The organism is Sphingobacterium composti (genome assembly GCF_009829075.1).
Lineage (GTDB): Bacteria > Bacteroidota > Bacteroidia > Sphingobacteriales > Sphingobacteriaceae > Sphingobacterium > Sphingobacterium composti.
The window spans coordinates 1-57,671 of record NZ_WUQZ01000005.1 but is presented as its reverse complement, the minus strand read 5'-3'; the positions used below and the strand labels follow the sequence as shown (position 1 = coordinate 57,671).

The following is a 57,671-nucleotide window of genomic DNA, read 5'->3' as shown; positions in this document are numbered from 1 at the left end:
TTTATTATACTATTGAAAGACATTTATCGACTACGATCAAGAAGTTTGGCTTCTTTATAATTCTGGATATTCATAGTTACAATGCCAAACGAGAAGGCGCAGAACAAGAGATAAACAAAGTGAAAAATCCCCAAATAAATTTGGGAACATACTATAACCATGATAAATGGAGAGATTTGATAGATGAGTTTAGGTCTGCATTCAATAAGTTCAAGTTGAATGATGAAACTATTGATGTTCGTGAGAATGTAAAATTCAAGGGCGGAAATTTAGCGCAGCATATAATCAATCAATATGGAGAATTAGGCTGTGTTTTATCGATTGAGTTTAGAAAGGATTTTATGGACGAATGGTCTGGAGAACCTTATATGGATAAAATAGCTGCTATTAATCAACTTTTGAAAAATGTGTTGCAGTCAATGAATTCGTATTTACAAAAGATTCAAGTTTAATATTTGTGGAAGAAAAAATATTTAAATATATCAAATCTTGTATTCACAACAGGGAAGCTTTTCACGAGCAAATTCCAAATGTTGGCAAGGTTGTATTTAATAAAATTGTACCTTATTTCTTTTTATACCGTATCTCTAGTACGTCAACTAAACAACGTATGATTGCTGATTTAGCAAAATCTCAGCTATCAAGTATTATTTTGAATTATGATTCTGACAATTTACATAGCTATATTAAAGAAATAGCGCAAGAACTTAAAGCAGAATTTGGAAGTTGCCTAATTATTGAAGTTTGGGTGGATAATGACAAAGAAGATGAAATATCGATTCACATTGCACAAAAAGTAGCCTTACCATTAGCTGAATATATCCACAAAAACATCAATATAGAAGCTTCGGATTTAAAATCTGTTATAATCAAACAAAAAAATACGCCATCTAATCCAGATTTCAAACCGCTATATTCTTTAAAATATCTGCAAGAGAATAACATCTATCTTCTAGGATTGAGTATAAAAAACAGTTATATAAATATTTTGGGTGATACGCTCCCATTGTTAGAAAGACACTTTAGAGAATCAATGAGTAAGACATTGTCTCGTACATTTTTTGAATACTTACGCCTATATACAAATTTGAATCCTGCAAAATTCAAATTGAATGTCCATAAGGAAATTACACCAAATATATTTGAAATTGACAAGGCACTATTAGCAGAAAGTCAACGCTTTGATTTCCTAATGTTAGTTACACCTACAAATGTAGAAGAGGCTTGGCAAACTTTTAAGAAAAACAGGTATGCTAAGGATCCTGTATTTCAATATAGACCAATGCCCATAGATCCTGATTTGGTGAAAAGAAATCTCTATAACCTTCCTATAGAAGATATTCACGATCCGAATATTGCCTATTTATTTAGAGATAAGCGCAGAGAATTGGACGAAATGATGAGTATGCTAGATGATCGCAATACACCTGATTTTGTTCATGGGAGTCTACAGGTTTTTGGAAATATAAATGACAAATTGATGCAAGTAGCTGAAGCCATCATTACTGTCATTGAGAATAACAAAACGCCAACTGCAGCAAGAAATGAAGAAAAGCTAAATGCGGAGCAATTTGCCAAACTAGCAACACAAGAAATTGAATATTTAAAATCTCAAAATACTGAACTAAATACAACTGTACGTGTTCGTAATGACGTATCAGGGGTGATGGTAAATCGGGGCATACTGAATATTAGTACTAATTATAAAGTAAGTAAAGAAAGAGCCGAAGCCTTGATTCAACATGAAGTTGGGACGCATATTGCTACGTATTTTAACGGAAAATCCCAGTCTTTACAATTGTTCAGTCTAGGTGTACCAGGATATGAAAAATTACAAGAAGGTCTTGCTGTATTTGCAGAATATATGGTTAATGGACTAAATAATGAAAGATTAAGAATCTTAGCGGCTAGAGTGATATGTGTTAGGCATATGCTCATGGGTAATACTTTTATCGACACTTTTTCAATGTTGGTGGAGCAATATGAATTTTCCGAAGACACTGCCTTTCTAATAGCTATGCGTGTATATCGAGGAGGAGGTCTAACCAAAGATGCCGTTTATTTACAAGGACTAATAGAACTTATAGATTACATTCGAGAAGGTAATGACATTAATATTTTGACAATTGGTAAGATTAGAAAGGATTACATTCCCATTATTCAAGATCTTATTCAGCGAGGATATTTACGTCAACCAGCAGTTATTCCACGCTATTTGTCTAAAACATATTCATCACGTTTAGAATTGATAAAAAAAGAAGGATCTATATTTAAACTCATAAAATAAATCTATGAAAATCGCATTCCTAATTAATCAAACGCACAAAGAAGAAGCCTATTTTACGACAACAACTATGGCTTTGCACGCTTTAAAACGTGGTCATACAATACTGTATATAGGATTAGCCGATTTTGTCTATGTGGACGACAAGCATATTGATGCGCATGTTCGTCTCATAAATCCCGACACTTCATTAACAGATAATGAGGAATTACTCGAAAAATTAAAAAAACAACCTAAAGAACGTATTTCGATGATGGATGTAGATGTACTGTGGTTACGTTTTGATCCTGTTATAGATATGCACAATAGACCTTGGGCACCTTCTATGGGGTTACAATTTGCTCAATTACTGAAGAAATTAGGAAGATTTGTAATAAATGATCCCGATGAATTGATTCAAGCTAGTAATAAACTTTATCTGGAAAATTTCCCTCGTGAAATAAGACCAAAAACAGTGGTTACACGTAATTACGATGATATATTGGATTTTATGAATAAGCAGAATGATAAAATAATTCTCAAGCCACTCAAGGGTTCTGGAGGCAAAAATGTGTTTATGATTAGCCCCAATGAGTTGCACAATCTCAAACAAACTGTCGAAGTAATCGCTAGAGACGGTTATGTTATCGGACAAGAATATTTACCAGAAGCAACAAAAGGTGATATGCGATTTTTTCTATTAAATGGTGAACCGATCGTTATTGATGGTAAATATGCCGCATTACAACGTGTTCAACAACAAGGAGAAATAAGAAGCAATATTCATCAAGGCGCTAAAGCAGAAATAGCTAGTGTAACTGAAGGCACATTAAAATTAGTCAACAAAGTCTCAGATAAACTTCGTAGAGATGGTATGTATTTGGTTGGATTAGATATTGTAGGTGACAAAATTATGGAGATTAATGTGTTTAGTCCAGGTGCTTTGAGTGCGGCCAGTAATCTAAATAATGTGGATTATATTGAATATTTAATAAAAGATTTAGAAGAGAGAGTGCCCAGCTTTTACAAGCATTAGTATCCCCTAACCATTAATTTTTGATACCTTTGATTGTACTTTTTTCTTTTAAACGATGAAATTATATACAATTGATACTGGTTATTTCAAACTTGATGGAGGGGCGATGTTTGGTGTAGTACCCAAATCATTGTGGCAACGAACAAATCCAGCTGATGAAAATAATTTGTGCACCTGGGCCAATCGTCTCCTGCTAATTGAAGATGGAAAGCGATTGACACTTGTAGATACGGCATTAGGAAATAAACAGGATGCCAAATTTTTCGGGCATTATTTTATTCATGGTGATGATACAATAGATACATCGTTGGCAAAATACGGGTTTCATCGAGATGATATTACAGATATCATATTGACGCACCTTCATTTTGATCATTGTGGTGGAGCTATTAAAAGAGATGGAGAACGCTTTATACCAGCCTTCAAAAATGCTAGATTTTGGAGCAATGAAAAGCATTGGAATTGGGCGACTATCAATCCAAACCCACGTGAGAAAGCTTCGTTTTTAAAAGAAAATATCCATCCCATTCAAGAATCTGGTCAACTTCAGTTTATCAAAGAAGGACAATCTTACGATACGAATATTGACATACGGTATGCACATGGACATACAGAAGCTATGATGTTGCCACAAATAAAATATAAGGACAAAACAATTTTATATATGGCTGACTTACTTCCATCTGTCGGGCATATACCACTTCCCTATGTCATGAGCTATGATGTACGACCGCTAGTAACTATGAAAGAACGAATTTCCTATTGGCAAGAAGCTGTCGAAAATGAATATATACTCTTCTTTGAGCATGATCCCGTCAACGAATGTTGTACATTACAGCAAACTGATAAAGGTATTCGAGTTAAAGATATTTTCAGACTATCGGATATATAAAAAAGGGAAAGCTTTAAGCTTTCCTTTATTCATTACTATACACTTTTGTCAACCATATGAATAACGGATCATTAAGATTTGGTAAATAAACTTTTTCTGAATTCATTACTTCTTGGAAAATATCTGAAATTAATAAATCATCTCTGTTAGTAAACAAGGATATTCCATAATTACGTTGCGGTTGGAATAAAAAGATATTATGGAATCCTGTACTTTCTCCTGAATGAAATAATGTGAAATATCCATCTGATGATTTTGTAAAAAACAATCCTAAACTATAGTAAACATTATCTTTGACTAATATTTTATATTTTTCTAAATCAGCATAAAACTGTGCAGTAAATAAAGAATTATTTTTATCCATCCATTTTGCAAAATCTTGAGCTGATATATATACCCCACCATCTCCCCTTGTTGCAGAGGTTATGCTTTGGTCGGCAAAGAAGAATGATGAATTTCTAATTTTATAACCATAAGCTCTGTCCTCTAAATTACTAGGAGCAGAAATCTGTGCACCTGTCATATTCAGCTTATCGAAAATTCTTTGTTTACAAAAATCTTCATATGATTGATTAGTTACTCGCTCAACAATTAGAGAAAGTAAACAATATGCTGTATTACTGTATCGAAAACTAGTACCAGCTTCAAAATAAACGGTGTCTATATCTTGAACTAAAGTCAAGACATCTTTATCAGCTAATTGATCTTTTTGTGAAGAAGGGATTACATTTTCATAATCAACAAGTCCAGAACTATGGTTTAAAAGATGTTTGATTTGAATAGCTGAACATCGCTGAGGTAATTCTGGAATGATGGATCGAATTGGTGTTTCAAAACTAATTTTGCCATCTTGAATTAGCATATACAAAGCCATCGCCGTGAAATTCTTGCTAACTGACGCCATTCTAAATCTAGTATCCGCTGCTATTAAAATTTGTTTTTCTACATGAGCAACACCAGTATAAACACTTTCATTTTTGGAATCGCTTTTGAATAATAATACTCCTCCTGGTTTGGTAGAGTCCGCGTAATAATTTGATAAAATATTACGGTAAGTTTGGCTAAAACTTAATGTATATACAAGCATACTTACTGCAAACAATATTGATTTTAACATACTATAAAATTGATATTAGTTCCATCTCGAAAATCAGTGTACAATTCCCTCCACTAGTAGGAGTCAATGATTCAAAACCATAAGCAAGATTATGAGGTACATAAATAATCCATTTACTCCCTACTGGCATCAATGTTAATGCTTCTTGCCAACCTTTGATTAATTCTTTTACAAAAAATGCTTCTGGGCGTTTCCTTTTGTAAGAACTATCGAAAACTTCGCCATTTAGCAAAGTGCCTTTATAGTGACATAAGACTTTATCTTTAGCTGTTGGAATATCTCCATCGCCTTGATGAATGATTTCATATTGCAAACCAGATGCTAGGGTTATAACTTTCTCTCTTTGTGCATTCTTTGCTAAAAACTCAACACCCTCTGATAAATTTTTCGCGGCTAAGTCTTTTATTTTTTTTAGGTAGCTGTTGGATTTTGACATAGCGTAAAAATAATAGAAAAGCCGTATAATTTCTTATACGGCTACATAAATAATAATATTTGTTTAAGTTATATAGAATTCATTGATTCTTTATAACGTTTCATTTCTTCGGAAAGCTTTGTCAGTGCATAACCTACAATAGTAACATCATCCAACCATCCTAATACCGGTATCAGATCTGGGATGGCGTCTATCGGAGAAACTACGTAAATAATTGTCGCTACGATAATTGAAGCATTCCATGTATTGACTTTAAATTTCCCAGCCATAACGTCTTTGGCCATATTAACCAATACCTTGAAATCACCCATCTTTTCATCCAAGTTTAATGCTTTAGCATCTGCCTGGTTCAAATCATCTACAGTCAGCTGATGTGCTTTATAAGCGCTGAATAATTTAAATGCTTTCTTTAAATAAGTTTGTTTCATTTATTATTATTTTTTGACTTGGACTTCACTTTTAACCAATAGTTTAACGCTAGTCTTCATCTTCTAATTCTTCAAATTTTGCAAAATCCGCTGCGGCCGATTCGCTGTCACCAGTTTTTTCAAATAATGTTGCACGATATTGGTACAAGTCTGAGTAATAAGGGTTCAAGCGAATTGCTTCAGAATAATCTGAAATAGCTTCTTTCCAATTGTGAGTTTTTTCATAGACATCAGCTCTCAACACATAGGCGTAAAAATCATCTTTATTTGCATTAATAATTGTAGAATAATCGGCTATAGCTTTATCAAATTGTTCTATGTTTTCATATAATTGAGCGCGTTCTTCGTATATTGAAACGTCAGAACTATCCAATTGCAATGCCACATCAAAATCTCTTAATGCCAAATCAAATTCTTTAATAGCCATGAATAGTTTTGCTCGATAAAGATATGCTTGAACAGAAGGATTACTTTCTGTAACCAAATCTAAGTCGGCCAATGCCTTATCGTATTGTAGAATATACATATAAATGGCAGCACGAGAAATTAGAATATTTACATCACTATTCAACACGAATGCATTTGAGTAATCACTTATTGCTTCGGCATAGTTGAAATGCTGAACTTGCAACATTGCTCTGTTTATGAATAATTGTGCATTTTCAGTTTGTGACTGAATTGCAGCATTCAGCTCTACTAATTCTGGTGATTCCACCATCTCACCTTGATTTTCTAACCACTCTAAATAATGATGATAATTAAAGTCTACTCTTTTTGCTATCTGATAATCATAATATGCACTTTCGTCGTCTCCATTAAAGTTATGAAGAATAGAGCGGCAGGCATAGAAGAAAGGCTGTTCTGGATATTGCTGTATAGCTTTACTATAAGTTTCTATAGCTTCTGAATAATTTTCTTTAAGAACAAAGTGATAAGCATGGGTTGCTAAGTCAATGGCCTCACCATTGTTGCTTGTAGAAATATTAGTAATGTTGAATGGAAATAATTGCGAACTAGCTAAATTATAATAATTATTTGCTTGTAAAATCATTGGGATTAATAATTAAAAATAACGTTTTACGATACGTAGATTATGTGTATACCGATTCAATTCAGTATTAAAGATTCCTTGATTATCCATTTTATCAATTCTCACTCTCCCAGCGGCATGAATGATTGTTTCATGATCTATCATTACTCCTACGTGGGTTATTTTGCCCGCTTCATTGTCAAAAAAAGCTAAATCTCCTGGTAATATTTCTGGAAGAAAATCAACGCTTTGTCCACTTTCCGCTTGCTGATAAGCATCTCTTAATAATGCTATTCCAAAATGCTTATAGATTAATTGACTAAATCCAGAACAATCAATCCCATATCGCGATCTTCCTCCCCACATGTATGGAGTGTCTTTATAATGTTGAATAAGTTTAGGGAACTCTTTATTAAAATCACCAATGTTTGTCTCTCGAATCGCACCTTCGATAATATATGTATCTTGACCAATTGTAATTGAATTACCTGTTACGGTAGTGCCATGAAGTAAATTTATAGTCTTTGCAGCAGATATTGCATTTGCTCCTCCTAGATCAACGATACTATCTGTTTTTACACCTGATAATACTAGAGATCCAAATTGATTATTTTGAATCCATCCCACATACTTGGTATCTGATAGTTTAATCTTAGTGAAATCTGATCCTTCTTCCAAAATTTCGAATTGTTCACCAAATAACACTTGCGATACCATTTCACTCCGATGAGATGCTTCTGCACGAAGGGGTACTATATTGAGATTACAGGCTGAAATATCCATGGGCATTTATTCTTAAAAACATTAACACCTTTTCAATTGTTTTATTCTTACTAAGATACTTTTTAAATGAACTAAATAATAAGGATATGAAAAAATTTCGTCGCATTTTGTTAGCTCTAGATGACTCACCTTGCACAGATAAAATTGTGAACTATGCTAAAGAAATGATTGCAAATGAAGACATTTCTCTTGCACTTTTGACTGTAGTACCTCCTGCTAGTCCTACCACCTATGGTGCAGATCCTCTTTTAGGTCAACAAGCTATAATAGTTCCAGAAATAACAGAAATACAACAAAATACAGCTGAACAATTTATAGCTAAAATAGCAAACGAATTTAGCTATAACTTTGAAACATTTACATTCACACGAATAGGAAATATTAAGGAAGAAATTCTACTACTAGCTGATGAATGGTCTGCTGATTTAATAGTTATGGGTTCTAATGGACGATCTGGATTTGATCACTTTATCTCAGGTAGTGTGTCAGAATCTGTTATTCGCAAGGCGACTTGTCCAGTCCTTGTAGTGCCCATACATTGTAATTAGTTTTTACGGATTAATCGCGCCGCAAACATACTATCAGCTTTATTTTCGTATCCTCTAATTAGTTCCACTTTCTCTATTTCAAACTGAAATTGATCAACTAAATATTGCACCACCTCTTCATTTTCTTTTTTATAAACAGAGCAAGTGATATATACCAATGGTTTACCAATTTTAAGATGTTTTACGACATTAGATGCTATACGCTTTTGTAACTCTGAAAACTCTTCCAATTTTTCAGCCGTTATCTGTTGTAACATTTCTGGTGTTCTTCCCCAAGTTCCAGAACCCGAGCAAGGAACATCTAATATAATACCATCAAATTCTTCCTTTCCTAATATAATTGAAGTATCATTCGTCAAATCCAAAACTTTCTGACGTGAGGGAGCATGAACACTCGCCTTATCAAAACGCTCGTTTAAATTTCTTAATATAGACAATCTAATATCTGATACTAATAATTTAGCTGACGGATATTTATCCAAAAACATCAAAGCTTTACCCCCCGATGCAGCACATGCATCCCACCAATTTTCATTTGGACTTGATTTCATAAAGTCAATAGTGTGTTGTGAAGATAAATCTTGCACCTCAAATTTTCCAGCTAATTTTGGAAAATCTTGCAATCTAAAGCCATTAGGAAGCGCTAAAGTATTAGTATTTATCAATTTATATGGAAACTCTTTTGCTTCTAAGGCTGAAAGTACTTCACTTTCATTTCCACGTTTGATTCGGATAAATAAATCAGGTTGAATAAAATGACTACATACAAATTTTTCCTTAATTAAATCTGTCGATAAGCTTTCATGCAAAGGAAATACATCATTTACATCAAACCCAATGTAAGACTTCAAAATATCAACTTTCTCAAGCAATGGTTTTGTTAAGTGCTTTGCCAACTCCTCCTTATGAATAGTAACCAACGGAGAAATTGATTCACATAAAAACTCAGCATAAATAAGTCTTGAAAACACTGATTCGCTTTTAAGCGCATTTCCTAATCTGAAATAGTTATAAATAAAACGAGAGGTCATCTTTCTATCAGATGACCCCATTTGTTTATTTTCTTTAAAAAAGCGCGCTAGATATCGAGACATGGGCTCGTTGTAATTATATCTACTCAAAGCACGTTCAAAGTTCCGAACATGTTGAGCCACACGATTTTCATTAATTATCATAAAAATTATTGTAATTGGAATGCACCATGCATATATTCTTTGTAAGATACTGCTTCATTGGTGAATCCCCAGTTATCATTGTAAATGAATTTGTAGGTATTGAATAGGCCCGTATAACTCTCTTCTGTCAATTTTGATTTTATATTGTCGACACCGTATTTATCAATTAATCTTCCAAAGTAAACAGCAACATCATAACCTTTGAACGATTGATCTGATGGAAGCACACCAAATTTTTGCTTGTATAATTCTTTGAAATTACGCGCTGTGGCTGTCCAAGGCTTATAACTACTTTCACTAGTAATTATCGGATTCAAATTATAGAAGTTAGTATGATTGCTGAAATCGAATCTATCCCATAGTGGATGACCGTACAATTTTATAGAATTATATGATTCAGTATTTCTTTTTGAAAGATTACTAATCAAATTATTCAATTGCGTTTTATCAGTCGTTCCGCTAATTACTAAATTCGTACCAGTTTGAGATAATTTTTCATTTAGCTGAGCTAAAGTAGAAACTGAAACAATATTGACAGTAGATTTATACTCCTTTACGGCATTTAACATACCACTCAAAAATTGACGGCTATCATTATCTGAAGTGTTGTAAATAATAATAATATCACCCGTTATAAAATCCTTTGCTACGCGCTTAGCGATACCATTGGTATGAGATTTAATGGATGGGGTAATAGTAACTAAATTATTTAACCCAAATTCAGAAGCTGGAGATGCAGCCAAAGGACTAATAATAAGTTTATCCTTATTTGGCAAGTTGTTGCCAAAAGCTTTTATCTCAATTGGATAAATAGGACCAACTACTAACCCTACTTGATCTATTTCCTCAGATGAAGCAAGAGTTGAATTAAAGTATACATTATCCTTAGAATCAATAACTTTTAAACTATAAGGTTTCGCGTTTCTACTAACCTCATTCAATCCTAATTGAAAACCTTGATAAAAATCTAATGCCAGTGCAGAGCGTTTCACATCACTTTCTTGAACCCCCAACTTATTAATATTATCAAGTTGAAAAGGTAACAATAAAGCAATGCTTCGTTCAGCAGCTATTCTTCTTTCTTTCTCTTCTGCTTCTTTCGTGGCTGCAGCCTTTTCTTCTTCGGTTTTTGCGGTATTAGATTCCGTGCTTGTTACCTGTCCAGGATTACTTGGCGCACGTAAAACAGTACTTTTAGGAGTACAAGCTGATACCCCTAAAAGTAAAGAAACTGCATATATTAAATAAGATTTTCTCAAATTATTATTCCCACTCAATTGTAGCTGGTGGTTTTGAACTGATGTCATACACGACCCTATTGATTCCTTTAACATGATTTATTATTTCATTCGAAATCTTAGCTAATAACTCATACGGTAAGTGAATCCAATCTGCTGTCATACCATCCAATGATCCTACGGCTCTCAATGCTACTACGTGTTCGTAAGTACGCTCATCCCCCATCACTCCTACGGATTGTACTGGTAAAAAGATTGTTCCTGCTTGCCATACTTTATCGTACCAACCAGATTCCTTCAGATTACGAATATAAATATCATCTGCATCCTGCAAAATTCGTACCTTTTCTTCTGTAATATCACCTAAAATACGAATTCCTAATCCAGGTCCAGGAAATGGATGTCTATTTAGAATATTAGGATCAACATTTAAAGTCTTTCCGACACGACGAACTTCATCTTTGAATAATGTTTTTAAAGGCTCAATAACCTTTAATTTCATATAATCAGGAAGACCTCCAACATTATGATGCGATTTAATTGTAGCAGAAGGTCCTTTTACTGATATTGACTCAATAATATCAGGGTAAATTGTACCTTGACCTAACCATCTAGCCTCTGCTCCTTCTGGCAATTCTTTTTGAATATCTTTTGAAGCCTGATCAAATACATCAATAAATGCTCCGCCAATAATTTTACGTTTAGCTTCTGGTTCTGAAACTCCCGCCAATTTATTAAAGAATGATTCTTTTGCATTGACACCTTTAATATTAAGACCCATATTTTTGTATGAATCTAATACTTGATCATATTCATTTTTGCGCAAAAGTCCGTGATCTACGAAGAAACAGTGTAGTCTTTCACCAATAGCTTGATGTAATAAAACCGCAGCTACTGTTGAGTCCACTCCACCCGATAAAGCCATAATTACATGATCATTACCTAACTGCATCTTAAGTTCTGCTACAGTAGACTCTACAAAAGATTCAGAAGTCCAATCTTGTGAACAACCACAGATATCGACTACGAAATTTTTAATCAAAATCTGACCATCCGTACTATGTGTTACTTCCGGATGAAATTGAATACCGTAAGTTTTCGTACCTTCTATGTGATAAGCAGCTACGCGAACTTTGTCTGTACTAGCAATTACTTTGAAATTTGCTGGAACTTCTTTGATCGTATCCCCATGAGACATCCATACCTGCGACTGTGCAGGGATTCCTTTCAATAATTCATTTGAATCATCGACAAATTGTAAATTAGCTCTGCCATATTCACGGATTTCTGATGGTAATACTTCACCACCTGATTGCTGTGCCAAATATTGAGCGCCATAACAAACACCTAATAGAGGGAAACGTGATTGAATAGCTTTATAATCAATTTGTGGAGCGTCTTCTTGACGTACGGAATAAGGACTTCCGGAGAAAATAACGCCTTTTACGTTGTCATCAAACTCAGGAACTTTATTAAAAGGATGAATCTCACAATATACATTTAGTTCTCTCACACGACGAGCAATTAGCTGCGTATATTGTGAACCAAAATCAAGGATAATAATTTTTTCAGACATAGTGCAAAGGTACAATTTAGATATTAATATTAGGAAGTCAATTTTTACTATTTGACGAGGAAAAATAATCAGTTTTTATCCGTAAATCTCATTCAATTCATTTGCTAAGCGAATACCAGCCTTCAATAAAGCTTCCTCCATTACATATTTGTAATCATAGACATACGTATAGCTTAAGTTGGCATTATACTCCACATCAGCATAAATCTTATTAGCTAATTGATGCGTTTCATACAAAGCTTGTTCGAATGATACGTTGAATTTTTTATAGAATTTTTTGTCGTGAATATCCAACACAGAGGAATATTCTGTATAGCTATACTGCTCATTTTCTACCAAGTCAGAATCCCACACACGGTGAATATTCGTTTTTCGACCAAAAAACATAACTTCAATCTTATTTCCGCCCAAATCTGCTGCTCTACCTACGTGCATCGGCTGATGTGCGTCAGCAAAAAGATGCAAAATAAAGTATAGATTTTCTTGCTGCTGTGCTAAAGACAAATCTTTCTTTTCGATTGTCTCTTTTTTCACATTCAAATAAGCTTTATATAAGTTGTTGTCTGGAGATTGTTGTAATTCTGCATGGAATTGATCGTAAGTCAAATTTGCGGAAGTATTCACAAAATGCCATGAAGCAGTTTTCTTGAAAGCTGCACTGGTATCTGATTTTATAAAATCAGCCCAATTAGACCAATAAGCGATATGTTGATTTCCAATAACTTTTTGGATATTCCTTTTAGCTTTTTTGCTCAAGTGTCTTTCTGCAATTTCAGCAATCACACGATGTCCTGTCATCCCCCAAGCTTGCGCCTTTTGCATTTGACTTAATATCATGCAACTCACTAACAAAACGATTACACTTAACTTGTTTTTCATATTTTAATTATTTAAAAATGTCGAATGAATATTTTGCCATAGACCAAAATTCGTCTAAAGCGATTATACGTGGCTTAAAAAAGCTGATTAGCTCTGGCCATTGTGTCTTATTAAAAATAGAAGTTTTTTCTATTGAAGCGGAAATACGAGCAGTCTTTTTACCATATTCATCATAATACATTTCGTCCCACTCCCATTCTTCAATTACGATTCCTTGGAAAATTTGTTGCAGTTCTTTGAATTGCTCAAATATAAGATGACGTATACTTTCGTCTGGATGTGAAATTTCAATATAAATATGTGCCATTTTATTCGTGGCATCCATCCTAAAATGCAGGTGCTTAATTCCAGTTTTGTAATTAACCCAATTTACCCTATCACCATCAGCCGAAGGAACCGCTGACATATATTGACCAAACGTAGTCCAGAATGTTTCTTTTAGATTTCTTGCTTCTTCTTTTGAATACAAAACTTAAAATTTTCACAAAAATAAAAAATTGGATAAACTTTTGCAGTCACTATTTTGTTAAACTTAAAAAAGTAATTTCATGAACAAGAAGAAATCATTGCTATTATTAACCGCAGCAGCAGCAGGTACAGTTATCTACAATATTTGGAAGCCAGTAAAGTCAGAATTACCAGTGATCACAGATTTTGAAAAAGAAAAATATCTTGGTCAATGGTATGAAATCGCCCGTTTGGATTTCTTTTGGGAAAAAGGATTGAAAAATGTTACTGCAAAATATTCTTTGAATGAAGATGGAAGTATCAAAGTCATTAATTCAGGAGTAAAAATTAAAGACAATAAAACGAAAGTAAGTATAGGAAAAGCTAAGTTTAAAGGTCTACCTAATGAGGGTGCCTTAAAAGTATCTTTCTTTGGTCCATTCTACTCAGGATATAATATCATGCATATAGATGGAGATTATGAACATGCACTGATTTTTGGAGAAAATCTAGACTACATGTGGATTTTATCTCGCAATAAAACCATACCGGCAGAGCTTCAAACCAAATATTTAAATTATGCCAGAAGTGCAGGATATAACATTAATGATTTGGTTTGGACAATCCAAGAATAAGCTATGCAAACAATTCTTGGATGACCCCAAAATCAACAGATGAATCGGAAGAAATAGCCTTAGCAATAACCTGAAGGTGTTCTTCCGTGATTTTATTTCCAATCCCTTTATTATATAATGTTGTTAAATAGTAGGCATATTCCTTTTTAATTTTTGGATCTATTAGATGGTTTTGTACGTTATAATTGATAATACTGCTCGCAAAATTTCCAAAATCTTCAATGGAGAAACGCTGATGCTTCCCATAGAATGAAAGCATATATTTTTCAAAATCTTTTTCTAATTTCTTACTAATTTCAAAATCCAACATATCTAAAAAGGCATATCACTTTAGGTGATATGCCTCAAAATTACTAAAAATAATAATTCTATTTTCTTACACTTACCGCTACCCTTCTATCCTTTGCTCTTTCAGCATCTGATGCTTCAGCGGGCACAGTAGCAAATTCAGAACCATATCCTTCAGCATCTGTCACTTGACTTCCTAACCCTTTTGATTCAAGGAATGTTTTCACTGCTTCCGCTCTTTCTTCTGATATTCTTTCATTCACAGCTTCATCACCAGTTCTATCAGTATATCCTCCAATCTTTATTTTGGCATCTGGAAACAAGCGAAGAATAGAAGCTATATTTTCCAATTGTTGTTGACTCTCCGGCATCACAATAGCTGTACCTGTCTCAAAATTCAAATTATCAAAATCAAACCATTTATCTTTAAGCTGATCGTCTGATAATGATTTATAATCCGTTTGTAAGAAAGCAATTAGATTCTCTTCGATACCAGCAGGATATGCTTTCAAAGAAGCGCCATCTGGTAATTTTACATCTATTTGTTGCCTTTCGCTTTGAGTTAGGGGATTAGTAATTGTTGCTGTCGTATCTGCATTATTTATGGAATCTCTTAATACATTTTCTTTAGTATCACCATCACATCCTCGACCTAATAAAAACCACAGCCCGATAAGCAATAATGGAATCAATATCCACCAAAAACCTGCACCCTTTTTCTCTTCTTCAACTCGCTCTTGTGTATGTACTACTTCGGGTTTTCTAGGTGGCAGTTGTTCAACCATAGGGCTATCCGTGATTGGTTGCTCATGTATTGGCTCATTAGGTAATTCAGCTGGGTGATCAGCCTGTGCAAACAACGATCCAAATGCACCTAGCCCAAGACCTGTTGGTAGAGCTGCTGCAAATGAAGATTTATTAGCACTTAATAAACTACCAATTGAACTCGCATCCCAATGCGCTCCCTTACTGGTAATACCTGAGATTACAGCGGGTAGACTAGCCCCTAATATTCCTAATACAGATTCATTTCTAATACCTAAATATGAGGCAATAGATGAAACTACAGTGGGCAATCTTTCTCCAAAAATAGATGTCAGCAAATTTTGTGTTTCAAATTTTGAATTGTCTGTTCCCGCAGGTGTTCCAAAAAAATTCCCAAACAAATTATTAAAATCAAAAGAACCAAATAAATGCTGTGCCGATGTAAGTATACTACTCAAGCCATCGCCACTTTTACCTTGCATTCCTAATAATAAAGAAGGTATTGACAAGTCTAAACCCTTTTGTATGGCGTCTGGTGATTCTCCTAAATTTGCGCCAAGCTTGTTAATCACTTCAGTTGTGAAGTAAGACTTAACATTATTCAATAGATTACTTTCCATTTCAGTATAAATAGTTAACAAAATACACAACAAGTTAAAGTGATATTTGTTTGTTTTTAATATTTCTGTTACTTATATGGTATATTGATTGACTTAGGTTATATTTGAGAAAGTCAAACAATTATAATACTATGAAATACAAATCGATTGTAGCCACAATATTCTTTTCTTTATGCTGTGCTGCACTAAGTTATGGTCAACCAAAATACATCTTTTATCTTATAGGTGATGGAATGGGACTAAACCATGTAAATCTTTCTGAAATTTATTTAGCAGAATCCAAAGGTAAAATTGGTTACCAACCTCAACTTTTATCAAACTTCCCTTACGTTGGATTTGCATCCACTAATTCACTTTCGCACGGAGTAACAGACTCTGGTGCTGGAGGTACGGCATTAGCAGTGGGTAAAAAAACCAGAAATGGGAATATCGGAACTGATAGTTTAGGTACTACACCTTATAAAAGCATTGCATTCGCTGCTAAAGAAAAAGGTTTGAAAGTGGGTATCACTACAAGTGTAAGTGTTGACCATGCGACACCAGCTTCATTTTATGCCCATCAGCCAAGTCGCAACAATTATTACGAAATTGCATCTGAGATTCCTGCTTCTGGATTTGATTTGTTTGCGGGTGCTGGATTTTTAAAACCTACTACCACTTATGATAAAAAAGAAGTAGTAGATGTACATAAAGAAATTGAGAAAAAGGGATATACAATTGTACGTGGAAAAAGCGCATTTTCAAACTCCACATATGAGGGTAAAAAAGTAGTTTGGTTGAATGAAAAGTCTGAAAGTAGTGAATCTTTAAAATATGCAATCGATCAAAATGCGAATGATATGTCTTTGGAAGATATTACCCGTGGTGCTATTAAAAAATTAAGTCATAATAACAATAAGGGCTTCTTTTTAATGGTAGAAGGTGGTAAAATAGACTGGTCTTCACATGCGAATGATGGTGCAACTACATTAAAAGAGGTTTTAGATTTTTATAAAACGATTCAACTGGCATACGAATTCTATCAAAAATATCCCAAAGAAACATTAATAGTTGTAACAGCAGATCATGAAACTGGCGGGCTTGCGGTTGGTAACGGTTCTTCGACATTGAATACTAAAATTTTAAGTCATCAAAAAATTTCTCAAGGATCTCTTTCAGCTTTAATAGGCAATTTGAGAAAAGAGAAGCCTAATGCTACTTGGGAAGATGTAAAAACTTTGATTAGTGAAAATACAGGACTTTTTGCTGCTGTGAAAGTTTCTGAAAAAGATGAAAAAGAGTTACATAAAGCTTACGAAAAAAGCTTTGTAAATCATGAAAATGAAACTTCGAAAAGTTTATATGCTAATGATGACAAAATTGCATCTTTAAGTATAAGTATTTTAAATCGTTTGGCATCCTTAGGTTGGGCCTCTGGAGGACACTCAGGTGCTTATGTGCCGGTTTATGCAATCGGTGAAGGTGCTGAATTATTCAATCACAAGATGGATAATACAGATATTCCTAAAAAAATAGCACAAGCTGCCCAATTGAATTTTTAGTAAAACAAAAATGGTTAGCGAAAGCTAACCATTTTTGTTTTATCTAATTTTTTGAAATTTCATTTTCCTTCACAATTCTTGCATTCTCACTTTTTAATGCTTTCTTCATAGCTTTAATATTTAAAAACTCCACTAAAACTGAAAATGCCATTGCAAAATAGATATAGCCTTTTGGAATATGTTGATCAAATGCTTCTGCTGTCAGTGACACACCTATAAGCAGTAAGAAAGCTAAAGCTAGCATTTTCACCGTAGGATGATTATTCACAAAACTACTAATCGCTTCTGCTGATACAAGCATTATACCAACTGCTACAATAACAGAAGCAATCATAACGCCAATCTGATCGACCATACCAACCGCTGTAATCACCGAATCTAAAGAAAAGACTAAATCCAAAATTATAATCTGGATAATAACTGAAGAAAACGTAACTACTTTTGCATTAGCACCTGTAGCTTCAACATGACCTTCTACCTTGTGATGGATTTCTGTCGTACTCTTGTAAATTAAAAATAAACCTCCAATAAACAATATTAAATCCCTTCCTGATAGGATCAAATATGGCGCATATTGCTCATTAGTGATATTAAACCATTCGGAAAAATTAACTAGTGGAGCTGTTAATCCCATCACCCACTTAATTGAAAACAATAGTGCGACACGCATTACTAAAGCCAACAATAAGCCTATTTGTCTAGCTTTTTTTTGTTGCTCGACAGGGAGTTTAGCACTTTGAATAGAGATAAAGACAATGTTATCAATGCCTAAAACAATCTCCAATACTGTTAATGTTAAAAATGAGATCCAAATTTGTGGATCAGACAACCATTCCATACGATAGTTTTATAGTGAATAATAATTAATAATTTACTAGAGATATTACTTTATCACTAAATCGGTGTAGTCTTCCTTCACCATTTAAAAATTGCAAGTTAATTACAAATGAAAATCCAACCACCTCTCCGCCCAATTTTTCAATTAATTTAGCTGCTGCAACGACCGTACCACCTGTTGCTAATAAATCATCGTGAATAAGTACTTTAGTTCCTTTGGGGAAAGCATCATCATGAATTTCTATTGTTGCTTGACCATATTCCAATTTATACGATTCAGCTATTGTTTTCGCAGGCAATTTCCCTTGCTTTCGTATTGGAACAAATGGAATGTTCAATTTGTTTGCCAACATTAGTCCAAAAAGAAATCCACGACTTTCTATTCCTGCAATTACATCTATATTATAGTCTCGAACTTCTTCAGCAAAAGCATCTACAATTTCTGTACACAATTGCGCATCTTTAAGTATAGGGGTAATATCTTTAAAAATAATTCCTGGTTGAGGAAAATCAGGAATGTCACGGATCACATTTTTTAATTTGTTTTCTAACATGTATCAAAATTCTAAGTATGGCTCAATTTTACGTAAAAAATCTTGATCTAAAGCTTTGTTTTGAGATAAAGTATAAATATCTAAATAACTTCCATGATGATCTCTATAATTAACTATCGACTGTGCCTGTTTTTTTGATATATACGGATGTTTGCTCAGTTCTGTCGCGCTGAATCTATTAATAGGTAACTTTTTTAGTTGAGATGCAGAAATCACTATTTTATGTTTTATTAGTTCATAGTTATCTTCACTTATGCCATAAACTTCACGCAATTGACTCACTTCATGAAAACCTCCAAGAGCATCACGGAATTTAATAATTCGATTAGCTAACACTGAACCAATTCCTCGTAATTCTTTTAATGCTGTTATGTCGGCGATATTAAGATTTATTTTAGACGACTCTTTATGTTTATATGGTTTTGCTTCGTGTTTGCTCTCCGTATCATCTATAAATTTATCTTCTTTTGTACTTATTTTAATATATGGTTCTAATCGACGGTAATCATTTTCAGAAATAGAATAGATTTTTTTCAAGTCCTCTTTTTTATAGAATTTCCCTCCTTTGGCAGTATAATTTTGAATGACTTTTATTTGTTTGGAAGAAAGTCCTAGCTGCTCCCACTCCGATTCAGAGATAATATTTGGATCAAAAGTAAAGTAGTTAATACTTTTTTCAGTATTTAATGATTTGTACTGTGGACGCGAATAATCAGTTGCTATATTAATTTCTGCATTTTCCTCTTTAATCTCATCCTTCCCAAGAATATATAGTGTATGTGTAATTTCCTCCTACTTTTGTAACACACGATACAGTAACATGGTGATATTAGATAAAATAACTAGAGTGGCTAACACAATAAATCCATTACGTTCGACCTTTGTAAATTGAAAATATTTAAAAAATTTAGCCATCATATCAAAAGAATGATTTTATTGTGCTATAATTGGTTGCCCTATTTAAGTATGATTAGATTAAATTTGCAAAATATAACTGTGATTTAGAAATGTATTTCGTCAACGCGCCATTTTTTTTACGTTGGTACTACCCTGCTGTTCTATGGAATAAGTCTAGAAAAGAAAAAAAACTTTATCTGACATTTGACGATGGTCCTATTCCTGAAATCACCCCTTGGATTATAGATACTTTAGCGAATTATGATATTAAAGCAACTTTTTTTTGTGTTGGAGAAAATATTAGTAAACATCCTGATATTTTTCAACGACTAATCGAAGAAGGACATCGCATCGGAAATCACACATACAACCATCTAAAAGGCTGGAATACTACAGATAAGGAATATATTGAAAACGTGTACAAATGTAACGAACTGACACAAACCAATTTATTTCGTCCCCCATATGCACGCGCTAAAAAATCACAATTGAATCTTCTAAAGAATGACTTTGAATTTGTCTATTGGGATGTCTTATCAGGCGATTTTGACATCAAACTATCTGCTGAAGCCTGTTTCCAAAATGTACAGAAACATACCAAAAATGGATCTATCATTGTTTTTCACGACAATATTAAAGCCATTCCTAGGGTTCAATATGCTCTACCTAAAACCATTGAATATTTCTTAGGTAAAGGGTTTACATTTGAAATTCTTTAATCTAAATCTTATTTAAATTTTATTCTAAAGCCATATTTCTTCGCACTACTAACACTAAAATATCCTAATGCTCCATTAGAGATATTTGAGGTGGGGTTGGCTGGAGCAGCACTTCCTGGGTTTATGGACAAGACATCATTCCAATAGGTAAATACTGGCTTATCAATTATCTGTCTTCGAACAACTACAGTATCTCCTATCAATATATCATTCCTATTGTCAGAAATCTGATGTGTTACATACAAACCATCATTAAATTTATCACTGAAAACACGACTAAAAATAAAATCCTTTCCATTGACAGAAATATTATACTTATAATAATTTGGTTGATCTTTTGGGTCAACGAATTTTAATGTAACAGAATAAACGGTGTCTGAAAAGATAACATCCTCAATGATGCCTAATGAATCAACATCAATGTAAGGATTCATATAAGAGGATGATTCGAATACTTCATCACCTATTGTAACACTTAAATTATATCTTGTTTTGTCTTTCGGTTTGAAGGAGGCTGAATAAGCTCCATCTCCAATAGAATTAAAAGTATATACTTCACCTTTGTCATTCATAACACGCACTATTGCATTGTCGATTGGTTTATTGCGTACAGGCGCGTTAAAAGCTACTGTTTGAGATACTTTTATTATTTGCTCAGATGTTAGATCACTTAGATCACCTTCAATCACATATCTTGGGTTTGCTTCATTTAAATTCACGTCTATTAACTCTTCGCATGAGGCAAATAACATGCAAAATAAAACTGTATATAAATAATAGAATCTCATAATTAAAATTTAAAGTTCCATGTTACTGATGGTATAATTCCAAATAATGCAATTTTGTATGCTTCTGTAATATTTGCATTATTTTCATTCTCTCTAAAGTCTATAATGTAGGCATTTTTACGATTGTAAACATTATAAAGTCCAAAAGACCAACTCGATGCAAAACGCTTATTTTTAGGTGATGGATCATAATTAGCAGACAAATCTAAACGATGGTAGTCTGGCATTCTATATCCATTTCTTTCAGTATAATAAAAAGAAGTACGACCATCTACAGTGTATTTGCCGCTTGGAAAAGTAATCGCATTACCTGTATAATAAACAAAGTTTGCACCCACATTCCATTTATTACTTAATTGATAAATACCAACTATAGATACGTCATGTGTACGATCTTGTCTTGCATTAAACCAATCCCCATTATTGATCTGCTCAAATTGTCTCTCACTTTTCCCAAGTGTATAACTAATCCATCCGTTAAATTTGCCCTTAGTCTTGCGTAGGTACAACTCTAAACCATATGCACGGCCCTGACCAAACAACAACTCACCTTCTAAAAATTCATTTGCCTGCAAATCAGCTCCATTACGAAAATCAATTTGATTTCCCATATACTTATAGAAGCTTTCTACCGAAAATTCATACGTATTATTGGCAAAGTTTCTGAAATACCCTAATGCTACTTGATCGGCATACTGAGGTTTTATATTGATACTACTCAATACATATTGATCTGTTGGCAAAGAAGATGTTGTATTTGTCAACTGGTGTAGATTTTGAACAATTCTATTATAGGATGTTTTAATACTTTGCTTGTCATCAAGAATAAAGGATGCTGAAAGTCTTGGTTCAATATTAAAGTGATGTTTAACAATTTCAGAACTTGTATATTTCTCACTTGAAATCGCTTCACCATCACGATCAAATTCATAAAAAGTACCTGGACCTTGGACCATAAAATCAGTTGCACGCATACCATACAATACCGAAAACCAATAAGTAGGATTCCATTCATGAGACAAATATGCTGCAAGTTCTATACCATGACGCTTTTCAATATTTATTGAATTAACTGCCGAATTCGCATTCGCATTAAGGCTGGCTGGAGAAATCTTTTGTTTTAATGCATTCAAACCAAATCTCCATGTACTTTTATTATTAGCATAATATGAAAAATCTTGCTTCAAATTGAAATTTTCAATTTTTGAAGCTATAACAAATTCACTATTATCATTATTTACATTCACATTGTACGTGAAATCACTGTAAATTAAAGACGTATTGCTGAAAAGTTTTTCATTCAGGATATGATTCCAACGAACAGTAGCCGTAGCATTACCCCAATCAAAGCTAAATAAGTCACCGTAGCCCAAATCATCCTTACCAAAATATCCAGAGGCATATATAGTATTCTTGTCATTAATTCTATAGTTCAGCTTAGCATTCAAATCATAGAAATACAACTTGCTATCTTTCACAGTCTGATCACTAGATGCCTTTAGAAAGAGATCCGCATAAGTACGACGACCACTGATCATAAAAGAGCTTTTATCTTTTTGAATTGGCCCTTCTAACTTTAATCGAGAAGCTATCAAACCAATTCCACCCTCAGCAGCGAAGTTTTTATTATTACCATCGATCATATGGATATCCATCACTGATGAAATACGACCACCATATTGTGCTGGAATACCACCCTTAAATAACTCAACGTCCTTAATAGCATCAGAATTGAAGGTGGAGAAAAAACCAAGTAAATGGGATGCATTATAAACTGTAGCTTCGTCTAATAAAATCAAATTTTGGTCACCACCACCACCACGAACAAAAAAGCTTGATGAACCTTCTCCCCCTTTACCTACTCCTGGAAGCATTTGAATTGTTTTCAAAATATCTCGCTCACCAAAAATAACAGGTACATTTTTAATCTCTTCAATAGTGAAATTAAAAGCTCCCATTTGTGGGCTAGTTACATTTTTATTCTGCTTTTTTCCAGAAATTACAACCTCTTCGATTTCTCGCCCTATTGACGTCAATTCAAAATTGAATCTTTTCTGTTCATCCGTATTTATACTTTCTTCAATAGGTTGATATCCTACATAAGAAATTAGTAGCGTAGTTTCTTTATTGTCTAACTCTAGAGAAAAGAAGCCATAACTATTTGTTCGAACAGTACGATTGGACTCCTTGGCTTGTATAGTTGCACCAATTAATATTTCTCCCGATGACGCGTCTTTTACATATCCACTAATACTGACTTTCTCTTGTCCAAATAAGCTGACATGAAACAAACAGGCAACAACAAATAATACGTATTGTCGAAACATATGATATAAATAAAATTTTAATTTCTAAAAAACTGATCAAAAAATGCCATTTGATAAGGTAATGACTGTGCCCAATAATTCCAGTCGTGTTTGCCAGGCATGTTCAAATAGGAATGTTGAATATTAAGATAAGTCAATTTTTTATGTAATTCTTCGTTTACTCCAAAGAAAAAATCGTCATACCCACAATCTATGAATATTTTAAGGTTATTGGGTTTTATCAAATGCAACATTTCCATCACCGTATGTTCATTCCACTTTTCCTTATTTAAGGCGTATTCACCTAATCTTTTACTCATATCCCAGTTATTCGGAAAAGGACGAATATCAACCCCACCCGCAGTACTACCTACAGCGCCATATATATCTTGATGACGTATAGCTAAATAAAGTGCCCCATGTCCACCCATGCTCAAGCCTGTAATAGCTCTTCCAGAGCGGTGTTTGCAAACTTTATAATTCGTTTCAATATGATCAATCAATTCTTTACTAACAAATGTTTCATATTGAAATTCAGACGTTGTATCCCAATACCAACTACCAAAGCCACCGTCAGGACACACAACCATATAATTGTAGCGATCTACTAAAGTCTTGAGATAAGGGACTTTATCAACCCAATTCGAATAGTTACCACTATAACCATGAAGTAAATACAAAGTAGGAATTATCTTATCATTTGAATTATCAGGAACAATCACTACGGCTTTAATTTTCTTATTCATACTAGGAGAATAAACCTCAATAGTATCTACTTTTGAAGCAAAAGATTGCTGTGTTCCGACAAAAATAAAGATGAGTAATAAAGAATAAAGGTTTTTCATAATTTTTTAAAAATCGTATTTGTAAAGATAGGAATCCAAACCAAAAGGACGCTCAGAAATCGTATAGAAATAGCGTTTTTCTAAGTCAAAACAAATTGCCTCACCTTGCGGTTCGATAAGATAAGGTATATTCTTAGGAATTCTTTTTAATGTTTCAATCAACCGCTCATTACTCTTCCTTTCCCAAAAAAATACATTTGTCAAATTTTTAGCTATAATTACATTTCCGTCTTGCGAAATGTCTGCTGCAGTGGTGAAAGTGAATGGTAAAGTTAATTTTGGGTCTAATACCAATGTTGAGTTACTTTCCATTTCTAAAGGAAAACTAAATACAGTACTTTCTAGATCACGTTTTGATATGATATAAACCTGATTATCAATCGGGTCAACGAAAAGTGCCTCAGCATCTCTCCTTTTGTCAGCATATTTGTATTTAATTTCTTTAAATAAGGGAACTTTCATAGTAGAATTATTACTAATATCTAGGTTAGGTTCTTCGATAATGTATAGTGATAATATTTCCCTGTTCCTAAGATTATTACCAATATCTCCTAACATCAAAAATTTTTTTCCTTTATATTTAAAACGTGTAATATCTTCACAATCTATAGCTTTTACTCCTTCTATTTCAACTTTAACTTTAACCGATGCTGTAGAATCAATCAAATATATGTTCGCTCCATCTCCACTATCATTGTGTACCCAAAAACACCCCTTTTTAAATGTATATGGCGTTATACCTGAGATTTCTGTTATAGCAGAACTTGTTACTTTTCCAAGCTTTAGAGGGCTTTGTCCGTTTGATATATTTAACACAAAAAGACCAATGAAAACTAGAAAAATGTGCAAATAAGTACTTTTCGAAAATTTCATCTTTCTATTTATCATAGAGTAATGCGCCACTTACATTCCAAAAACTTTGACTATCGCCTTCTGCTGGCCCTTGAGGTATGTGCACGCGAATTTTATGCTTACCAGCTTTCAAATCCCCCAAATCTATATAATTCGGATAAGTAATAGTGCCAGGACACCAATTGGAACGACTCAAATCCGAAGAAGAAAGTCCACTATCAAAATTACCAGATACAGGATTATATAATCTATAACTACCACAATCGACACGCCATGGCGTAAACTGAAATTTCAATTCATTATTGATATAAATTGAATTTACCTTTGGAACAAATTCATCTCCATTCCACCAACCACCATGTCCAGTGGTGATGTAACGAAGTCGCGCGTTCGTAATATCCTCTTTTAACTCGAACTCAAATTCTAATCCCTTTTGTGATCCAAATAAAGTTGGATAAGTTTGGCCGCCCATTTCCATCACATTTGTGGTATTAAATAAAGACATTGTCTCAGTTTTTCTTGCATAATTAGAATTGCCGGGATGTATTGTCAATTCCAGACTTATTATATGTCCCCCCTTATCATAATTGCCAATATAAGTTCCTATATAGACCTCCTTCCCTGACATAGTAGCTAAAAACTCAGAAACATCTTGTCTATAAGTAACCGAATCTTGCCAGGTTTTACCCTTTAATGTTAACCTGTCATTAAAATGTGAAACACCAAATGGCGTAAAAAACCTCATCAATTCGAGAACCGGAGAAAAATCAGTAGTACGCACCATTCCCCAATAGTCTTTGCCATCGCCTACATCATACTTTGGTAATGTTGACATTCCATTTATCATACCATCGAAAAATGTTAGTGGCTGATCCTCTGCAATCATAAAAACCGATCCAGTACGATCATATGCATCCCCATTTGATTTCTCAATCAACTCAATAAAAGCCTGACTTTCATCTAATAACTGTGGTACCTTAATTTTTTTCAAAATCACCGTACCTGCTGCAAATCGTAATATTGAATCAGACTTAACATTATCGGGATCAAAGCAAATTCTTTCATTCCTAAAGATTGGTATTTGAATAAATTTGCTCTTCCATACTTCGTCACGGTAGGTCAAAATATCTAAAACTTCATCAGAACTTGGAATTATATGAGCTTTAGGAAAATCTTTTACTTCCTCTATTTTAGTAGCTACTAGACCACTATTCCCATTTCGTATATATTCCAAAACTAAACCTTTTGATATACCAATTTCTGTAGGACCTGCATAGATGTTCAACTCTTTGGTGTAAAATATATCAATCGTATTAGAATTAACAGAAGTTGTAGACTTTATTGTTTTCTTATCTAATATAATTTTCGATTCGTTTTTATCGCTAAAAGAATACCTATTATAACCTGTAGAATCGGCAGCAAAAATGACACTTCGATTTTGAAATATTGATTTCTTATAAATGATTTTAGATTTATTATCTATTATACTTTCTTCAGCTGTTTGTTTAAACTTATTATCAAGAATACTCTGTTTAGTTATGACAGACCTATCCTTATCAGCAAATACAATTACAGGATCAACATCTAATATTTGATTGTTTCGCGTTAAATTGTAAGTAATTTTATAGACTTGAGCTTTGATACTATGAGTAACGAATGCAAAAAAAATCAGAAAGAAGAATTTTTTCATCAAATTGGCTTTTAATTATTTACAATATGTCAATTATTGTTCCATCTTCAGTTGGATGTGACACACAAATCAAACATTTACCTCTTTCAACTTCATTATCTGTTAATACTTCGTTATAATCCATCTTAACAGCACCTTTTGTTACTTGAGAAATACATGTACTACACATACCTGACTTACATGAATACGGCAACTTAATTTTATGCTCCAATCCTACATCTAAGATTGTTTTATTTGATGGAACTATCAATTTGAATTCTTCTCCATTAAACAATAGTGTAACATTATATTCCTTATCGTCAATAACCTCTTCCTCACGTTCATCATCGTCCTCTTCTTCTTCAGGAAAATGAAAAGTTTCTTTTCGAACATTCTCTTCTGGGAATCCCATTCCTAATAAGGTGAATTTTACCAAATCCATATAAAACAATGGACCACAAGTATAGAATAAAGCATCCTCCTTATCATTCAACAAATTTTCATTCAACAATGATATTAGATACTCTCTGTTTAGCCTAGCTTTAGACAAATTCTTAGAATCTGACCATATAAACTCAATTTTCAATCTATTTGGGTATTTCTGCTGCCATTCTAATAATTCATCGTAAAAAGCAGTTTTTTCTCTTGATGAATTACTATAAACCAATATAATCTTTGTGTTTTGTTCTTCAATCAACGCCGTTTTCAAAATAGAATATAGCGGTGTAATCCCTACTCCCGCAGCGAAAAGAAAAACTGTTCGTTGAGAATTTATGTTAGGCTCGTATATAAATAACCCTTGTGGTTCCAATACATTAATCGTGTCACCAACTTGCAGTTTATGATGTAATAGTCTAGAAATTTCACCATTTTCTACTCGTTTAACAGTGATTTCAAGCGGTTCTGACAAAGCAGGTGAACTACTAAATGAATAAGAACGTCTAACTTCACGCTCTCCAAACTCAAAAGACAATGTAAGGAATTGACCAGCCTTGTAAGCTGGAAATTGACCAGATTTATCCTCAAAACGAATAGATATTATATGGTTAGGACGTTGAATTATTTCCGAAACACTAAATTCATACATAGACTAAAGATATAAAGAAAATGATTCACAAATAAAAAATCCTGACTCTTCGAGTCAGGATTTTACATTAATATTATGTGCAAGATTACAACTTACGTTTTACTTCTACTTGTTCGTATGCTTCTACGATATCGCCTACTTGAATATCATTGAATTTGTCGATGTTCAAACCACATTCATAACCATGTGTTACTTCTTTAACATCATCTTTGAAACGTTTCAATGATGCTAATTTTCCTGTATGAATTACGACACCATCGCGAATGATACGGATATCATTTTGACGTGTGATTTTTCCACTAGTAACCATACATCCTGCGATTGTACCGACTTTTGTAATTTTGAAAGTTTCACGAATTTCAACTTCACCCACGATTTTCTCTTCAAACTTAGGAGCCAACATACCTTCCATCGCTGATTTCAATTCGTCAATAGCATCATAAATGATTGAATACAAACGAACATCAATTTGTTCCGCTTCAGCAAGCTTACGTGCATTTTGTGTAGGACGAACTTGGAAACCTATTATAATCGCATCAGAAGCTGAAGCTAATAAAACATCAGATTCAGAGATAGCACCCACTGACTTGTGGATAATATTAACTTGAATTTCGTCAGTAGACAATTTCAACAATGAATCAGATAATGCTTCAATAGAACCATCCACGTCACCTTTCACGATTACATTCAACTCTTTGAAGTTACCAATTGCTAAACGACGACCAATTTCATCTAATGTAATATGTTTAGTAGCACGCATTCCTTGCTCACGTTGAAGTTGTAAACGTTTATTTGCAACTTGACGTGCTTCAGACTCACTTTCTAAAACATAAAGTTTATCACCAGCTGTCGGCGCACCAGACATACCTAATATTTGTACAGGAGTTGAAGGTCCAGCCTCTTTCACACGTTCGCCACGCTCATTAGTTAACGCTTTCACTTTACCTGAGTGAGAACCTGCTAAAATAGCATCTCCAACACGCAAAGTACCACCTTGAACTAATACTGTCGTCACGATACCGCGACCTTTATCCAAAGCTGATTCGATTACCGAACCTACAGCACGCTTTTTAGGGTCTGCTTTTAATTCTAATAATTCAGCTTCTAATAATACTTTTTCTAATAATAAATCAACGTTTTCACCAGTCTTAGCAGAAATCTCTTGAGCTTGGTATTTACCACCCCAATCCTCTACTAAAATGTTCATTGCTGATAATTGTTCACGAATTCGGTCAGCATTAGCACCTGGTTTATCTACTTTGGTGAAAGCAAATACAATCGGTGAACCAGCTGCTTGTGCGTGGTTGATGGCTTCTCGCGTTTGAGGCATCACGGCATCATCTGCTGCGATTACGATAATAACGATATCCGTTACTTTAGCACCACGAGCACGCATCGCTGTAAAGGCTTCGTGACCTGGTGTATCTAAAAATGTAATCTTACGACCATCATCTAATTTTACCGCATATGCACCAATATGTTGGGTAATACCACCCGCTTCTCCTTTAGTAACATTAGCTTTACGAACATAATCTAATAATGAAGTTTTACCATGGTCAACGTGTCCCATTACTGTAACGATTGGAGCACGAGGGATTAAGTTTGCTTCGTTATCTTCTTCTTCAAGTTCAGCTATTTCCTCATCTTCAGGTTTAATAAATTCAACTTGGTAACCAAATTCATCTGCAACTATAGTTAATGTTTCTGCATCCAATCTTTGATTGATTGACACAAACATACCCAAACTCATACAAGTAGCAATAATCTGAGTAACTTGAACATCCATTAGATTTGCTAATTCATTTGCCGTAACAAATTCAGTTACACGCAAAATTTTAGCTTGTAATTCTTGCTCCATTGCTGCTTCTTCAGCTGAAAGAGCTATATCATCACGCTTTTGACGACGTAATTTAGCACGTTGAGCAAATTTACCAGACTTACCTGCGCCACTCAAACGAGCAAGTGTTGCTTTAATTTGATCTTGAATTTCTTTTTCAGACAATTCTTCTTTAGGAGCATCATTTCTTCCGCCCTTACCTCTATTATCAAATCTTCCTCTATTCCCTTGGTTGTTATTATTACCTCCAGGACGATTTACATTTGTATTGTTACCTCTTGGGCCACCTTGTTGTTGACCTCCAGGTCTATTTTGTCCACCTTGACCTTGTGGTCTATTCTGACCATAAGGAGCGCCTTGTTGTCTATTTTGACCACCTTGTTGCTGATTGTTTTGATCATTTGGAGATACAGGAGAACCAGGCTTATTCGTACGCTTACGCTTACGTTTGTTATCTTGATTTGAATTAGAAGATGAAGCTACCGGTTTTTCTTTCGGTTTGAAAGTTGGTAATTCAATTTTACCGATAACCTTAGGGCCCTCTAATTTTTCTGAGCGTGCGCGAATAACATCGTCAACAGGCTCTTTACTCACAGGTGGAGTTGCAGGAACTGCTGCTGCTGCTGGAGTCACAGGTTTTTGTTCTGCTTTTTCCACAGGCTTACTTTCCACTTTCGGAGCGACAACTTCTTGTACAGGCTTAACCTCTTCCTTGACAGGTTTAGGAGCTTCTACTTTTTCAACTTGTACAGGTTTTACCTCTACTTTGGGTTCTTCTTTCACCTCTTTTATTATAGGTTCTGGTTTAGGTTCTTCTTTTTTCTCAGCCACTGGAGTTTCAATTGGCTTCGGAGCGACAGTTTCCTCAACCTTTTTAGGCTTTGGTTTATTTAAACTATCTAAATCAATTTTACCAACAACCTTTAAAGCACCTGTATTTGTTTCCTCTTTCTCTTCCTTCGCAGGTTGTTCTTTAGTCACTGCAGGAGGAGTTACCAAAGGACTCTTAATTAAAATCTCATTTTCTGCTTCATCATTTTTTGAAGGAGATGACTCTGGAGAAGGAGCAGAATTGCCTGATACAGGAGCTTCTTCACGACGAATCTTGCCAATTACAATTTGCTTAGCTTCATCTTTTGCGATTTTGTCTCCTTGAAATTTACGCAAAAGAACATCGTACATATCCGCAGCTAACTTTGTAGTTGGTTTTGCTTCTACATCAAAACCTTTTTCCTTCAAATAATCAACCGCAGTACCAATACCAATATTAAGCTCTTTTGCCGCTTTAAGTAAGTTTATGCTTTTACCTTCTGTCATCTAATATTAACCTTCTAAAAATTCTGTTCTTTACAAAAATATGATTTTTTCGGACGCCTTTAACAAATATTTACATTTTCTCTGTAACTTATTTTGCAATCTGAGTTTTATTCAAACTCAGATGCTAAAATGCGAACGATCTCTTGGATTGTATCTTCTTCTAAATCTGTACGACGCACCAATTCTTCGTGTGATAATGACAATACTGATTTCGCACTATCCAATCCAACACGTTTTAATTCGTCAATTATCCAGCTGTCAATTTCGTCTGCGAATTCTTCGATATCCACATCCTCCTCTACTTCGTCATTTTCACGATAAACGTCAATTTCATAACCTGTCAACTTACCTGCCAACTTGATGTTGTGCCCACCACGGCCGATTGCCAACGATACCTGATCAGGTTTTAAGTATACAGCAGCCGTTTTATTTTCATCATCAATTTTGATAGATGTAATACGAGCTGGGCTCAATGCACGAGTGATATATAATGAAGAATTTGTAGTGAAGTTAATCACATCAATATTCTCATTACGCAACTCGCGAACGATACCATGAATACGTGAACCTTTCATACCCACACAAGCTCCTACTGGATCAATACGGTCATCGTAAGATTCAACCGCGACTTTAGCACGCTCTCCTGGTTCACGAACGATTTTCTTGATAGTAATCAAACCATCAAATATCTCAGGAACCTCTAACTCAAATAAACGTTGTAAAAATTCAGGTGCTGTACGTGAAATAATAATCTTAGGATTACTATTCATCATATCTACCTTATGCACTACTGCGCGAATACTATCTCCTTTTTTGAAATAATCCGCAGGAATTTGTTCTGTTTTTGGTAACAATAATTCATTACCATCTTCATCTAATACTAAGATTTCTTTTTTCCAAATTTGGTAAACTTCACCGATTACCAATTCGCCTTCACGATCTTTGTATTTTTTGAATACTTCGTCTTTTTCTAATTCTAATACTTTAGAAACTAAAGTCTGACGAGCAGCTAAAATAGCACGTCTACCAAAGCTTTCTAACGTGATTTGTTCGATATAATCGTCACCGACTTCCAAATCTGGATCGTATTGATGTGCCTCTGCTAATTCGATTTCTAAATCATCGTCTTCTGAGAAACCATCTTCCATTACCACACGTGTTCTCCAGATCTCTAAGTCACCATTATCTGGGTTTACGATTACGTCAACATTCTCATCCGTACCGAAACGTTTACGAATCATACTACGAAATACTTCTTCAAGTACTGTGATTACCGTTGGACGGTCAATATTTTTGAACTCTTTAAACTCCTGAAAAGAGTCAATCAAATTAATATTGGTGCTGCTCATTTTATTTAAATGAAATTAAAACTCTTGTTTCTTTTATTTGATCTATTGGCAATATCGCTTCTTTTAATTCTGCTTTTTTGCCCTTTTCTTTTACTTTTTCTTCAACAACAATTTCTGAAGCAGATGCAGCTAAAAGTTTACCTTCCTTCTTGTCACCATTAACTAATTTCACGCGCACATCTCTGCCAATATTTTTGTCATACTGACGTTGCATAGTTAATGGAGAGTCAATACCTGGCGAAGAGACTTCCAATCGATAAGCCTGTTCGATTACATTTTCTTCTTCCAAATGATAACCTACATGTCTGCTTACAGCAACACAATCCTCGATCGAAATCCCATTATCACCATCTAACAAAATGGATAAAATCCCATTTTTTAACATAGTGATATTAACGATAAAAAGTTCGGGACGATCGGATATTTTCTCTTCTACTAATTCTCTAACGCGTTTTTCAACCTGCATATTATTTCAAAATTGAATTAAAAAAGGGGGCATTCCATGCCCCCTTTCCTTTCAGATAATGCAAATATACACATTTATTATATAAGCAAGAAATTTCGACATACTATTTTTTCGTTTCAACTACAGAATTTATAGTTTTTTGCATTTGTGCCATCATAGTCGTTAATGACTCAATGGTAGGTTCTGAAGTAGGCTCTGGAAATTCAGTCGATATATATGCTTTCGCTTTCCAAACTTCTAATATATCGTCAGTTTGCACCCAATATGGTTCATAAATTTTATTATCGGATATTAATTTTAACCCTTTTTCATCTTTATATTTAAACGCGACTCTTTTATACACTACACCTTCGTCTTTCGAAATAACTATATATGTTTGACCAGGTTTGATATCATGCCAATTTTCAACATATTCTCCTATTACGATTGAACCACTTGGCAATGGCAACATAGAATCTCCTTTAATTTCAAAAGCACGATAAGTTCCTTGATTAAACATTGGTAAAGAAAACTTAGGCAATTCCTTAACATATTCTGGATCAGCATATCCATTTAAATAACCAGCACTTGCTTTAACAGGAACTAGTTCGATATTTTCTCTATCGTCTGCATCAACGGTCACGGACAATACGCGCAAGTTGGAAGAATTACTTTTAGCAATAGGCTTCCACTTTTCGTCTATCACATCATTCGCTAATTCGTCCATACTCAAACCATAATATTCCGCTATTTTTTTTAGCAATTCGTATTTAGGTTCGGCACGATCTTCTTCATACGCACCAACCGAAGCACGTTTAATTTCCATTAAATCAGCGAACTGCTGCTGTGTAAGACTATGTTTCTTGCGGAGAAACTTAAGATTAGATGCAATATTTGACATTATATATTTTTCAAAATTATTTGTGAATACTAAAATTATTAGTAATATTGTGCCAATAAAATTAGTAAACATATTTTGTAAACCCAAATATTTTAGTAAAAAGCATGCAAAAACACATCGTATACATCATTACAGACGCAAATAGAATTTATGTTGAAGCCGGTTACTGTCAAGACATTAGCCTAAAATTATTTGAATTACAAAATTCAGCAAACTCGTTTATGTTGTGTGGATCTAAATTTTCAAGAATAGTACATACGGAAGAGTTTGATACTTTTGAAGCCGCAGAGCGGAGAAAAAATGAATTGAACACCTTCACGCGTATGCAAAAGGAAAAATTAATTCGTCGATACAATCCTAATTGGTTAGGAATCCACACCTTAGATACTACTATAATAAAGAAAGCTGCTGTTTATGCCTAAACATAAACAACAGCTTTTTACAACCTTAACATATATCGCAATGTATGGTATATAGACTACCAGCCAGGCGCAAAGTTTAATCCAAATGTTCCAAATTTTGATTTGGTCTTTTGGAATGGAATAGCATAATAAGGCTCTAATATCATTGCTCCGAATAAATTAATACGAAGCGATACTCCTGCACTGTAGACTGGCTTGAAATCCGTATTATGCACAAGCTTTGTGTCAGTAGGATTATTAATATCGAAAGTATATTGATTTCTGTCCCAAGCCACACCACCATCCAAAAAGAAATTCAAGTCAGAAAACAATAAGCCAGATTTAATTAAGGCAAGTTTTTCAGGACCCGTAAATGGAATGCGTATTTCAAAATTACCTACAGCCATCTTAGAACCTGATAATTGTTCAAATCCAGTATTTCCTGTTACATCGACATTCCCACTTTCATAACCACGGATAAGGTATGGATACCCAATATAAAGTGGGTATAAAGCCTTGTTATCCTCGCCCAAACGCATATATGAATACAAGCGTGCGGCTATAGTAACAGGCTTATAACGATTATATTTACGTAAGTCTATATTAAGTGCTGTAAAATTATAATCACCAAAATATTGTTCCGCACCTAATCTATATCGAAACCCTTGCAAAGGAGCTGTAATACCAAACACAGCATTATCGCCCACAAACCCTGAATTAACTTGTTGAATTATAAAAGGTTTAAAATTTCCTCCTAGTAATCCTGATGCTTCTTCATTAGTGATTCGTTGCCTATCCCCATATCCATAATAATAACTTTGTCTCCATTTATCAACACGATATCCATATCTAGAAATCGCAGCACCCACTTCAAAACGATGATTACGATTGAATGGATAAGCCACAAATCCTTCTGCTTGAGTTTGGAATGTACGAATCATGTATGTGCTAACAGCTAATTCATTTCCATAGCCAAAATCCTCATAACCATATTGTGAAAAACCTGTCATATAAGGAATATGTGATAAAGCACCACCCCAATTAAGTCGGCTTCGCTGATTTATATAAGCTACTTGTCCACCAAAATCATAAATCTCACCATTGATATTTAATGCTGAAAAAATTTGATTATAACCTAAAATATCAGAGAATTGACCTTGAATACCAGAACTAATCCCCGCACCATAACGTGATCCTACAGACATCCCTACGCCTGAGTTTGCGAGATAATCTAATTTGAATTTTGGCGTATAAGCGATATTATTAATTTGATTATCCGAAATACGTTGAAATACGTTGAAATTGCTTAAATTTCTATTTACTACATTGACACCCCTGTCAACATTTGGAGGCAAAATTGCCGCAGTCATATCTACTTCATGCGCAGATATTTGAACAGGAACAAATTCAGATACATTTGCCTTATAAATATTGTATTTTTTCTTCTTGAAAAAAGAATACACAATGTCGTCATTGGCTGACACAGATATTGCGGGAGAATATTCTGTAATACCTGAAATACCCGTGAAATAATCCGTCAAACGCTCTACTGTACTTGAACTCAAATGATATCTGTACATATTACGGAAACCATCACTATTGGATAAGAAAAATATAGAAGTGCCATCTCCAGAGAATTGTGGATTAAGATTGTTAGCATTAGGAAACACATCTATATTCGTTATTTTACCTGTAGTCACTTCATATAATGCCAAATTCATAGGAATTGTTACCGCTCTGCTATCGCTCTGCAATGCTAAACGATCAGTACTAAATACGATATACTTTCCATCACGAGAATAATTTGGTTGATAATCCGAATACACATCGTCGGTCAATTGTTTTAGCTCTTTGGTTCTTGTATTATATGTATACAAATCGGAATGTCCCTGAACTAATCCTGAAAAAGCAACTGTTTCACCATCTGGCGCCCAAGCAATATTTGCAAACTCAATGATGTCTCCCATCGCTTCTGTTAATAGTGGCTTACCGGTTTCGATATCTACCACCATCAGTTTATTTTTTCCTTGAGAAAATACAGAAAAGGCAAACTTTTTGGAATCAGGAGAAAAAGATCCAGCAGACTCTAAGAAACTAAACTCGTCGATATCTTTATTGGTTAATTTACTTCCCAATTTCCGTATTCGCTTTCCGGTGTTCGCATCCGCAAGGTATAAATCAATGCTAAACAAATCTTGTTCGGAAAGATATACGACATATTTTCCATCAGGAGATATAGTTGGCGATAGATTCATTTCTCCAGCATTAGTCTGATTAATAAGATTAATACCTATAGGACGAGTGGTAGTATCTCTGCCTAGGTTTCTATAAGCTTGTTCAATACTATTTTTCCACAAAGTTGACATTGTCTGCGCATCATAGCCGAATACTCTACGCATTGCAAATTCATAACCATACTTTGCTGTTTCAATAAAAAGCGGCATAATAACAGTATCACCATAAGTAGAGCCTATAAATGACCAAAATGCCTGCCCATACCGATAAGGAAAATAATTATAAGATTGCTCGGTCATTTGCTTCAACGATGGTATATCTTTGTGTAAATATGCATCACGCATCCACATTGATGTAAATGCATCTTTTTTTCCAATTGAAAAATATTCTGCCATACCCTCTATCATCCAAAGTGGAATATTACCAATGTTTTCTAAACGCGTAGAATCACCACCTTCCATAATCACACGATATTGGAAAGCATGAACCATCTCGTGCCCTAAAACGTGCCTCGTTTGCTGATTAATCTGCATTATAGGCATTATAACACGTTGTTTGAAGGCTTCAGTGACCCCTCCTGTCCCTACAGAAATCTCGCCATTAATTGCTGTTGTCTGTTGAAATTCAGGATGATTATTGTAGAAAATTATAGGGTTCTTTCTAGCAAAAGTATCTTGGAAAACTTGCTGGTGCATATCATACCAAACTTCAGATTCTTTGGACAACCAACGCATCATAGAATCATTTTCGAGGTAATAATAAATATTAAAATGCGGCGTATCGTAAACCTTGAAGTTTAACTTCTTGTAACGCATTTTGTTTTGGCCAAAATACTGTGCATCGACCGTTCCTCCAAAAGCAAGGAATAAGGTTATAAAACAGAAAATCTTATAAATATTTTTTTTCAATAACAAACTCATAATTATTCAGCTAGCATTATAAATTTAATAATATTTTATTATTGTTCATTGGTAGATTGAGATTGCTGCCCAGTGTTTTGATTTTCATCAATAGGATCCAATTCCAAATCATCATCCAAATCATTACTTGTACTATCCACTGGAGCCACATACATTGATCTAGGCGTTGGGCATTTGTACGTTTTCGTAATTTCAACAGTTGGCTCAGGAAATTTTCCATAAGTCACACCCAACTCTGGACGTTTATACAGTTCCTCCATAAAAGCTGCATAGATAGGGAGTGCTGTTTTAGAACCTTCTCCGGTAGCTGAATTTTTAAAATGAATACTTTGTTCATCACAGCCAACCCAAACTCCTGCTACTAAATCCTTTGTCACACCCATATACCAAGCATCTACATAATCCGAAGAGGTCCCTGTTTTACCCCCAATTTCATTGTTTTCTTTAAATAAATCCCACTCCCATAATGCTTGTGAAGTGCCACGCGGCTCTTCCAAAGTTCCACGCAACATATATGTCATAAGCCATGCATTTTCTGGGCTAATAACCTGTTTGTGCTCTGTTTGGAAGGATGCAATGACATTTCCCTCTTGATCAACAATTTTAGATACTAAAATAGGTTCTGTTGTCTTTCCTGCATTCATAAAAGTGCTGTATGCTTTCACCATCTCATACACAGATACATCATTAGGACCCAATCCTACAGATGGAACCGCCTGCAATTTGCTGTCGATACCACATTTGTGTGCTGCTTCAACAACTTTATTTGGCCCTACTGCTTGTGTTACTTGAGCCGTAATCGTATTTAACGAACGTGCCATCGCGTGACGCATAGTCATATCGCTATAAGAGATTGACCAATCTGCATTCTTAGGCTCCCACGATTCAGGACCATCTTTACCAATAAAATCGATTTTAACAGGCTTGTCGGTAAATTTATCACATGGTGACATACCGGATTCTAACGCAGCTAAGTATGCGAAAGGCTTAAAAGTAGAACCAGCTTGTCTTTTTGCCTGATTTACATGGTCAAATTTATAATACTGATGGTTAATACCTCCAACCCAAACTTTAATTTCACCATTATATGGATTCATAGCCATCATACCCGTATTTAACATCATTACATAGTGTTTTAATGAATCCATGGTAGAATAATTCACTTTTTCCATACCATCCCAAGTGAAGACTTCCATTTCTTTTTTCCGATGCAATACATTAAATACGCTATCCTCATTATTGCTATAGCGGTCCATTAAATTCTTATATATAGAAAGCTTCCTCGCTTGATTCTCCAAAAATTCAGGAATAACATTCCCCTCCTTGTCTCTCCATGGCTCACTATTTCCCCAAGTATTCTTAAGCCTGCGTTGCAATTCTTCCATTTTTTTTGCTACTACTTCCTCCGCAATCTTTTGCATACGGGAATCAATAGTTGTATAAATTTTTAAGCCCGCTTTGTTGATATCAATTTCATTGTCTTGACTCCATTTATCCAACCAACGATATACTGCCGAACGAAGATAGGAGTCATTTGCGTCCACATTATCGTGAAAACTCAAGTCTAATCTTAACGAGTCTTGTGTTAATTTTGCTACTTGGACTTGATTGATATATCCAGCTTTCTCCATTTGCCCCAATACTACGTTGCGTCTTTGTAAAGCATTTTTAGGATTTCTAATTGGATTATAAATCGTTGTGCCTTTCAGCATACCAATCAAAAGCGCACTTTCATTAGTGTCTAATGTGGAAGGAAGTTTATTAAAATAACGAAGAGATGCGGACTTGATACCATATGCATTATTACTAAAGGAAACTGTATTTAAGTACATAGTAATAATATCATTTTTAGGATACTTACTTTCCAATTTGTAAGCTGTCATCCACTCTTTGTATTTTGTAATCAAAATGCGCAAACCCGGAATCTTACTCAAATATCCTTGAGAATGTGCATATCGTGTTTTGAATAGATTTTTTGCTAGTTGTTGAGTGATCGTACTGGCTCCACGTTGATCGCCTTTAATAGTAGATACCACACCTGAAACCAAACCCAAGAAATCTACTCCATTGTGTTTATAAAAACGAATATCTTCAGTCGCAATCAAAGCATTGATAACTTGAGGTGATATACTATCAAAAGAAACAGGATCACGATCTTCATCAAAATAACGTCCAATCAATACAGAGTCTGCTGTATATAGTTCGGAAGCGACATTAAGTGTGGGCAATAAAATGTCTTTCTGTGTCGGGGAATATCCAAATAGACCCAAAAAATTAAGTTGAACGGCACATGTAAGCAATACTATAGAATAAAATCCTATTATAAAGTATCGCAAGAATCGATTTTTAACACGTCTAAACATAGAGTAAATATGACAAAAATGTTTTGTATAATCGCATATAAAACAATCTTTAAAGACTATGGATTTATAAAATTAACGAATTTTAACAAATCTTTGTTTTTGGTTAAATTAAACACCACCAATTAGTTCAGTAGCGAAGTCTTTACGGAATAAAACAACTGTGCAACGGGCATTATAAAATTCATAATATTTGTCTAAATTTACCTTGCATTTAGATAACGATATGTTAAAACAAACATTACAACAAAAGTTATTACAAAAATTATCTCCCCAGCAGATACAGTTCATCAAGCTACTGCAGGTCCCGACCGCTTCTTTGGATACACGCATCAAAGAAGAGTTGGAAGAAAATCCTGCATTGGAAGATGGAAGCTTGGCAAATATGAATGATCCTATGGAAGATTATCCGGACAAAGATCCAGATGATTATGATAATAATAGTGACGAAGGCTATGAGGAAGAGTTTTCATTAGAAGAGTATATACAAGAAGACGATTATAAAGATTATGGCGGCAATTACAACAACGACGATGATGACGACCATAAAGAAATGCCGATAGCAATACAAGATTCGTTTTTCGAAAAGTTGCAAAATCAATTGGATTTATTGGCTTTGACGGACAAACAATACCTTGTAGGTAATCAAATTATTGGCAGTCTAGATGACGATGGTTATTTACGAAGACCAATATTATCGTTGATTGATGATTTGGCTTTCTCTCAAAATGTCATGGCAGAAGAATCTGAGGTTGAAGAAATGCTAGCTGTCATTCAAGAATTTGAACCTGCAGGCATTGGCGCGCGTGATTTGCAAGAATGTTTGTTGATACAATTACGTAAAAAAGACCAAGATAGTTCGATCGTAAAAAAAGCTATTGAAGTAGTGAAAAATTATTTGGATGAATTCACTAAAAAGCATTATGATAAAATCGAAAAACAACTTAACGTAAATTCAGAAGAACTAAAAGATATCATCAACGAGATTTTGAAATTAAATCCAAAACCTGGAGATTCTGCTGCTGTCGCTGGAAAACAGTTGCAAATCATCCCTGATTTTCATATTTCAAATAATGATGGTGTACTTCATTTGACACTTAATGGACGAAATGCCCCAGAACTTCGTGTTTCTCGCACCTACCAAGGGATGTTTGAACATTACGAAAAAGCAGAAAAGAACGATAAAAAGATGAAGGAAGCCGTTCAGTTTGTTAAATCCAAATTAGATTCTGCAAAATGGTTTATCGATGCGATCAAGCAAAGACAACAAACACTTCTGAAAACAATGAATGCCATTATGAAATACCAATATGAGTATTTCTTGACAGGTGATGATCGTATGCTAAAGCCTATGATCTTAAAAGATATTGCAGAGGAAATTGACATGGATATTTCTACAGTATCTCGTGTCGCCAATTCCAAGTATGTACAAACTGAATTTGGTACTTTCTTATTGAAATCTTTTTTCTCTGAAGCAATTCAAACAGATTCTGGAGAAGAAGTATCCAACAAAGAGGTTAAAAAGATTCTAGAAGAATGTATTGCCAACGAAGATAAACGTAAACCATTAGCAGACGAAAAGCTTACGGAAATATTAAAAGAAAAAGGTTACACTATAGCGAGACGTACGGTCGCAAAATATAGAGAGTCTATGAATATACCTGTAGCAAGATTAAGAAAGGAATTATAGCAATATAATTCCTTTCTTTTTACTAATCAGTTTAACACTCTTAAAAACAAAAAGCCAATCGTTTTCGATTGGCTTTTATATTGTACTAAACAAAAAATTAAGCGTTAGTATCTTGCTGTAATCCTTGTTTGTAGATTGCTTTCTTAATTTGAATACGACGAGTTACAGACTTCTTCTCGAAAGCTTGACGTGCACGTAATTCGCGAACAACACCAGTCTTCTCAAATTTCTTCTTGAAACGCTTAAGTGCTCTATCTAAAGATTCGCCTTCTTTTACATTGATAATAATCATAGTTCTGTATACCTCCTTCCCTTTGGAAAATTCTTTGTGGTGCAAAGGTAGAAATAAAACTTATACTTACAAACTCTATTACAGATTAAATAACTTTTTTATCCTTTTATAATTAATATATCATTTCATCATTTAGTGTTACTATAAGAGATTCCATTTGGATACAATCACCTCCAATGGTTCCTCAGTTGTACATAACGCTGTATGCAATCCCAACGCAGTAGCCGTACGCAAATGTTGCGGACTATCGTCAATGAATAATGTTTTCTTTGGATCTAAATTCTGATCTTTCAACACATATTCGAAAATATCTGCATTGGGTTTCCTCATCCCCATCATATGAGAGTAATAAGCGAAATCAAAAAAAAAGCTATTATCTTCTATCCCATATTTATCTTGAATATGTTTCATACAATACGCATAGTGTATCTCATTATTGTTGCTCAGCAGAAATGTTCTATATTTATTTTTCAACTTCAATAATAATTCATGTTTCCCTTCAGGTACACCAATCAATAAAGCATTCCAAGCCATATCAATTTCACCATCTGTAAGCGTATTGTTTTTCGTCAAATGTCGTATTCCATCTCGAAACTCTGCCGCACTTATGTTTCCTTTATCAAAATCATCAAAAAGTTCGATTTGGCCCGAATGAGCAAATATTTCAGCCACATTAGATATACCCAATTGAGTAAAAGCATGTTGCGATTTTTCAAAGTCAATCATAAAAATCACATTGCCATAATCAAGTATAATATTTTCAATTTTTTGCATTTTAAATTTGGTTTTCTCAGGACAAATATCAATATTTGCATCGTCAAAAGGGAATAAAGTTCACAATTGACACTAATAAAAACCGCTCCTATAGCTCAGTTGGTTAGAGTAGAAGACTCATAATCTTTTGGTCACTGGTTCGAGCCCAGTTGGGAGCACTTAAATCCTCACAGAAATGTGGGGATTTTTTGTTTGTAAACCTATTCTATTCAGCTATTTAACCATAATTAATCAAGAAGTGAGCCTGTAAACACTCTGTTAATTAATTAATGCTAATTTACTAAAAAACATAATAAAAACCCTCTAATCTGGTTCAATCTTGGTTCACTTTTAGATTAAACGTAGAAATATTTGGACTCCATTCTTTACATCTATACCCCCATGTAAATTTTCGTGTCCAAATTGTTTATATTTACTTCAGACTAATTAATAAAAAATGAATAATACAGATAATGACAAATCAATTCCTTCACAAATAATTTTCAACAGATTTCATGCATTGAGCTTTTATATAGAAAGTTTTACTGATCGATATAATTTGAAAAATGTTAATTATTATAACAATCTTAAAAATAAACAACATCTCGATTTAGATAGAATAAGAAAATTGTTGTGGAATTCTTGGAGTACTGAATATTCTTTTCTCATGACTAGTTTTATTGATGACTCTGAATTTTATAAATCTTCCTTACATTGGAATTTTCCTCAAGCTTATTATTCAGTGTATTTAGCATTAACAGCTTTTCATTATACACAAGAAATGGATGTTGATCAACATGAAAAGACTATTAAAAACTTCAATAATTCGATAAAAAATAACCATTACCCAAAATCAGTAAGTTTTTATTGTAAAGGTCTTTATAAGGAGTTTGTATATGTAGGAATTCAAAATACAACTAAACAGATAGATAATTTTAAAGCTTTAGCGAAAATTAGAAATCTTCAAGATTCTAAAGACCAAATAATTAATATGCTTAAATCAACGCGAGAACAAAATGCTGAGCATAAAAGAGAACGTGTAGATAAAAAAGATCCAAAATATCACACAAAAGAAGGTTTATTGACAAAAAAATTCACTAAAAGACACTGGGATTATATTTACAAATCAATTCCTGAAACAACGGTTTTGAACTTTTTATATAGATTAAGAATAAAATCAAACTATCATGATGTTGAAACTTTTATTAATGCTGATATTGATTTTAGAGCTTTCCATACATATTTAAGTAATATCGTAGGATACTTAAATTACATACACGAAGCGTATATATGCAAAGTGATTGGCTGTGAAGAATATGAAAAGATTCTAAATAGTTTTCCTAAAAAATTAAATGATGATACGTCGCAGAAAAGATATTTGAAAATGAGAAAAATATTATTCAATAAATGATAGTCTTGCTCGCCGTCCTGCGAGTTGAGCGAAGGTCGTTGAAGAGAAATGCGCAAGCATGATTCAACGATATCTATGAAATAGACGAAGACTGTTGGCGGTATTTTTGTTTCAAAAATAGTGACAACATCGAAGCCTGAGCGATCCGCAGGCGAGCCAAACTCTAAAAGCTTGAAGATTTTTAATGGGTGCATAGCACTTATTAAAAAGATTTAGGTGCTTTTATGAAGTGTAGGTATTACCAAGCATGAAGTATGACAAACTGTGAAACAATAAATTATAAATTGTGAGCATCACTATTTTTAATTTATGAAGTTTGGCGTATCTTCATAGCGGTAATTCCGAAACGGAATGCCTTATAACCAAACAATAAAATAAATTATGGTAGATTTCAAAAAGAAATTAAATAAAACAATTATAAATAAAAAACTTAATCCCGTAGAAATATACGATACTTTAGATAGAAGAAGTGTTACAGGGCCATTAAGACCTATTCAAAATAGTATTCTAAACGAATGGTTTACAGAAAGAAAAGATGACAAGGATCTAATAATTAAACTTCATACAGGTGAAGGAAAAACTCTAATTGGTTTATTGATTCTTCAATCAAAAATTAATTCTAATGAAGGGCCATGTGTTTTTGTATGTCCCAATATATATTTAGTAAATCAAGCTATTGAAGATGCAAATAAATTCGGTATACCAATTTGTATAATTGAGAAAGATAACATGTTACCAGACGAGTTTTTAAATGGTAGAAAAATTTTGGTAACGCATGTTCAGAAGATTTTTAACGGAAAATCTATATTTGGTATTGGCAATAAGGGTGTTAACATTGGTTCAATTGTTTTAGATGATGCACATGCTTGTGTAGATTCAATTAAGTCCTCATTTACAATAACAATTGATAGTTCTTTAAATGAATCAAAGGATTGTTATAAAAAAATATTTAATTTATTTGATACAGCACTCCAAGAACAAGGTATGGGGTCGTATTTAGAGTTATATACTAAATCAAATGACTCATTCCTTCCTATACCATATTGGGAATGGGAAGATAAAGCTGATGAAGTTATTAGTATATTATCAGATTTTAAAGAAGAAAACTTTATAAAGTTTACATGGCCTTTATTAAAAGATAATGTAAATAAATGTCAAGCATTTATTTCAGGGAATTCTATTGAGATATCATCAATTCATCTTCCAATAGAGAAGTTTTCATTTTTTGCAAATGCTAAAAATAGAATCTTAATGTCCGCAACAACTCAAGATGATTCTTTCTTTATTAAGGGATTAGATTTATCTATTGATGCAATTAAAAGACCTTTACGAGATATTCACAAAAAATGGTCTGGAGAAAAAATGATATTATTACCATCACTAATTCATGATGATCTTACAAGAGATAGAGTAATTTCATTATTCTCACCTCCAAATAAAAGTAGAAAATTTGGGGTTGTGTCTTTAGTTTCTTCATTTGTAAAATCTCAACTGTATTTTTATCAAGGAGCAATAACTCCCAATACATCAAATCTATTCAATGAAATAAAAAAACTTAAGTCTGGTGATTTTAGTAACTGTTTAGTATTAGCAAATAGATATGATGGAATTGATTTACCTGATGAAAGTTGTAGAGTTTTAATATTAGATGGAAAACCGAATTTCACATCTTTATCTGATAAATATGAAGAACAGTCAAGAGCAAATAGTGATTATACTAATATAAAATTAGCTCAAAAAATTGAGCAAGGATTAGGAAGAAGTGTTCGTGGTGAAAAAGATTTTAGCGCAATATTAATTATAGGAGCTGATCTTGTAAAATTTATTAAAAGCTCACAAACAAATAAGTACTTTTCTGCACAAACCAGAAAGCAAATAGATATTGGTTTGGAGATAGCCAATATGGCAAACGATGATGATGAAAAATACAAAGACAATCGCATCAATCAATTAATTGATCTTATTAAGCAAAGTTTAAATAGGGATGAAGGTTGGAAAGATTATTATACTGATGAAATGGATTCGATTGAGGATAACCATGATGTATCTTATAATTATAAAATATATGAGCTTGAGAAAAAAGCAAATAAGCTATATTATATGGGAGAATATGGTAAAGCAGGAGAATGTATTCAAGAAATTATTGATACCTATTTGGATGATGAATTAGAAAAAGGATGGTATTTACAGTTAAAGGCAAGGTTTTTATATAAGGAAAGTAAAATCGAGGCGAATAAGTTGCAGAAAAGTGCATTTAGTCAAAATTATGAATTATTAAAACCCAAAGAAGGTATTACTTATAAAAAGCTTAGTTATATAAATGAAGACAGAATTCAAAGAATTAAAAATTTCATACTAAAGTTCAAGGATTATTCAGAGTTTTCTTTAGAAATAGAGGAAATTCTATCTAATTTAGATTTTGGTATTAGTCATGACAAATTTGAACGAGCGCTCCAAAAAACTGGTGAATTGTTAGGTTTTCTTTCGGAGAGACCTGACAAAGAGATTAAAAAAGGACCTGACAATCTTTGGTGTGTTTCTGTAAATGAATATTTTGTTTTTGAATGTAAGTCTGAAGTCGAATTAGATAGATCAGAAATTGTTAAATCAGAGTCTGGTCAAATGAATAACCATTGTGGATGGTTTGAAGAAGAATACGGAAAAGATGCGAAAGTAAAATATTATATGATAATCCCAACTAAAAAGTTATCTAATGTTGCGAACTTTACACATAATGTTGAAATTATAAGGAAAGGGAAATTAAAAAATTTAAAACTTTCAATTAAAGGTTTTATAAAAGAGTTTAAAGACTATGATTTGAGAACAATCACTAGCGAAAAAGTTCAAGAATTCTTAGTTAATCATAGTCTTGATATTGAATCACTTTCAAATAATTATAGTGAAAAATACATTCGTTAGTAAATTTTATAAGTGATTAGAAGAAATATCTAATTGATTAGTTTTTCTCCTATCAAAACTCCTTAAGAAATTTTATTCGCTCCTGAAAAATTAATAGAAGACCTCGTTTTAAATAAATGAGGTCTTCCCTCTGATACAATACTTTTATGAACAACCTCAATATTTAATATCCATTAGTTCTAAAAGATTCAAAAAATGGACTTCAAAATCCGCTTTAATACCCCTTTGAAAATTTTCGTGCCCAACGATAAATATTACAAAATTTTATATATTCAATAAATTAATAAACTGAGAAAGGTTTTCCTTTTCATAAAAGATGGAAATAAAAACAAATGACTAATAACTTTAAGGATATAATCACAGAGGAAAACTTATTATTAGCAGGAACTAAAGTTGTCGATAAATCGGGAGGTCCCATCATGTTGATTGTTGGTTTTTCCTCTGATACAAATGAAGTTATTAATCAAAAATTTAAGCCTAAAAAATTTATACGCCAAAAAGTTTTTGTAAATAAAGATAGAAAATCAATAACTGAACTAACTAATGGACGTATTGTATACAACAAAAGGTACACTTATTTTTTCTATACAGATATTTTTAGTGAAATGATTATAAATTCATATTCATTAGGTGCGGATATTCTATATATCATATGTAAATATTGGTCTGATAAGGATAATGAGTTTTTGTATATATATAAAACACTTCCAGAGTTAGAGGCTATTTAATAAATTATCAAAGCTTATACTATGGGAAAGAAAAAATATTATAGTAAACCACTTAGATTCTTTTGGAATGAGCTTTATGGTATACAAAAAAAATTAGCACCTGAGTTTTCAGATGAACAAATCCATTTTGTCATTAAAAGAAATCTTTTATCGAACCCATTAGCACCTGATGAAACTCTTGATATGAGGAGTTTAACGATTACAGGTTTAGATTTATGGAGAGATGATTCTAAAGGTGATTTGTTACATTTATTCTTTGTAGAAAGAGGATTAAGACAATTTCTTGAAACGACCGCATTGGCGGATTTGGATGGGATCAAAAATTATCTTTATAATAATGGGCAAATTAGAGACATAACCTATATATATTCTAATGAAATTAAAGAAACCTTTGTATTTAAATTCGCCTTACATGTTCCATTTGATGGAGAAGGATATGCTTTTATTCTAAATATTGAGGATGATGGTAGTTTAACTTTATATTATACTTATGGAAAAATTTATGGACTTATGTCTGATAAATTCTACAAAGAGATAATAAAAAAAGAGGATGAAATATCTAAAACACACTCTAGAATATTTCGCTTAGCTATTAATACAATAGCTTACATAAATTGTTTTCCTAATTGTGTTAGTGATGGAGTTCCAAATGATTATGTTGATTATAGTGAAAATAAACTAGCTAAAAATCTGAAAATTCAAATTGCAGATAAAATAACAGAGGATAATTTACCAATTTCTAAAATTCCACATTTTAGAAGAGGTCATTTTAGGGTACTCAAGTCTGATTATTTCAAAAACAAAAAAGGTCAAATTGTTTTTGTTTCTGAAACTATGGTTAAAGGAAAAGCTAAAACTGTAGCTATGTCAGATGAAATTGACAAATTTAATATCGACTTGATTAATAGTTTGGACTAAAAATTATAAAGGGTATTATTAAAAATACCATTCATCCTTCAAACTATAATATCCATCCTCAGATACAATAATATGATCACAAACCTCTATATCAACTTACTATAAAGCATGATAAACTGTTTACAATAAATTGAAAATTGTGAGCATCACTATTTTTAATTTATGAAGTTTGGCGTATCTTCATAGCGGTAATTCCGAAACGGAATGCCTTATAACCTAAAGTTTAATAAAAATTATTTAATTTGGCTTTTCAAAAAATATCAACACAAGCAATTATTGCTCTTAAAGATGCTTTATCTAATATTTACTGGCGCAAAAAGGATTTACGGAAGTTTGTTGAACTAACTATTGAAAATTCCACAATTGTATCGACGATCGATTGGCAAGAACAACTTAAGCAAGAGAGTGTGTCAATTTTGATTGATAGAATGGTTGCTAGACCCGATATATTCCGTAATGATTTATTAAGATTGTTTCAAGAGACAAGTAATTTTAACGATTTTTCTCATTTGGATTATTTTGATAAAGATGGTAGTCTAAAAAGACGAGCCAAGGAAACAGTTAATAAATTGAAAAATCAAACTAAGGGGTATTTTGACGCAATAGACCAGCTTAGAATTGCAGAAGCTAAGAGGGAAGAAAACATACAAATTGTTAAAACAAATATGTATTTTTCTCAAAAATTAGATGAACTTAAAGCTGTGTTTTTTGAAATCGCTATTAATTCTGACAAACAGAAAAGAGGTTTTCAATTGGAGAAATTATTGAATGAATTATTTTTATTATTCGAACTTTCAGTTAAATCTTCATTTAAAATTTCTGGTGAACAAATTGATGGTGCATTCACTTTTGATGGCACAGACTTTCTTTTAGAAGCTAAATGGCAAAAGAATCTTATTCCTGCTAGTGACTTATATTCGTTTGGTGGTAAGATCACCAATAAATTAAAAAACACTTTAGGTTTGTTCATATCAATAGATGGTTTTTCTAAAGAAGGAATAGAAAACAATAACCCAATAACAAAGCAAATGATATTAATGGATGGTGAAGATTTGATGATGATTTTTGATGGTAGAATAGGTTTAAGTGAAATGTTATTAATAAAAAGACAACATGCATCACAAACAGGAGAGATATTTTATAAATTAAGATAAAAGTTAATATGAGAATAGAAACTGTGCCAATTTCAAGAATTAACTATTTGAATTTAAGAAATCTGATTCTTGATAAGGGACTTACTATGGAAGATACTATTGTATTAAGCACTGAAAACTTTGACGATTTAATACTAGAGTATAGAGAAATTTATAAAGAAAGTATGCCTATACCTCATATTCTTTTAGGTGTACTTATTAGAGAGGCTGAAAATGAATTTGTACCATTACAAAGTGTTATTATCATTAAAGATGATACAAAATCTATTAGATATTTAGAAGCAGAAGATGATTTTAACTATTATGAAGGGGAAATTTTTTATAGATGTGGATATTGTGGAAATGTAGTTAATAATTTAGGTTTAGTTCTTGAAGGTCAGGAGAGAAAAAGAGCTATAAATTATCATGAAAACTATCAGTATAAGATAGTAAAGCATGTTGATGGTAAATGTTGCAGACCCTAAGTTAAGTTTTATATCCTAATAAATATGACCGAATACTTCCTTTTCTATAAACATTACAACATAGCTTGGTCGAGAAAAAACCTTAGCTATATTATACTTCCAAATGGAAGTGCTTATTCATACAACAACCCCGAAAGTAACGAAGATATTTTGGGTTATCAGAAAGGTGATATACCTCAATATATTTCTTTAGAAACTCTAGAGGAAGCTATCAAAATTGGTGCGAAAACCGACTCAAATAAATCTTTAGGAATCGATGTTCAATACTTGAAATCAGTTGAACTTATTAAATATACCAGTTCAAAAATTAGTGATGGAGGATTTGAGTTGTATGCTCTATTTAAATATGATGTCAACCAAAGTGCTTATGAGTATATTCCTTTACAAATTTTAGGTAATTATTATTTTAGAAATTTTGAGAATGATTCTTATCAATCTATTATTAACACAATTGATGCTCAAAAAATAAATATGCAATCTGAGTCGAAACCGAGCAACTTCTATAAAGAAATTAGTATTGATGATGATTCTTTTATCGGATTGGAATCAATTGATTAGCAAGCATAATTATATAGCTTAAACTATACTTGCTAAGTGTAAGGCTAAATTAATATTCTCTCTCTCCCTGTATTTCTATCAAATAATATTGAAGAAGTTACTTCATAATTTTCATATTTGATTAGTGTAACAGTCAGCCTATATATTTTGTCGCTATACATATTCCCTGTAGAAGAAGACATAATTAACTCTTTAACTAAAAAAGTATATGTAGCACTGCAGTGAAATTCATCTCTTGAAAAATCCATAGCACCATAAGAGTAGTTGGGTGTCAGTGTTTCAATTATTTTAAAACCTTTTTTATTAATATAATTATCAACAGTGTATTGAGCTTTTTCAAATTGACAATTGGCTTCATGTTGTGCAGATTCTCTTTTTTTTTCAGCTTCAATTTTTGCTAATTCAGCTTTTTCAGCGTCAGATTCCCGTTTTTTTTCTTCATCGGATTTTAAATACTCTTTGACTTGACCGCCAAAACCTGAATTAGATTGTGGACTTTCATTACAGCCCAATAAGAGTATAACACAAAAGAAGTAAATTAGTTTTTTCATAAAATTCGTTTAGTTATCGATAAATCCCGATTCGATTGGTTAGCAAATAAAAAAGCGTGGGACTATAACCTAGAGCTGTCAAGAGAGGTACCTGAGAGAACCCGCACAAACAGATAGATTACGCCCCACGCTCTTTATATTTGACATATAATGAGGTGAGACGTTAACTCTAACTGTCCTTGTTTGTGCTTGTGAAAATTTATCAGGTTTTCTCGTTGACAAGAACTGTAAGCTAACGCTTTATTCTTTTAATATTTTATACATTACAAAGATATATAAATATTGAATATCAATCTAAAAATATCCATCATCCTTTAAACTATAGTATCCGTCTTCTGACACAATAATATGATCACACACCTCAATATCAAGCACCCTTCCAGCTTCAACAGCTTTATTCGTAATATCTTTGTCTTGTGGACTAGGTTCTAATTTACCTGATGGATGATTATGGACTAAAATAATCTTAGATGCAGATGCTTTTAAAGTGATAGAAAATATAATTTTCATATCAACTGGTACAAAGTCTTTACCTCCCATTCCAACATCCACCACACCTAAAACCTTATTCGCTTTAGTAAGTAGTATAACTTTAAACTCTTCCAAAAAGCTCATTAATCCTTCATCCCAGACACGTTTTAAAATTTCATAGGCATCCTTAGAGTTGTTGATTTGAGGACATTCAGAAAGCTTGAATTTAGGTTTAAATTGGACTTTAATTTCTGATACATTCATTAAATGTTGCATAATATTTTGTGAATTTTGGTTAATAAAAAAAGCCTATCCGTTTTTTGGATAGGCTCATATCATGATAATTGTTGTGAAAAACCCTTTTCCACCAAAACAATGTGCGGGGGTTGAAGATATATACTGTTGGCGTACGAAATACAGAGTACAGGGGGGATTTATAAAAGCTTATTAATCAACATATTGTATTGTGCTTAAAGCAAAACGACTGTAAATAATTGTTTTACAATAGATTACTAAAAATATGATTCTCTTCTTTATTGTTATAATTGGAGGATTATAATTCCTAGCATTCAGGAAAAGACGTTAAATCTGTACGTATGATGGTACACCCATAAACGACAAACAGAGATAATTTCTTATCTCTGTTTTGGACTCCAAAATTTACAAGGGGTATAAGATGTAGGTTTTCGTGTCCACTTAGTTTTTTACATTGAATCTCTCTTTCTGCAACTTAATAAATCTTTTACTGCCTGATTTTTTCATACAGAATTCGTAAAACCTATTAAGGTTATGAAGTGTCTTGGTTGCTGTAGGTTCATATTTTATCAGAATCTCATGAAATTTATTTAACAATTTTGTTTGGTTATAATCTATCCCACATTCAAATTCTTGATATAGTTCTTTAATTAATGGCATATTATCTAAGTGCGTATTATCATAATTAAGGCTGTAATACCTTTTAATCTTATGCTCTGAATTACCAATTGATCTCAACTTTTCTTCTCCTTCTGAAAGAAATATTTCATACATTTCTTTGTATTGATTTATTAATCGTCTTTCGATTTCCTCATAATTATTTAATAGATATTTCTTTTCAAAATTCTCTTTCTTCATTTCTTGTACGTTCTTCATAGACTGAATTAATTCTTCATATTTTTGATCAAATGGCTTCCTTGCACTTATAAGTTTTAAAGTGTCATCATTAATTCTGTACACTTCCTCAGAATCAATAACATTTAAATAAGATTTATCCGTATTTCTTACCTTTAATGATTTTAAGTACCCAATTAAAGTTTCTTTATTTTGATATAAGGACTTAACAAAATTTTCATTTCTGAAATTATCCTTCATGAAGTGGTTATCTGTGAAGTCATCATTGAAAAAGGCTTTATCTCCCATGATGTTAACAAACTCTTTTATAAAATTTTTAATTCCTTCATTATCTGTACTCATTAATCCTGTTTTAAGCACCTCCCTCAATTTAGCTCCGAATTCAAATGCTTTCTCAATTTCTTCTTTTTCTACAAAATCAATTTTTGATTCAAGATTTACAATGAAATTTACGCTGCCGATGTAGTAGCTATTTCTTACTCTTCCAATAATTTGAATCAAATCTGCATATGGATCGATTAAGGAGTGTTGGAATTTATTGACGTCTGATACTATGATAATTTCAACCATTTCCTCGATTTTTATATCAACGGCAGAAAAGTACCTGCTGGTTAGAAAATTATACTTACTAAATTTACGTATATCCAAATCTGAGCAAAGATGTCTTGGTTTAGCACCTGTATATTCTTTATCAAAATTTTTAACAGCATCAGTAGAGGTAAACAAAGATGATTTATCGGCAATACCTAATGTTTTAATTATGCTTGCTGATCCTGAAACACTATTCAAGAAAATTAAAACCTTATCAGCTTTGGCGTTTTCTAATCGATATTTTAAAGCACTTAAAGTATGATTAGTATTTATTACATTGATATTTTTTTCAATATTGTATGTTGGTATAACATTTTGAATTCTAAATTTATTTTCTTTAAATCTTGGATCTGTTGGGATTAAAGCTGTTGCACTTACAAAAGCCTTGTTTTTAAACTGAAAGAAGTAATCCATAGGAGCAATGATTTGCTCTCTAAAATTTACGTCTTTTGTTAATCTGTCACACTCATCAATAAGTAAGAAATATTCATTTAGGAAATCGATTCCCAATTCAATAAAAGCTGGAATAACTTTAGATATAAATGATTCTGGTGTAGATACAATTTTCTTAAATCCATTATAAGATTGTAAATATTTAACAATATCCTTTTTTGTAATACCTTCATAAACACCTAATATTTTATCATTATTTATTGATTTACCAGTGATTACGGGAACGAATGGTTCAATTACTATCGAATTGCGCTGAGCTATATTTAATTCCACATGAGTTGCTCCAATACCTGTAAGATTTTTAAAGAAAATGCAGTTAGAAGGAATAAGTTTTGATAAGAATTTATTTTTATTGATTTTGATATCTTGAGTTTTCATAACGTAAGAGGTTTGTCCGCATCTTTGATGCAGTGTTATTGTTCTGTTAATTAAATTAATTGTGAATAAGCTGGGGAGGATTCCCCAGCTATTTTGGACTAAGGGTTATTTTTTAGTTTCAGTTTCTAATAAACCATTAAGGGATAAATTGTATTTAGCAATGCCTCTGTAAGAGACTAACTTATTAAAACCTGAGAATGTGAAAATATTCTCAGTATAAGTTTTACCATCAACTTCAAATATTGCTGTTACGTAATTCAGTTTGTTAGTTTTAGTTGTTCTAACCTCTGAGATATGTTTAACCCCATCTTCATTTAAGGATTTGAAAAACAGAGCTAACGTGATTAGTTGTTTTTTGCTTAAATTTTTACAGTGATTTAAGAATGTTGTTCTTCTTAAAATCGACAGGGACTTATGTGAACCTGTGTAAAAATGTTTATTAGCGAAAACAAATTGGTACACTAATTTATCTTCTTTAGAAATTAATTTCGGCGCCAAAGATTTCACCGAATTGTTGTTTTGCTCTTTAGAGCTTTTGTAGTTTGATAATAACATCTTTTTAATGTTTTAAAATTTATAACTGTCATCCCGGTTCGTGTCCCACTCAAACATTTGGCGCCTTACTGTTTAAGTGTTATCCCCTTCGGACAATACAAAGATGCAGACACGAAAAAGGGGGATAAAAAACAGTTAGTTTTTTAATTCCCCCTTCTTGAGATGTAGCTTTAATCTATCTTAAAAGCTGTTTTATAAAATCTTCTTTAACATCAATTTTACCATCTAATTCTAATCCTTTCTTGTCTGGAACGAAATCAAATGCTCTTAGCATTGCAAATAATAACATATGCTTATCCTTCTTTTTATATTTTTCAATAGCATTATCTTCGATAAATCTATTCAAAGCAGGAACAACAATCTTTAAAAATTCATAAGTAGGTGTTAACCTAGTATCAAAATGCGTATTGTTATGAATCATTTCATATAGTTCTTCAAAATATGAATATGTGAATGACGGCTTAATATCTCTGAAATATAAAATGGTAATTGCTTCAGAAACGTAGTTTGTAAGTGATTCCTTCTTTTCAACATCTTGAGAATATTTCTTTAATTCATTAACCTCATGTTTTGCTATATACTTTTCAAGCTTATATGCTTTAATGAAATTGTAATATTTAGTTTTTATATAGGAATTAAGTATTAGCTCTAAATCTTGATCTAATACTTTTTGACTTTCAGAATTTATCACAGAACCGTATTTATCCTTCTTACGAATTGAGACTTCAACATTCGACAGGTTTTCCCACTTATCCAACAATTGTTTTAACGTGTGGACTTCATCAATATCCTCATTAAATCCTTCCTTAGTGATATGTTCTTCAAATTTATAAAGATGATCATCCCAGTAATCAGCTTTATATAAAACGAAGAGCTGAACCAGTTTAATAAAAAACGGTTGGACTTGTTTTTCCTGTTCTTCATTTAAATCATCACATTTCTTTTTAAAGAGTAAAGATGATGTCAATTCATAAACATTATAATCAGGTAAATATTGAACATTGTCTTCATCAATCTCAATATATTTAAGTCGGAATTTTACATTTACAATCCTTAAAATTTCACGTTGCTTTTTGATCCTATCAAATATATCACTTGATTTAGATCCAGCAACTGTGTTGTAAGTGATATCATTTGGTGTGAAATATTTGCGTAAATCATCAGAGATTTCCACTTCACCATCAATATGACACTCTTCAACAAAAATGTCATTTTCGGAATCTGTTTGAATGTTATAATCCATTTATTAGGGTTGTAAAAGTTTTAGTGGCTAATAATAAACAAAAAAGCCCATCCCAACAAAGGGTAATGGGCCTATTTTGTTTTATGGTTTGGACACCATTTTCTGCAAGGGGGTATAAATGTATATTTTCGTGTCCAACTTTTAGAGTTCAGGCATTACATGTCTTAATTCTTCTGTGTTGTGAACTCCAAGACCTCGTAAGTATTTTAATGTAACTATCATATCTGAGTGTCCTAAAAGCTGTTGGAGTATATGTAAGTCTTTTGTTTTCTTGTAGACGTTGACTGCGGCTGTGTGTCGGAAAGAATAAATAGTTTGCTTATCATTTAGTATTCCTATCTCTTTCATCTTCCTGGCACATCTATTCCAAGCCTTGCTAAAATAGTCTTCATTAAAATAATCGGATGTTCCAGTAAATAGATTTTGATTTGGCAAAAGTTTACTGGCTTTATCATATATAGCTTCACGAACATAATTAGGAATTGGAGTTACTCGAACTCTCCCACTCTTATTTTCATCACCAGATAAGTGGATTTCATTGAAATCATTTTTAAAATGCTTACCCTTTAATTTTCTAATTTCTTTATGTGGTCTTAAAAAACAACCATAACTAATTAAACAACACAAATATAAATTCACATTATTATTCTTTAAGTAATTCAGTATAATGTGAATTTGCTTCTCATCATAAATCTGATGTAATACACTTTTAGGTTTTCTTCTATCAGTCTTTTTTATTACATCAACACTCATATCGAAAAGACTATTAGCTTTAGATACGAGAACCCCCAAGTCCCTTCTCTTGTCCATATAATATGTGTTTGATGAGACAAAAGAATTTAAAAAATTTTGAATATCTCCTGCGTTCAGATGTATGAATTCCTCTTGCATAGATTTTCCCATGAAATCTTTGAAAGAATTGTATATGCGCTTTAAATTACGCTTATATAGTGGACTAATATTAGAATCAATCTTATGTTGTAATGATTCAGATAAAGCACGTTCGATAGTAATTTTAGAATTTCTTTTTACAGAAGACGTTTTATTCTCCCTATATTTTTGACTAATTATAGCTTTAGCAATTTCTCGTTCTAATAAAGATAATAAGGCTTTACGTTCCGATATGGTTTTGGCTTTGTTTGGATGTATATCCATTTCTATAATGTTTCCATTATACTCTTTAAATCTTTGATTGTTAATTTTTACTTCAACATAAGATCTTTGTTTTAAGTCTTCTTTAGTAACTGATTATTCCGAACAAAGTACACCAGCTGTTCCGCTGTAAAGTACACCAGTTTTTAACCAATAATTTGGACTTATTGCCACTGGATTTATAGTTCAAACTTAGTTATTTTTTTTCTTTCTTAATGATTTTCCTTTCAAAGGTAATCTATGGGCACAAGCTGTCAATCTGTC

53 protein-coding genes and 1 tRNA gene (1 of these 54 running past the window's edge) are annotated in these 57,671 nt (G+C 32.9%); 18 read left to right on the top strand and 36 right to left on the bottom strand.

The genetic code is table 11. The features are described 5' to 3' along the window. The 4 genes in view from GOQ17_RS05165 to GOQ17_RS05150 are tightly spaced (at most 55 nt apart) and all read left to right on the top strand, a layout consistent with a single transcriptional unit that may run on beyond the window. Positions 1-452: the 3' portion of an N-formylglutamate amidohydrolase gene (locus tag GOQ17_RS05165; protein WP_159635806.1), read on the top strand. 334 nt of this gene lie to the left of the window's left edge; the window shows 452 of its 786 coding nt (coding positions 335-786); its start codon lies off the left edge, out of view; its stop codon occupies positions 450-452. 5 nt (positions 453-457) lie between these two features. Continuing rightward, positions 458-2,287: a flavohemoglobin expression-modulating QEGLA motif protein gene (locus GOQ17_RS05160; protein WP_236537061.1), complete on the top strand. Its 1,830-nt coding sequence runs from the start codon at positions 458-460 to the stop codon at positions 2,285-2,287. 4 nt (positions 2,288-2,291) lie between these two features. Next, positions 2,292-3,299 carry an ATP-grasp domain-containing protein gene (locus tag GOQ17_RS05155; protein WP_159635803.1) on the top strand — a complete coding sequence of 336 codons (1,008 nt, stop codon included), beginning with the start codon at positions 2,292-2,294 and terminating at the stop codon, positions 3,297-3,299. Between the two features lie 55 nt (positions 3,300-3,354). Then, positions 3,355-4,191: an MBL fold metallo-hydrolase gene (locus tag GOQ17_RS05150; protein WP_159635800.1), complete on the top strand. Its 837-nt coding sequence runs from the start codon at positions 3,355-3,357 to the stop codon at positions 4,189-4,191. 25 nt (positions 4,192-4,216) lie between these two features. Here GOQ17_RS05150 and GOQ17_RS05145 read toward each other — a convergent pair whose 3' ends face one another. The 5 genes from GOQ17_RS05145 to GOQ17_RS05125 form a co-directional block, all read right to left on the bottom strand. Continuing rightward, positions 4,217-5,308: a serine hydrolase domain-containing protein gene (locus GOQ17_RS05145; RefSeq protein ID WP_159635797.1), complete on the bottom strand. Its 1,092-nt coding sequence runs from the start codon at positions 5,306-5,308 to the stop codon at positions 4,217-4,219. 1 nt (position 5,309) lies between these two features. After that, entirely contained in the window at positions 5,310-5,744 is a 435-nt protein-coding gene (locus GOQ17_RS05140) for an FKBP-type peptidyl-prolyl cis-trans isomerase (RefSeq protein ID WP_159635794.1), read from the bottom strand. A 68-nt stretch (positions 5,745-5,812) separates the two neighbouring features. Next, the gene (locus GOQ17_RS05135; protein WP_159635791.1) at positions 5,813-6,172 is read right to left on the bottom strand and encodes a YkvA family protein; all 360 of its coding nucleotides are present in this window, start codon (positions 6,170-6,172) and stop codon (positions 5,813-5,815) included. Positions 6,173-6,221: 49 nt separating this feature from the next. After that, positions 6,222-7,223 (bottom strand): tetratricopeptide repeat protein, encoded by a 1,002-nt coding sequence (locus GOQ17_RS05130; protein ID WP_159635788.1) that lies wholly within the window; start codon positions 7,221-7,223, stop codon positions 6,222-6,224. A gap of 12 nt (positions 7,224-7,235) precedes the next feature. Beyond that, positions 7,236-7,985, bottom strand: a complete 750-nt coding sequence (locus GOQ17_RS05125) for a C40 family peptidase (protein ID WP_159635785.1) — start codon at positions 7,983-7,985, stop codon at positions 7,236-7,238. Between the two features lie 86 nt (positions 7,986-8,071). On the opposite strand from GOQ17_RS05125, the gene GOQ17_RS05120 reads away from it, so the two are divergent. Beyond that, positions 8,072-8,533 (top strand): universal stress protein, encoded by a 462-nt coding sequence (locus tag GOQ17_RS05120; protein WP_159635782.1) that lies wholly within the window; start codon positions 8,072-8,074, stop codon positions 8,531-8,533. On the opposite strand, the gene GOQ17_RS05115 is transcribed toward GOQ17_RS05120, so the two are convergent. From GOQ17_RS05115 to GOQ17_RS05095, 5 genes are all read right to left on the bottom strand, one after another. Further along, on the bottom strand, positions 8,530-9,708 hold the full coding sequence (locus GOQ17_RS05115; protein WP_159635779.1) for an RsmB/NOP family class I SAM-dependent RNA methyltransferase: 1,179 nt from the start codon (positions 9,706-9,708) through the stop codon (positions 8,530-8,532). The genes GOQ17_RS05120 and GOQ17_RS05115 overlap by 4 nt on opposite strands. 5 nt (positions 9,709-9,713) lie before the next feature. Next, positions 9,714-11,015 (bottom strand): ABC transporter substrate-binding protein, encoded by a 1,302-nt coding sequence (locus tag GOQ17_RS05110; protein WP_236537059.1) that lies wholly within the window; start codon positions 11,013-11,015, stop codon positions 9,714-9,716. Further along, entirely contained in the window at positions 10,972-12,522 is a 1,551-nt protein-coding gene (gene guaA, locus GOQ17_RS05105; protein ID WP_159635773.1) for a glutamine-hydrolyzing GMP synthase, read from the bottom strand. The genes GOQ17_RS05110 and guaA overlap by 44 nt, the downstream gene beginning before the upstream one ends. A 75-nt stretch (positions 12,523-12,597) precedes the next feature. Continuing rightward, positions 12,598-13,401, bottom strand: coding sequence for a S1/P1 nuclease (locus tag GOQ17_RS05100; protein WP_159635770.1), 804 nt, complete (start codon positions 13,399-13,401; stop codon positions 12,598-12,600). Between the two features lie 7 nt (positions 13,402-13,408). Continuing rightward, positions 13,409-13,870, bottom strand: a complete 462-nt coding sequence (locus GOQ17_RS05095) for a DUF4268 domain-containing protein (RefSeq protein WP_159635767.1) — start codon at positions 13,868-13,870, stop codon at positions 13,409-13,411. Between the two features lie 79 nt (positions 13,871-13,949). Between GOQ17_RS05095 and GOQ17_RS05090 the strand changes: the two genes are divergently transcribed. Further along, on the top strand, positions 13,950-14,483 hold the full coding sequence (locus GOQ17_RS05090) for a lipocalin family protein (protein ID WP_159635764.1): 534 nt from the start codon (positions 13,950-13,952) through the stop codon (positions 14,481-14,483). 1 nt (position 14,484) lies between these two features. On the opposite strand, the gene GOQ17_RS05085 is transcribed toward GOQ17_RS05090, so the two are convergent. Both GOQ17_RS05085 and GOQ17_RS05080 read right to left on the bottom strand, forming a co-directional pair. Then, positions 14,485-14,793, bottom strand: a complete 309-nt coding sequence (locus tag GOQ17_RS05085) for a hypothetical protein (RefSeq protein ID WP_159635761.1) — start codon at positions 14,791-14,793, stop codon at positions 14,485-14,487. A 58-nt stretch (positions 14,794-14,851) separates the two neighbouring features. Then, complete coding sequence (locus tag GOQ17_RS05080; protein ID WP_159635758.1) at positions 14,852-16,156, bottom strand: OmpA family protein; 1,305 nt, start codon at positions 16,154-16,156, stop codon at positions 14,852-14,854. A 131-nt stretch (positions 16,157-16,287) separates the two neighbouring features. On the opposite strand from GOQ17_RS05080, the gene GOQ17_RS05075 reads away from it, so the two are divergent. After that, positions 16,288-17,697 (top strand): alkaline phosphatase, encoded by a 1,410-nt coding sequence (locus GOQ17_RS05075; RefSeq protein ID WP_159635755.1) that lies wholly within the window; start codon positions 16,288-16,290, stop codon positions 17,695-17,697. 43 nt (positions 17,698-17,740) lie between these two features. Here GOQ17_RS05075 and GOQ17_RS05070 read toward each other — a convergent pair whose 3' ends face one another. The 3 genes from GOQ17_RS05070 to GOQ17_RS05060 are packed head-to-tail and all read right to left on the bottom strand — an operon-like array spanning position 17,741 to position 19,625. Next, complete coding sequence (locus GOQ17_RS05070; protein WP_159635752.1) at positions 17,741-18,535, bottom strand: TerC family protein; 795 nt, start codon at positions 18,533-18,535, stop codon at positions 17,741-17,743. 25 nt (positions 18,536-18,560) lie between these two features. Then, on the bottom strand, positions 18,561-19,088 hold the full coding sequence (locus tag GOQ17_RS05065) for an adenine phosphoribosyltransferase (protein WP_159635749.1): 528 nt from the start codon (positions 19,086-19,088) through the stop codon (positions 18,561-18,563). Positions 19,089-19,091: 3 nt separating this feature from the next. Next, entirely contained in the window at positions 19,092-19,625 is a 534-nt protein-coding gene (locus GOQ17_RS05060; protein WP_159635746.1) for a ComEA family DNA-binding protein, read from the bottom strand. A gap of 470 nt (positions 19,626-20,095) precedes the next feature. Here GOQ17_RS05060 and GOQ17_RS05055 point away from each other — a divergent pair, with 470 nt between their 5' ends. Then, complete coding sequence (locus tag GOQ17_RS05055) at positions 20,096-20,704, top strand: polysaccharide deacetylase family protein (RefSeq protein WP_159635743.1); 609 nt, start codon at positions 20,096-20,098, stop codon at positions 20,702-20,704. An 8-nt stretch (positions 20,705-20,712) separates the two neighbouring features. Here the strand turns inward: GOQ17_RS05055 and GOQ17_RS05050 are convergent, their stop codons facing one another. The 10 genes from GOQ17_RS05050 to GOQ17_RS05005 form a co-directional block, all read right to left on the bottom strand. After that, positions 20,713-21,492 carry a DUF4249 family protein gene (locus tag GOQ17_RS05050; protein ID WP_236537058.1) on the bottom strand — a complete coding sequence of 260 codons (780 nt, stop codon included), beginning with the start codon at positions 21,490-21,492 and terminating at the stop codon, positions 20,713-20,715. A gap of 2 nt (positions 21,493-21,494) precedes the next feature. Next, complete coding sequence (locus GOQ17_RS05045; protein WP_159635740.1) at positions 21,495-23,819, bottom strand: TonB-dependent receptor; 2,325 nt, start codon at positions 23,817-23,819, stop codon at positions 21,495-21,497. A gap of 17 nt (positions 23,820-23,836) precedes the next feature. Beyond that, positions 23,837-24,643, bottom strand: coding sequence for an alpha/beta hydrolase (locus GOQ17_RS05040; protein WP_159635737.1), 807 nt, complete (start codon positions 24,641-24,643; stop codon positions 23,837-23,839). A 6-nt stretch (positions 24,644-24,649) separates the two neighbouring features. Next, a complete protein-coding gene (locus tag GOQ17_RS05035; RefSeq protein WP_159635734.1) occupies positions 24,650-25,516 on the bottom strand; it encodes a hypothetical protein in 867 nt (288 codons plus the stop codon). A 4-nt stretch (positions 25,517-25,520) separates the two neighbouring features. Further along, on the bottom strand, positions 25,521-27,185 hold the full coding sequence (locus GOQ17_RS05030) for a PNGase F N-terminal domain-containing protein (RefSeq protein WP_159635731.1): 1,665 nt from the start codon (positions 27,183-27,185) through the stop codon (positions 25,521-25,523). Between the two features lie 19 nt (positions 27,186-27,204). Beyond that, complete coding sequence (locus GOQ17_RS05025; protein ID WP_159635728.1) at positions 27,205-28,251, bottom strand: ferredoxin--NADP reductase; 1,047 nt, start codon at positions 28,249-28,251, stop codon at positions 27,205-27,207. 85 nt (positions 28,252-28,336) lie between these two features. Continuing rightward, a complete protein-coding gene (gene infB / locus GOQ17_RS05020; RefSeq protein ID WP_159635725.1) occupies positions 28,337-31,405 on the bottom strand; it encodes a translation initiation factor IF-2 in 3,069 nt (1,022 codons plus the stop codon). Between the two features lie 107 nt (positions 31,406-31,512). Continuing rightward, positions 31,513-32,754 carry a transcription termination factor NusA gene (nusA, locus tag GOQ17_RS05015; protein WP_159635722.1) on the bottom strand — a complete coding sequence of 414 codons (1,242 nt, stop codon included), beginning with the start codon at positions 32,752-32,754 and terminating at the stop codon, positions 31,513-31,515. Between the two features lies 1 nt (position 32,755). After that, complete coding sequence (gene rimP / locus GOQ17_RS05010) at positions 32,756-33,220, bottom strand: ribosome assembly cofactor RimP (protein ID WP_159635719.1); 465 nt, start codon at positions 33,218-33,220, stop codon at positions 32,756-32,758. A gap of 103 nt (positions 33,221-33,323) precedes the next feature. Further along, positions 33,324-34,100 (bottom strand): XRE family transcriptional regulator, encoded by a 777-nt coding sequence (locus GOQ17_RS05005; RefSeq protein WP_159635716.1) that lies wholly within the window; start codon positions 34,098-34,100, stop codon positions 33,324-33,326. Between the two features lie 104 nt (positions 34,101-34,204). Here GOQ17_RS05005 and GOQ17_RS05000 point away from each other — a divergent pair, with 104 nt between their 5' ends. Further along, positions 34,205-34,522, top strand: coding sequence for a GIY-YIG nuclease family protein (locus GOQ17_RS05000; RefSeq protein ID WP_159635713.1), 318 nt, complete (start codon positions 34,205-34,207; stop codon positions 34,520-34,522). A gap of 56 nt (positions 34,523-34,578) precedes the next feature. On the opposite strand, the gene GOQ17_RS04995 is transcribed toward GOQ17_RS05000, so the two are convergent. Both GOQ17_RS04995 and GOQ17_RS04990 read right to left on the bottom strand, forming a co-directional pair. Continuing rightward, positions 34,579-37,656 carry a DPP IV N-terminal domain-containing protein gene (locus tag GOQ17_RS04995; RefSeq protein ID WP_159635710.1) on the bottom strand — a complete coding sequence of 1,026 codons (3,078 nt, stop codon included), beginning with the start codon at positions 37,654-37,656 and terminating at the stop codon, positions 34,579-34,581. A 38-nt stretch (positions 37,657-37,694) separates the two neighbouring features. Beyond that, positions 37,695-39,926 (bottom strand): transglycosylase domain-containing protein, encoded by a 2,232-nt coding sequence (locus tag GOQ17_RS04990; RefSeq protein WP_394350596.1) that lies wholly within the window; start codon positions 39,924-39,926, stop codon positions 37,695-37,697. Positions 39,927-40,242: 316 nt separating this feature from the next. On the opposite strand from GOQ17_RS04990, the gene rpoN reads away from it, so the two are divergent. Then, positions 40,243-41,706 carry an RNA polymerase factor sigma-54 gene (gene rpoN, locus GOQ17_RS04985; protein WP_159635704.1) on the top strand — a complete coding sequence of 488 codons (1,464 nt, stop codon included), beginning with the start codon at positions 40,243-40,245 and terminating at the stop codon, positions 41,704-41,706. Positions 41,707-41,803: 97 nt separating this feature from the next. Here rpoN and rpsU read toward each other — a convergent pair whose 3' ends face one another. Further along, positions 41,804-41,998, bottom strand: coding sequence for a 30S ribosomal protein S21 (rpsU, locus tag GOQ17_RS04980; RefSeq protein WP_159635701.1), 195 nt, complete (start codon positions 41,996-41,998; stop codon positions 41,804-41,806). Positions 41,999-42,139: 141 nt separating this feature from the next. Next, entirely contained in the window at positions 42,140-42,772 is a 633-nt protein-coding gene (locus GOQ17_RS04975) for an HAD family hydrolase (protein ID WP_159635698.1), read from the bottom strand. 84 nt (positions 42,773-42,856) lie between these two features. Between GOQ17_RS04975 and GOQ17_RS04970 the strand changes: the two genes are divergently transcribed. The 5 genes from GOQ17_RS04970 to GOQ17_RS04950 all read left to right on the top strand — a co-directional run bounded on the left by GOQ17_RS04970 (position 42,857) and on the right by GOQ17_RS04950 (position 48,727). Continuing rightward, positions 42,857-42,930 (top strand) — tRNA-Ile (locus GOQ17_RS04970). 278 nt (positions 42,931-43,208) lie between these two features. Next, complete coding sequence (locus GOQ17_RS04965) at positions 43,209-44,162, top strand: hypothetical protein (RefSeq protein ID WP_159635695.1); 954 nt, start codon at positions 43,209-43,211, stop codon at positions 44,160-44,162. A gap of 381 nt (positions 44,163-44,543) precedes the next feature. After that, positions 44,544-47,081: a DEAD/DEAH box helicase family protein gene (locus GOQ17_RS04960; RefSeq protein WP_159635692.1), complete on the top strand. Its 2,538-nt coding sequence runs from the start codon at positions 44,544-44,546 to the stop codon at positions 47,079-47,081. Positions 47,082-47,413: 332 nt separating this feature from the next. Then, positions 47,414-47,809 (top strand): hypothetical protein, encoded by a 396-nt coding sequence (locus tag GOQ17_RS04955; protein ID WP_159635689.1) that lies wholly within the window; start codon positions 47,414-47,416, stop codon positions 47,807-47,809. 21 nt (positions 47,810-47,830) lie between these two features. Then, complete coding sequence (locus GOQ17_RS04950; RefSeq protein WP_159635686.1) at positions 47,831-48,727, top strand: hypothetical protein; 897 nt, start codon at positions 47,831-47,833, stop codon at positions 48,725-48,727. An 18-nt stretch (positions 48,728-48,745) separates the two neighbouring features. On the opposite strand, the gene GOQ17_RS16565 is transcribed toward GOQ17_RS04950, so the two are convergent. Next, positions 48,746-48,817 (bottom strand): hypothetical protein, encoded by a 72-nt coding sequence (locus GOQ17_RS16565; protein ID WP_394350599.1) that lies wholly within the window; start codon positions 48,815-48,817, stop codon positions 48,746-48,748. Positions 48,818-48,969: 152 nt separating this feature from the next. Between GOQ17_RS16565 and GOQ17_RS04945 the strand changes: the two genes are divergently transcribed. From GOQ17_RS04945 to GOQ17_RS04935, 3 genes are read left to right on the top strand one after another with little or no spacing between them, the layout of a single operon-like run. Further along, on the top strand, positions 48,970-49,881 hold the full coding sequence (locus GOQ17_RS04945) for a hypothetical protein (RefSeq protein WP_159635683.1): 912 nt from the start codon (positions 48,970-48,972) through the stop codon (positions 49,879-49,881). Between the two features lie 8 nt (positions 49,882-49,889). Further along, on the top strand, positions 49,890-50,345 hold the full coding sequence (locus GOQ17_RS04940; RefSeq protein ID WP_159635680.1) for a hypothetical protein: 456 nt from the start codon (positions 49,890-49,892) through the stop codon (positions 50,343-50,345). A gap of 24 nt (positions 50,346-50,369) precedes the next feature. Next, positions 50,370-50,903: a hypothetical protein gene (locus GOQ17_RS04935; protein WP_159635677.1), complete on the top strand. Its 534-nt coding sequence runs from the start codon at positions 50,370-50,372 to the stop codon at positions 50,901-50,903. A 44-nt stretch (positions 50,904-50,947) separates the two neighbouring features. On the opposite strand, the gene GOQ17_RS04930 is transcribed toward GOQ17_RS04935, so the two are convergent. The 6 genes from GOQ17_RS04930 to GOQ17_RS04905 form a co-directional block, all read right to left on the bottom strand. Then, on the bottom strand, positions 50,948-51,454 hold the full coding sequence (locus GOQ17_RS04930) for a hypothetical protein (protein ID WP_159635674.1): 507 nt from the start codon (positions 51,452-51,454) through the stop codon (positions 50,948-50,950). 294 nt (positions 51,455-51,748) lie between these two features. After that, positions 51,749-52,189: a JAB domain-containing protein gene (locus GOQ17_RS04925; RefSeq protein ID WP_236537057.1), complete on the bottom strand. Its 441-nt coding sequence runs from the start codon at positions 52,187-52,189 to the stop codon at positions 51,749-51,751. 432 nt (positions 52,190-52,621) lie between these two features. Further along, positions 52,622-54,457: a hypothetical protein gene (locus GOQ17_RS04920; protein WP_159635668.1), complete on the bottom strand. Its 1,836-nt coding sequence runs from the start codon at positions 54,455-54,457 to the stop codon at positions 52,622-52,624. 105 nt (positions 54,458-54,562) lie between these two features. Continuing rightward, on the bottom strand, positions 54,563-55,012 hold the full coding sequence (locus GOQ17_RS04915; RefSeq protein ID WP_159635665.1) for a hypothetical protein: 450 nt from the start codon (positions 55,010-55,012) through the stop codon (positions 54,563-54,565). Positions 55,013-55,187: 175 nt separating this feature from the next. Beyond that, positions 55,188-56,255, bottom strand: coding sequence for a hypothetical protein (locus tag GOQ17_RS04910; protein WP_159635662.1), 1,068 nt, complete (start codon positions 56,253-56,255; stop codon positions 55,188-55,190). A gap of 141 nt (positions 56,256-56,396) precedes the next feature. Continuing rightward, entirely contained in the window at positions 56,397-57,410 is a 1,014-nt protein-coding gene (locus tag GOQ17_RS04905; protein WP_159635659.1) for a tyrosine-type recombinase/integrase, read from the bottom strand. Positions 57,411-57,671 lie beyond the last annotated feature (261 nt).

Excerpts from the sequence above, each read along its gene's own strand:
- GOQ17_RS05005 (WP_159635716.1), bottom strand. The coding sequence starts at position 34,100 with ATGTCAAATATTGCATCTAATCTTAAGTTTCTCCGCAAGAAACATAGT.
- GOQ17_RS05100 (WP_159635770.1), bottom strand. The coding sequence starts at position 13,401 with ATGAAAAACAAGTTAAGTGTAATCGTTTTGTTAGTGAGTTGCATGATA.
- GOQ17_RS04930 (WP_159635674.1), bottom strand. The coding sequence starts at position 51,454 with ATGAAAAAACTAATTTACTTCTTTTGTGTTATACTCTTATTGGGCTGT.
- GOQ17_RS05125 (WP_159635785.1), bottom strand. The coding sequence starts at position 7,985 with ATGGATATTTCAGCCTGTAATCTCAATATAGTACCCCTTCGTGCAGAA.
- GOQ17_RS04955 (WP_159635689.1), top strand. The coding sequence starts at position 47,414 with ATGACTAATAACTTTAAGGATATAATCACAGAGGAAAACTTATTATTA.
- GOQ17_RS05110 (WP_236537059.1), bottom strand. The coding sequence starts at position 11,015 with ATGACATCAGTTCAAAACCACCAGCTACAATTGAGTGGGAATAATAAT.
- GOQ17_RS04915 (WP_159635665.1), bottom strand. The coding sequence starts at position 55,012 with ATGTTATTATCAAACTACAAAAGCTCTAAAGAGCAAAACAACAATTCG.
- nusA (WP_159635722.1), bottom strand. The coding sequence starts at position 32,754 with ATGAGCAGCACCAATATTAATTTGATTGACTCTTTTCAGGAGTTTAAA.
- GOQ17_RS05140 (WP_159635794.1), bottom strand. The coding sequence starts at position 5,744 with ATGTCAAAATCCAACAGCTACCTAAAAAAAATAAAAGACTTAGCCGCG.
- rpsU (WP_159635701.1), bottom strand. The coding sequence starts at position 41,998 with ATGATTATTATCAATGTAAAAGAAGGCGAATCTTTAGATAGAGCACTT.
- GOQ17_RS04965 (WP_159635695.1), top strand. The coding sequence starts at position 43,209 with ATGAATAATACAGATAATGACAAATCAATTCCTTCACAAATAATTTTC.
- infB (WP_159635725.1), bottom strand. The coding sequence starts at position 31,405 with ATGACAGAAGGTAAAAGCATAAACTTACTTAAAGCGGCAAAAGAGCTT.
- GOQ17_RS04925 (WP_236537057.1), bottom strand. The coding sequence starts at position 52,189 with ATGAATGTATCAGAAATTAAAGTCCAATTTAAACCTAAATTCAAGCTT.
- GOQ17_RS05080 (WP_159635758.1), bottom strand. The coding sequence starts at position 16,156 with ATGGAAAGTAATCTATTGAATAATGTTAAGTCTTACTTCACAACTGAA.
- GOQ17_RS05145 (WP_159635797.1), bottom strand. The coding sequence starts at position 5,308 with ATGTTAAAATCAATATTGTTTGCAGTAAGTATGCTTGTATATACATTA.
- GOQ17_RS04940 (WP_159635680.1), top strand. The coding sequence starts at position 49,890 with ATGAGAATAGAAACTGTGCCAATTTCAAGAATTAACTATTTGAATTTA.
- GOQ17_RS05045 (WP_159635740.1), bottom strand. The coding sequence starts at position 23,819 with ATGTTTCGACAATACGTATTATTTGTTGTTGCCTGTTTGTTTCATGTC.
- GOQ17_RS04910 (WP_159635662.1), bottom strand. The coding sequence starts at position 56,255 with ATGGATTATAACATTCAAACAGATTCCGAAAATGACATTTTTGTTGAA.
- GOQ17_RS05090 (WP_159635764.1), top strand. The coding sequence starts at position 13,950 with ATGAACAAGAAGAAATCATTGCTATTATTAACCGCAGCAGCAGCAGGT.
- rpoN (WP_159635704.1), top strand. The coding sequence starts at position 40,243 with ATGTTAAAACAAACATTACAACAAAAGTTATTACAAAAATTATCTCCC.
- GOQ17_RS05000 (WP_159635713.1), top strand. The coding sequence starts at position 34,205 with ATGCAAAAACACATCGTATACATCATTACAGACGCAAATAGAATTTAT.
- GOQ17_RS05035 (WP_159635734.1), bottom strand. The coding sequence starts at position 25,516 with ATGAAATTTTCGAAAAGTACTTATTTGCACATTTTTCTAGTTTTCATT.
- rimP (WP_159635719.1), bottom strand. The coding sequence starts at position 33,220 with ATGCAGGTTGAAAAACGCGTTAGAGAATTAGTAGAAGAGAAAATATCC.
- GOQ17_RS05025 (WP_159635728.1), bottom strand. The coding sequence starts at position 28,251 with ATGTATGAATTTAGTGTTTCGGAAATAATTCAACGTCCTAACCATATA.
- GOQ17_RS05070 (WP_159635752.1), bottom strand. The coding sequence starts at position 18,535 with ATGGAATGGTTGTCTGATCCACAAATTTGGATCTCATTTTTAACATTA.
- GOQ17_RS04920 (WP_159635668.1), bottom strand. The coding sequence starts at position 54,457 with ATGAAAACTCAAGATATCAAAATCAATAAAAATAAATTCTTATCAAAA.
- GOQ17_RS04975 (WP_159635698.1), bottom strand. The coding sequence starts at position 42,772 with ATGCAAAAAATTGAAAATATTATACTTGATTATGGCAATGTGATTTTT.
- GOQ17_RS05155 (WP_159635803.1), top strand. The coding sequence starts at position 2,292 with ATGAAAATCGCATTCCTAATTAATCAAACGCACAAAGAAGAAGCCTAT.
- GOQ17_RS04935 (WP_159635677.1), top strand. The coding sequence starts at position 50,370 with ATGACCGAATACTTCCTTTTCTATAAACATTACAACATAGCTTGGTCG.
- GOQ17_RS04950 (WP_159635686.1), top strand. The coding sequence starts at position 47,831 with ATGGGAAAGAAAAAATATTATAGTAAACCACTTAGATTCTTTTGGAAT.
- GOQ17_RS05065 (WP_159635749.1), bottom strand. The coding sequence starts at position 19,088 with ATGTTAGAAAACAAATTAAAAAATGTGATCCGTGACATTCCTGATTTT.
- GOQ17_RS05055 (WP_159635743.1), top strand. The coding sequence starts at position 20,096 with ATGTATTTCGTCAACGCGCCATTTTTTTTACGTTGGTACTACCCTGCT.
- GOQ17_RS04905 (WP_159635659.1), bottom strand. The coding sequence starts at position 57,410 with ATGGATATACATCCAAACAAAGCCAAAACCATATCGGAACGTAAAGCC.
- GOQ17_RS05050 (WP_236537058.1), bottom strand. The coding sequence starts at position 21,492 with ATGAGATTCTATTATTTATATACAGTTTTATTTTGCATGTTATTTGCC.
- GOQ17_RS04995 (WP_159635710.1), bottom strand. The coding sequence starts at position 37,656 with ATGAGTTTGTTATTGAAAAAAAATATTTATAAGATTTTCTGTTTTATA.
- guaA (WP_159635773.1), bottom strand. The coding sequence starts at position 12,522 with ATGTCTGAAAAAATTATTATCCTTGATTTTGGTTCACAATATACGCAG.
- GOQ17_RS05030 (WP_159635731.1), bottom strand. The coding sequence starts at position 27,185 with ATGAAAAAATTCTTCTTTCTGATTTTTTTTGCATTCGTTACTCATAGT.
- GOQ17_RS05040 (WP_159635737.1), bottom strand. The coding sequence starts at position 24,643 with ATGAAAAACCTTTATTCTTTATTACTCATCTTTATTTTTGTCGGAACA.
- GOQ17_RS05130 (WP_159635788.1), bottom strand. The coding sequence starts at position 7,223 with ATGATTTTACAAGCAAATAATTATTATAATTTAGCTAGTTCGCAATTA.
- GOQ17_RS05075 (WP_159635755.1), top strand. The coding sequence starts at position 16,288 with ATGAAATACAAATCGATTGTAGCCACAATATTCTTTTCTTTATGCTGT.
- GOQ17_RS05135 (WP_159635791.1), bottom strand. The coding sequence starts at position 6,172 with ATGAAACAAACTTATTTAAAGAAAGCATTTAAATTATTCAGCGCTTAT.
- GOQ17_RS04960 (WP_159635692.1), top strand. The coding sequence starts at position 44,544 with ATGGTAGATTTCAAAAAGAAATTAAATAAAACAATTATAAATAAAAAA.
- GOQ17_RS05120 (WP_159635782.1), top strand. The coding sequence starts at position 8,072 with ATGAAAAAATTTCGTCGCATTTTGTTAGCTCTAGATGACTCACCTTGC.
- GOQ17_RS05085 (WP_159635761.1), bottom strand. The coding sequence starts at position 14,793 with ATGTTGGATTTTGAAATTAGTAAGAAATTAGAAAAAGATTTTGAAAAA.
- GOQ17_RS05115 (WP_159635779.1), bottom strand. The coding sequence starts at position 9,708 with ATGATAATTAATGAAAATCGTGTGGCTCAACATGTTCGGAACTTTGAA.
- GOQ17_RS05150 (WP_159635800.1), top strand. The coding sequence starts at position 3,355 with ATGAAATTATATACAATTGATACTGGTTATTTCAAACTTGATGGAGGG.